Genomic DNA, 56,394 nt, shown 5'->3' with positions numbered 1-56,394 from the left:
CGTCGCCCCGGCCTTCGTCCTCACCAACCTGGCACCCAAGGTGCTGAATTTCCGCCGCGCAGGCTTGCTCAGCGCCACCATCGCGGTGGTGATTCTGCCGTGGCACCTGTACAACAGCCCGTCGGTGATCGTGTACTTCCTCGGCGGCCTGGGCGCCCTGCTCGGCCCGCTGTACGGGATCATGGTCACCGACTACTACCTGGTACGACGTGGCCGGGTGAACCTGCCGGAGCTGTACAGCGAAAGCCCTGAAGGCACCTATCACTACCGTGGCGGGGTCAACCTGCGCGCCGTGGCGGCGTTCATCCCGGCCTCGCTGATTGCCATTCTGCTGGCGCTGGTGCCGGCGTTCGAGACGCTGTCGCAGTTCTCCTGGTTCTTCGGCGCCGGGCTGGGCGGGCTGATCCACTATGCCATCGCCAACCGCAGTGCCCGGTATCAGGAAGTGTCCGGCGAAAGCATTGCCGTGGACGCCGCGCACCACTGAATGGCGGCGCACATAAAAAGGCTCATCGCGCAGGGTACTGCGCGATGAGCCTTTTTTTCAGGGTGAGTTCAGACGATCAGGAGGCCAGCGCTTGCTCAGGCCTACGCACCGGTGCCTCGTGGCGGTGCGGTTGCTGCCAGGCCAACTGAGCCTGCACCTGCTGCGCCGCATCCATCACCTTCTGCGCCCAGCTGTCATCTTCCGGGTTGACCACGACCACCCGGAAACCGTGGTCAAAGCCCTCGATCCCGACCCCTTCGGAATCGTCGACGTGCAAGTCGATGTCGAATGCCGGTGGGTACTTCGACGGGGTGTTCTCAAGCCCGTGCTGCGACAGCGCATGCTGGTGGCGATCACTGTTGACCACGCCGTCAACGTGAATGCCGTAGAGCATCAGCCAGCGCCGGATATAGGCCGGTGTGCGGCCCGAAGAGGTATAGATCCAGATGCTGCAACCCTGGCGGCGCAGGTCGCGGATCAGCGAACGGGTGCCGCTGCGCAGTGGCTCGCCCAGCCAGCGGTGGACGAACGCCGGCAGCTTGCTGGCTTCTTCATCGGCGTGGTGCGGCAGACAGGCAAGCGTGTCATCGATATCGAAGGAAATGCGCATCTGCGGGCGCCTGAGTTTGCGCCCGATGGCTTTCCACACACGTCGGCCACCGGCCTTGCCTTGTTCCAGCATCGAATATCTTTCCATCAGCGGTTCCCCTGGCGGGCCGGCACGCAGGTGCCGCGCAGGAAGAACTTTTCGGGTTCAGGTGCCTTCGCTTCCAGGAAGGCCGCATACTTTTTCTTGATCTTGGGCAATTCGTACAAAGCTTTCACACCATGCTTGGCGGAGTTGCGAATGACCGAGGACGGGTTGAAGTAGCCCTCGGCGTTGTCCAGCGTCAGCACGAACGGCGGTAGCCCTGCACGCATCAGCAGATAGCTGACGATGAGCGACCCCGTGCGATTGTTGCCTTCGATGAACAGCTGCGGCTTGCTGAGGATGCGCACGTACACACCGGCCGCACGCTTCCAGACCGAATCACTGCGGTATGAGCAGTACCAGTTGTAGAGGTCCTTGATGCCGCCTTCCACGTTGTTGAAAAAGCGCGCCTCGGTGGCCTCGAGGTGTGGCGCGAACTCGCGGCGGCGTGCCGGGTCGCTGCCGCACAGCACGGTGGCATTGATCTCCAGCATCAGGTTCAGCTGCTGCAGGTCGAACAGGTCCACGCCCCGTGCGACATAGTCGTCAATCAAGGCATAGCCTTCAAGCACATTGAGCAGCACCTCGTCGGTGAACGGGTCACGCGGTTCGGTGAAATCTTGGCTGAGCTCGGAAAAACGGCCCTGCACCTCGCGCAGTGCGCGCTCTACCGCTGGCAGGTCAAGACGACATGTCGCATCCATTGGTAATCTCTTGAAACAGTACAAACGTGAAAGCGACCCACCCCGCTTGGCCTTCCTTGCCTGCGGGGCGGGTCGCCTGGCGGGTGCCGACGACTCAGCTGAACTTGCCGCTGATGTAGTCACTGGTCAGCTGTTCACGCGGATTCTGGAAGATCTGCGTGGTCGGGCCCATCTCCACCAGGTAACCGGTGCGGGTGCCCTGGGAGATGTCGACCGAGAAGAACGCGGTGGTATCGGCCACACGAATCGCCTGCTGCATGTTGTGGGTCACCAGGGCGATGGTGTAGTCCTTCTTCAGCTCGACCATCAGCTCTTCCACGCGACGGGTGGCAATCGGGTCGAGTGCCGAGCACGGCTCGTCGAGCAACAACACTTCCGGCTCGGTGGCGATGGCACGGGCGATGCAAAGGCGCTGCTGCTGGCCGCCGGAGAGCGAGAGGCCGCTGACCTTGAGCTTGTCCTTGACCTCATCCCACAGCGCGGCGCCTTGCAGGGCGTGCTTGACGCGGTCGCCGATGTCGCCCTTGTAGCGGTTCAGGCGCAGGCCGAAGGCGACGTTGTCGAAGATGCTCATGGAGAACGGGTTCGGTTGCTGGAACACCATGCCGATGTAGCGGCGCACCACCACCGGGTCCACGCCCTTGCCGTAGACATCCTGGCCGAGGAAGTGCACATGGCCTTCGAAGCGGAAGCCCTTGACCAGGTCGTTCATGCGGTTGAGGCTGCGCAGCACGGTACTCTTGCCGCAGCCTGACGGGCCGATGAAGCCGGTGATCTCGTTCTTGCGGATCGGTACATGGCTGTCACGCACGGCCATGAAGTTGCCGTAGAAGATCTTGTCCAGCTTGCAGTCCATGACGATTGGCGCTTCGCTGACCATGGGAGCGGCTCTCTGTGCAGTTGATACGTTCACGGTCGAATGCTCCCTTTCAGTACTTTGGCTTGCCGAAGATTCGGCTAAGAATATTGACTACCAGCACGATCATCACCAACACCAGCGAGGCCGCCCATGCGAGCTCCAGCTGGTTGTCGAACGGCATGCCGGAGAAGTTGTAGATCAGTACGGCAAGCGATGCCGTGGGGTTCATGACGGCCAGGCTGCCGTCGTGGTAGATCCAGTAGTTGCTGAACAGCGCGGTGAACAGCAGCGGTGCCGTTTCACCCGCAGCGCGGGCCACCGCCAGCATGACGCCGGTGAGGATGGCCGGCATGCCGGTCGGCAGGACGATCTTCCAGATCACCTGGGCGCGGGTGCAGCCCATGCCGTAGGCGGCGTCCTTCATGATCTTGGGTACCATCTTCATCGCTTCTTCAGCGGTCAGCACGACGATCGGCAGCATCAGTACGGCCAGAGCCACGCCACCGGCCGGCGCCGAGTAGGTACCGGTGGTCATCACCACCAAGGCGTAGGCGAATACACCGGCGAGGATCGACGGTAGGCCGGTGAGCATTTTGGCGGCGAAGCGCGAGGCGTTGGCCAGCTTGCTCTCCGGGCCGAGTTCGGCGAGGAACACCGCCGCCAGGATGCCGACCGGCACCGCGATGGCTGCGGCGATGCCGACCATGACGAAGGTACCGGCCAGGGCGTTACCAAAACCACCGCCCATCTCGAAACCGGTGGGAGGCAATTCGGTGAACACTTCCAGGCTCAGGCGCGCACCGCCACGGGTGATCAGCATGTACAGCACGGAAATCAGCGGCACGCTGGCCAGCAGGGCCACGCACCAGACCGTGGAGGTCAGCACCAGGCTGCGCAGGGCGCGGCCTTCGAAGCGGCGCTGCAGGCTGGGCAATGCGGTAGTGGCTGCAGTGAGGTCAGTCATTATTTATTACCCCGCTGGGCATAGAGCATGATCATTGAACCGAACACGTTCACCAGCAAAGTAATGAACATCAGCACCAGGGCGGCGTACATCAGCACCTCGATCTCGTTCGGCCCGGCTTCGGGGAAGTTCAGCGCCAGCAATGCTGCCAGCGTGTTGGCCGGGGCAAACAGCGAAAGGGTGATGGTGTTGGCGTTACCCACCAGCATCGCCAACGCCATGGTTTCGCCCAGTGCGCGGCCAAGGCCCAGCACCAGGGAGCCGAAGATGCCGGTGGCGGCTGACGGCACCATCACCTTGAGGATGGCTTCCCAGTGGGTGGTACCCATGCCGTAGGCAGCCTGCTTGGTCTTCATCGGTACGCTGGTCAGCGCATCCTGGGAAACCGCGGCAATGGTCGGCAGGATCATGATCGCCAGCACCAACGCCGCCGGCAGCAGGCCGGGGCCACTCAGGGAGGTGCCGAAGAACGGGATCCAGCCAAGCTCGCTGTTCAGCCAGGCGGTCAGCGGCCGGATGGCCGGAATCACCACATAGATGCCCCACAGGCCGTAAACGACACTGGGGATGGCGGCGAGCAGCTCGACGATGGTGCGGAACACCGCGGCGAGCCTCGCCGGCAAGAAATCCTGGGTAAGGAAAATGGCCATGCTGACGCCGAAGAAACCCGCGATCAGCAAGGCGATCAGGGCGCTGTAAAGCGTGCCCCAGATGGCCGGCAGAATGCCGTATTTGCCCTGGTTGACGTCCCACACACTGCCGAATAGCACGTCAAAACCGTGCTTTTCCATTCCTGGAAGTGCTTTGCGTCCTACTTCGTATACCAACGCGAAAACCAGCGCGAGAATCAGCACCACACCGATGCGTGCAAGGGCACGGAAGGTACGATCGACCAGGAAGTCCTTGGTGGACGGTGGCTGGCACGCGGAGTCAGGGTTATCCGGTATGGCAAAAGGTGTGTTCATTTAGCTGATTCCGGGACTAGGGGCAAACACTCCCGGCACGGTTGTGACACCGCGCCGGGAGCGCCTGAGGGTGTTACTGGATGCTTTGCGACGCTTTGCGCACTTCGTCGACAACCGACGGCGGCAGCGGGATGTAGCCCATCGAGTCGGCGATTTTCTGACCGTGGGTCAGGCCGTACTCGACCATGTCACGCATGGCCTTGGCCTTTTCCGGGCTGCCGTTGTCCTTGCGGAAGATCATCCAGGTGTAGGAAGTGATCGGGTAGGACTTGGCACCTTCCGGGTCTGGCAGGTGAGCGATCAGGTTTTCCGGCATCTTCACCGCAGCCAGTGCTTCGGCACCGCTTTCGGCGTTAGGCACGACGTACTGGCCGGCCTTGTTCTCCAGCTCGGCGAAGTCGACCTTGGCCAGCTTGGCGAAGCCGTATTCGATGTAGCCGATGGCGCCCGGGGTCTGGCGAACGGTGGCGGTCACGCCGTCGTTCTTCGGCGACTTGATGAACTTGTCGGTGGCCGGCCAGTTGACGGTGTTGCCTTCACCCAGGTCTTTCTTGAAGTCGGCGTTGATGGCCGACAGGTGCTTGGTGAACACGGCGTTGGTACCGCTGGAGTCGGCACGCACGACCACGGTGATCGGCAGGTCAGGCAGTTTCATGCCCGGGTTGGCCTTGACGATCTGCGGGTCGTTCCACTTGGTGATCTTGCCCAGGAAGATGTTGGAGTACACATCGCGTGGCAGCTTCAGGCCTTTCGGGTTGCCCGGCAGGTTGTAGGCCAGGACGATTTCACCGGCGGTCATCGGCAGCAACTGCACGCCTTCGCCGACCTTGGCAATGTCTGCTTCGCTCATGGCCGAGTCGCTGGCGGCGAAGTCGACGGTCTTGTTCAGGAAGTCCTGAACGCCTGCGCCGCTACCCTTGGACTGGTAGTCAACGGTGACGCCAGCCGTGTTCTTGCTGAAGTCCTTGAACCAGGTCAGGTAGATCGGTGCAGGGAAACTGGCGCCGGAACCGGTCAGGCGAACGTTGTCTGCGGCAAAGGCCGAAGTGGCAGACAGAGAAACCGCAACGGCGAGTGCAGCAGACTTCATGAGGCGTATCATGGAAAAGCGCTCCGTGTGATGGCGAGCACACTTTGCATCAGCTGTGTTACAGCTTTGTGACTGTTGAATGGCAGTCGATCCATTCACCCCCTCTAGACCGGGGCAGACAGGCAGTGAACCCTCATTTCGTAGTAACTAAATGTGACTAAATACATTGTCATCACCCGCCTGGGTCAGAGCTCCATGACCATCTCATGCCAGGCCATGCCACCGTGGTCCGAGGGCGACGGCCGCACATACTGGTAACCCATCTTGCGGTACAGCTCGACGTGCTGCTCCTTACACATCAGGTGGATGGTCTGTTTGCCCAGCGCCCTCATGCGGCTGATGAACTCGCTCATCAGCCGCTTGGCATAGCCCTTGCCCTGCTGGGCCGTGTCCACCACCACCGACATGATCACCACATTGGGCGCCTGCGGGTCATGGCCGACCAGCTCCTTGAAGGCCTCGTCGGACATCACCACGTCGTGGGCGCAGCCGCTGTTGATGAAGCCGACGATGCCATGGGCGTCTTCGAGCAGCAGGAAGCCTTCAGGGTATTGGCTGATACGCGTGCGGATCTTCTCCAGCGTGGCCGCTTCGTCACCTTCGTAGGCACCGATTTCGATCGCGAAGCAGCGCTCGGCGTCGGCGATGACGGGTTGGCGGAATGAGGTGTTGCTCATGGGCAGGCATCCATAACTGAAGTGATCGTGCCACTAGGGTAATTGACTGAGCGGCAAACCCTGCATTCTTTTCGATGACTATCATGGAACGCTTGCGGCGCCCTGCCCTCCCACCTTCATGCAGGGCGAACCGCGCACTGCCCATTCACCTCTGGAGGAGTGGCTTTGATGAAAAAGATTTTGATGGTGCTCACCTCGCACGACCAGCTGGGCGACACCGGCAAGAAGACCGGCTTCTGGCTGGAAGAATTCGCCGCCCCCTACTACGTGTTCGTCGACGCCAATGCCGACGTCACCCTCGCCTCGCCCAAAGGAGGCCAGCCACCGCTGGACCCGAAAAGCGACGAACCCGACGCCCAGACCGACGCCACCCGGCGCTTCGCCAGCGACACTGACGGGCAGATGGCCCTGGCCGACACCGTGCCGCTTGGCGAAATCGACCCGTACGGCTTCGACGCGGTGTTTTACCCCGGTGGCCACGGGCCGCTGTGGGACCTGGCCGAGGACAGTGACTCCAGGGCCTTGCTCGAAGCCTTCTATGCCGCCAACAAGCCGATAGCCGCCGTGTGCCACGCGCCTGGGGTGTTCAAGCATGTCAAGGCGCCAGACGGCCACCCGGTGGTCAAGGGCAAGAAGGTCACCGGCTTTGCCAACAGCGAAGAACAGGCTGTCGGATTGACCGAGGTTGTGCCTTTCCTGGTGGAAGACATGCTCAAGGCCAACGGCGGCGAATACTCCAAGGCCGCGGACTGGGCGAGCCATGTGGTCGAGGATGGTCATCTGATCACCGGGCAGAACCCAGCCTCGTCCGAGGGGGTGGCCAAGGCATTGCTTGAGCGACTGGCTCGCTGATAGCACACCGGGAAAACCCGGCAGCCGAGTGCGAGCGGTGACAACTTTGTAACTCGTTGATTCGGCTGAGCTGTTTGAACCGGTGAACTAGGTGAAGCGCTGGCCGGGCGCGCTTTTTCCGCAAAGTAGCGCCGTTGCTGGGCCGGCGCTCTTTCCCTGTTTCGGGTACTTTCGCGTTGTGTAGGACAGCGCGAAATCAGCCGGTTTCTCCGTCCTACACACACGTTTTTCTCTCAACACACCGTTCATTGTCAGCCCTTCGATCATTGCCCTAGCCTGCGAGCGCTTCTCGCCCTCAAGGACAACGCAATGATCATGGACCTGGCAGAGCGCCTCTCGCCGCAGCATCGCCGACTGTTCCAGTTTCACCACCTGACCGACCCCGACCAGCCGCTGCTGCTGGAAAGCTTCAGGGGCGCCGAGGCTCCTTTCGCAGCCGTTCGCCTATGAGCTGCTGCTGATCTGCGACGCGCCACAAATGCCGCTCAAGTCGATGATCGGCCAGCAAGTCAGCCTCGAGATCGAACTGGCCGATGCCGCGCCGCGTTTCGTCAATGGCTATCTCACGCGCTTTGCCAGCCAGGGCAGCGACGGCGCGTTGGATCGCTACGGCGCAACCTTGAGCCCTTGGCTGACGATGCTCAGGCACCGCACCGACACGCGCATCTTCCAGAACTGCACGGTCGTTGACGTACTCGCCGACGTCTTCGCTCTGTACCCGGCCCATGCCGACTACGCCTTGCGCCTGAGCCTGCCGCAGAAACGCCACACCTACCTCACCCAATACCGCGAAAGCGACCTCAACTTCGTCCAGCGCCTGCTGGATGAAGCGGGGCTGTTCTACTTTTTCGAGCACAGCCGCGAAGGCCATACCCTGGTCATCTGCGACGACTCCACCGTGCTCGACCCACTCCCCGAGCAAGCGCAGATCCGCTTCCACAGCGCCTCGTTCACCGAAACCGCAGACGCGATCACCCAGTGGTGCGGCCAGCGCCAGCTGCAGGCCGGATGCCTCGCCGCGCAAACCTTCGACTACCGCCAACCCCGCAACCGCCTGCCGGTAGCCCTGCCCAGTAACAACGAGCAAGGCGCCGTGCAGCGTTTCGAAATCTACGACCCCGGCCAGTACACCCACAGCACCTATGACGAAGGCGAGGCGTTGTTGCGTCGGCGCATCGAGGCGCTGGAACTCGTTGGCAAACAGTTCGAAGGTGCCAGCAACTGCCGCGCCATGCGCCCCGGTTACAGCTTCAAACTGCTGCAGCACCCGGGTCACCAGCGCGGCCCGGTGGAAGAGCGCGAGTTCCTGCTGATGGGCGTGACCTGCGAGGGCCACAACAACTACCTCACTGGCCAGCAGGCCGGCTACTTCAACACCTTCACCTGCGTGCGCAAAAAGATCCCGTACCGCCCGCCGCTAAGCACGCCGAGGCCGACCATCGCCGGCCCGCAGACCGCCATTGTCGTCGGCCCACCCGGCGAAGAGATCTTCACCGACGAACTGGGCCGGGTGAAGGTGCAGTTCCACTGGGACCGCAACGGTGGCTTCAACGACCAGAGCTCTTGCTGGGTACGCGTGGCGCAGGCCGGTGCCAGCGGTGGATTTGGCAGCATCCAGATTCCGCGGATGGCGGATGAGGTGGTGGTGGTGTTTCTCGACGGTAACCCGGACCGGCCGTTGATCATCGGCAGCCTCTACAACAGCCGTAATACCCCGCCTTGGGCGCTGCCGGCGAACAAGACCCAGAGCGGATTCCTGACGCGCTCCACCAAAGGCAAGGGTTCCAACGCCAACTGCTTCCGCTTCGAAGACAAGGCCGGCGCCGAGCAGGTGATCCTGCATGCCGAGCGCAACCTGGATACCGAGGTCGAGGCGGATGAGAAGCACGACGTCGGTGGTAATCGGAACATCACGGTTGGAGGCAAGTACGCGCAAACCATCCGGCAGGAAAGCAGCGTTGCCGTGGAAGAGGGTTCGTACCTGGTGACGGTCGATCAGGGGGCGGTACGGATCAAGGCGGCCACTTCCATCACGCTGGAAGTGGGCAGTAGCCGCTTGGAAATGCAGGCGAATGGAAAGGTCATCCTGTCTGGCGTGGAGGTGGACCTCGCCGGTAGCAGCCTCATCAATTTGAACAAGAACTAGTCAGGGACAAGGAACAGTCTTATGCATCGTACGAATATTTACGACCGTCTTTCACAGCGGCGCGAACAGCAAGAACGACTTGAGCGTGAGCGGCTGGAACAGGAGGCGTTGAAAGCGATACCGCCTCCACGCTTCGTTACCAATGAACTGAGCTTTGTTCGGCCGGAAAGTTTGAAGGACAAGACATTTCAACTCTTGACCTTGACTGACATCGGGCCAAGCCCGTTCTCGCTGGTAATAGGCCGGTCGCAGGTCCCACCCGACGCAGATCTCGAAGCGCTTTCTCAGCAGGCATTGAAGGCGTTGGAAAAATCACTTTCCCATATTCACTGGGTCGAGCCGGTTTCACCGGTCGAGGTGGCAGGCCTGGAGGCTCGACGGGCTGAGCTGCGCTGGCGTCAACAAGGCCAGCCCGTGCACCAGATTCAAGTGATTTTCCTGCACCGAGACGAGCATGACCACCCGCTTCTGATACAGATCACCGCCACCAGCAACAACCCAAAAGGCATGACGGCCATTGAGCGCAGTGCCTTCGACGAGCTGATCGGCAGCCTGGAGTTGCGTGGCGCCGCCGCTGAAAAGGCAGCCACCGCATGACCGGCGCGGCTGCGCGACAGGATGATCCGATCGAGCATTCCAGCGCATTGAGCGGCTTATTGGCCGGCCTTGCCTTGGGTGCCGGCGCAGTACTGATCGGGATTGCCGTGGTCGGCACCGGAGGGCTGGGTGGTCTGGCGATTGGCGCCATGATCGGTGCAGGAGCGGCAACCGGCGCGGGCATTGGCCAGTTGCTGGGGAGCCTCTCCCATGCTCAACGCGAAACAGGCTGGATTACTTCAGGTTCTGACAACGTACATATCAATGGCAGGCCCGCTGCCAGGGCGCATGTGGATCAGGCGCTGTGCACCGATCATCCCGGAGTTACCAAAACCCTGGCCCAGGGCAGTCGGTCTGTTTACATCAACGGGCAACCCGCGGCTAGGGTTGGGGATCGCACGGTATGCGATGCGAGGATCAGCGCCGGGTCATCAAACGTATTTATCGGTGGTGGCTCTGAAACTACCGATGAGATCGATCCGGAAGTGCCAGGCTGGCTTGAGGCCACTGTATTGGGGTTTGGACTTGCCAGTGCCGTGGCATTGGTGGGGCCAGAAATGGCGCTGTGGGGGATGTTTGGGGGGGCGATTGGCGGTGAGGCAGGGTATCGGTTTGGTGGCAGTCGTTACGGAGAAGGATCAGATCAACAGAAGTTGGTGACGTTTGGTAGTGCAGTCGTTGTGGGCGGTTTGACTGCACGGTATCGGGTTCAATCGAATGGTGCGCTTGGATCGAATGTTGGCAATTTAAAAGTCACCCGAAGAAATCCAACAGGCCTTAGTGCGTCACGTGATGAGACGTTACCGCAGGCGGCATTTGGGAAGGCAGGTTCTGATGATTACAAAGCGACATTTTTCAATGCCTATCCCGGTCAACGAGGGAAGGTGGTTGTCCATCATGCTGTCGAGCAACAGGTTCAGCGTCGGCACCCAGGATTGGTGAGGAATGATGAACTGCACTCTCTGGAAAATTTGAGAGGTATTCCCAAAGAGAAAAATTCAGCACTTCACCTTAGTGCCATTCGAAAGGAATGGAATAAATTTTATAGAGAGTTTCCAGCACCCACCAAGCAACAGCTGCTTGACAAGGCAACTGAAATTGATGGAATGTTCGGGGCAGAGTTCGTTCCAGCAGTGAGATGAGGTGATAGTCATGTATTACTATGTGGAGCCAGAGGTTGCTGGAGGGTTGGGTGAGGGAACAGTTATGGACACCTCCGAGCACCCCCCTGTTATTCAATCCCTGACATATGAGTTTGATGGCTGGCTTGGCGATCATCTTCTTGAGTCATTTCCTTGCTTCATTGTTACCGAGACAGTTGAAGACGCAATAAAAGAGCTCGGACTTACTGGCTGCAGCTTCGATGCTGTCGATATAAAAAAGTCTGAAGCATTTGAAGACTCTTATCCAGACAGGGCACTCCCACACTTTTCGTGGTTAAAAATCCACGGCATTGCCGGCATGACTGATTTTGGCTTGACCGATGATTATCGCCTAGTCGTATCGAATGCAGTTATTGATCTTCTCAAAAAATTCGGACTGCAACATGCAGAAATCTATGACTACTCTCAAAAAAATGAGCAGTATTAAATAATAATCTTCAACACACTATTAATGCAGGCCATTGACAACACCAGAATATTGCAAGAACCAAATTAGCATCCATAGACCTGAAAAAAACGGAATTGCTTTTTCGGCGAACAATTCAAGAGCACTTCAAGTAACTTTAACGGAATTGCACACTAAAGAGCTTCATCCGTCCGCTCCAGCGCACACGCCCTGACAACCATTGGCGAATCGGATTGAACAGTGAGGCCACGGCCACGCCCTAAAAGGGGTAATCACCTTGAGCAGGAGACAAGCCGTGAACGACCCCAACCACCCTGACCCGTATGTCGACGAAGTGCCGCACAATCCGGGCGAGCCCGTACCCAAACCTGATGACGAACCGCAGCAGGAGGCTCCGGACTGGCCCGAGGGGCAGGTTCCGCCAGAAGAGCAATCGGACGGATGAGTGCCTGAAGATCCATCCGACCAGGCTGCTAGATTACCGTGCCGTTGTAGGAGCGGTCCGCGCATGTCTGTCAGTTAAGGAATTGCCGTGACGACCCAAGCCTTGCAACAGCCCGATGGCGCCTCGGCCCGGGAACGCCTCTACAGCACCGACATTCCCGCCCGCCTCGACCGCCTGCCGTGGACGCGTTTTCACACCTTGCTGGTGCTGGCCCTGGGCATCACCTGGCTGCTCGACGGCCTTGAGGTCACCCTGGCGGGCTCGGTGGCCGGCGCGCTCAAGGACAGCCCCGCGCTGCATATGTCCAACACCGAGATCGGCCTGGCAGGCGCCACCTACATCGCCGGTGCGGTACTCGGTGCGCTGCTCTTCGGCTGGCTGACCGACCGCCTGGGGCGGCGCAGGCTGTTCTTCATCACCTTGTTCCTGTACATCGGCGCCACGGCCGCGACCGCATTCTCCTGGAGCCTGTGGAGCTTCCTGCTGTTCCGCTTTCTTACCGGCGCCGGCATCGGCGGCGAGTACACGGCGATCAACTCGACCATCCAGGAATTTACCCCGGCGCGTTATCGCGGCTGGGTCGACCTGACCATCAATGGCACCTTCTGGATCGGCGCAGCGCTCGGCGCGGCCGGTGCCGTGATCCTGCTCGACCCGGCAGTGGCCGGTGGCGATCTGGGCTGGCGCCTGTGCTTTGGCATCGGCGCGCTGCTCGGCCTGCTGATCCTGTTCATGCGCCTGTGGATTCCGGAAAGCCCGCGCTGGCTGATGATCCACAACCAGCCGGAGCACGCCGAGCGCATCGTCGCCGACATCGAACGCCATTACCATAAGCGCGGGATCGAGATCCCGCCGCTGCAAGCCCCTCCCCTGCGCCTGCGCGCACGCCACCACACGCCGTTGCGCGAGGTGTTCCACAGCCTGTTCGTCGCGCATCGGCGCCGCGCACTGGTGGGCCTGACCTTGCTCACCGCGCAGGCATTCTTCTACAACGCGATCTTCTTTACCTATGCGCTAGTGCTGACCGACTTCTACGGGGTGCCAGCGGCCAAGGTGGGCTGGTACATCCTGCCCTTCGCGCTGGGCAACTTCTGCGGCCCGCTGCTGCTGGGCAGGCTGTTCGACGTGGTCGGCCGGCGCATCATGATCAGTTCGACCTACCTGGTCTCGGGCGTGCTGCTGGCCGTCAGCGGCTACCTGTTCCAGCAACAACTGATCGACGTGACCCAGCAGACCCTGGCCTGGATGGTGATCTTCTTCTTTGCTTCGGCGGCGGCCAGTTCGGCCTACCTCACCGTGGCGGAAACCTTCCCGCTGGAAATCCGGGCGCTGGCCATTGCCGTGTTCTATGCCTTCGGCACCGGCCTGGGCGGCCTGATCGGGCCGACCCTGTTCGGCGCGCTGATCGAAACCGGCGAGCGCCTCAACGTGCTGTACGGTTACCTGCTCGGCGCGGCCTTGATGATCATCGCGGCCCTGACCCAGGCCCTGTGGGGCGTGGCGGCCGAACGGCGTTCACTCGAACAGGTGGCCAGGCCACTGTCGCAGATCAGCGAACCCTGAGCGCACCGCCTGTCCATTCAACGGCACTTCGGGCTGCCCTTGCCCTTCAACCGTTCATGCACACCACGCAGGAGTGACTGCCATGCCACGCGGCGACAAGGACAAATACACCGACAAACAGAAACGCAAGGCCGAGCACATAGAAGAGAGCTACGAGCACAAGGGCGTTTCGAAAGATGAAGCCGAGGCGCGTGCCTGGGCCACCGTCAACAAGCAGTCCGGTGGTGGCGAGAAGTCAGGCGGCTCGGGCAGCAAGACGTCCTCTGGCGAGAAGAAGACCGCTCGCTCGGATTCGGCCAAGCGTGCAGCCAAAACACGCGAAGGGCATGCCCGCACATCGAGTACCTCGCTGGAAAGCCAGACCAAGGAAAGCCTGCTCAAGGAAGCGCGCAGCAAGGACATCAAGGGCCGCTCGCGCATGACCAAGGCAGAGTTGGTGCAAGCGCTGCGCAAGTGAGCCTGACGCACTAGAAGCATGATGCTGTTGCTAGGCCAACACCTCGGCAACAACTGTCCATGCCTTCACACAGGCCGATACAGCCCCATTCGGCTGAAACGCCCGGATTTGCTGGGGCTCACTGGCTGGCACAACAGCTGCAATGTGAAGTCGTCCGACTACACATCGAGTTGTCCATGCCTAGCGAAATACTCTCTGCTGCCTACGAAATTCGCCATCCCGCAGCACACATCATCCGCGACGACGCCGAAGCGATCACCGTCGCCCACCAGGTGGCCGCCCTGTTGCGCGAAGGCGCAGCCGAACGCGATCGACAGCGGGAAGTGCCGGCAGACATTGTCGACGCCTTCTCCAACAGCGGACTCTGGGGCATCACCGTGCCACGGGCACATGGCGGTGCGCAGGTCTCGTTCGCCACCCTCGCCCGAGTGATCGCCATCATCTCCGCCGCCGACCCCTCGCTGGGGCAGATCCCGCAAAACCACTATTGCCTGCTCGAAGACATCCGCTTGCAAGGTACGCCCGAGCAGCAGCGCCACTTCTTCAGCCTGGTGCTGCAGGGCCATCGCTTTGCCAATGCCTTGTCGGAAACCGGCGGCAAGACCGTGCAGGACATCCGCACACGCCTGGTTACCGAGGGCGACGGCTATCGCATCGATGGGCGCAAAGGCTATTGCACCGGATCCCTGTATGCCCACTGGATCGGGGTGCTGGCGCTGGATGAGCAGGACCGTGCGCAGCTGGCATTCGTCGAACGCGGCACGCCTGGCCTGGTGATCGTCGACGACTGGAGCAGCATGGGCCAACGCACCACCTCAAGCGGTACGGTGCTGCTCGATGGCCTGCGGGTACCGGCGTTCAACCTGTTCCCCAGCTACCGCTCCTACGAAAGCCCGACCCTGGCCGGCCCCTTTGCCCAGCTGACCACCGCCGCCATCGATGCCGGCATCGGCCGCGCCGCGCTGGATGACACCATTGCCTTCGTGCGCGAGCACGCTCGCCCATGGATCGATGCCAAGGTCGAAAAGGCCAGTGAAGACCCGCTGACCATCATCCAGGTCGGTTCACTGGAAATCCGCCAGGAAGCGGCCGAGGCGCTGCTCGAGCGTGCAGGCCTCGCGCTGGATGCCGCCAGACCGGCACCGAATGAAGACAACGTGGCCCTGGCCTCGGTGGCCGTGGCCAAGGCCAAGGTGCTCACCACCGAGGTGGCCATCGAGGCCAGCAACCGCCTGTTCGAACTGGGCGGCACGCGTTCGTCGCTGACCCGGCACAACTTCGACCGGCATTGGCGCAACGCCCGGGTACATACCCTGCACGACCCGGTGCGCTGGAAGTACCACCTGGTCGGCAACTGGGCGTTGAACGGCATCAAGCCTGCCCGCCATGACTGGAACTGAGGTTGTCCGACCATGACCAAGCAGATCCGCCTCAATGCCTTTGCCATGAACACCGTCGGCCATCTTTCGCCCGGGCTGTGGCGCCACCCGCGGGACCAGGCCACCCGCTACACGGATATTCACTACTGGGTGGAGCTGGCCAGGACCCTGGAGCGCGGCTGCATCGACGGCCTGTTCATCGCCGATGTGCTGGGCGTCTATGACGTGTATGGCGGCAGTGCTGACTCTGCCTTGCGCAACGCCGCCCAGGTACCGGTCAACGACCCGTTGCAACTGGTACCGGCCATGGCGGCTGCTACCCGCCACCTTGGGTTCGGCGTGACCGCGTCGGTGTCGTTCGAACACCCCTACCCGTTCGCCCGGCGCATGAGCACCCTCGATCACCTGACCCAGGGGCGCGCTGGCTGGAACATCGTCACCTCGTACCTGGCCAGCGGCGCGCGCAACCTCGGCCAGGCCCCGCTCAGCCATGACCAGCGCTATGCCCTGGCCGAGGAGTACCTGCAGGTCTGCTACAAGCTCTGGGAAACCAGCTGGGAAGACGATGCGGTGCAGGCCGACCGGGCAACCGGCGTGTATGCCGACCCGCGCAAGGTCCACGGCATCGACCACCAGGGCACGTGGTTCAAGGTGCCGGGTTTTCACCTGAGCGAACCTTCGCCGCAGCGGTCCCCGGTGATCTACCAGGCCGGCGCCTCCAGCCGCGGGCGCGCGTTCGCCGCCGCCAACGCCGAGTGCGTGTTCGTCGCCGCGCCAAGCAAGGCGGTGCTGCAAAAGCAGGTGGCGGAACTGCGCGCCGCCGTGGCGGCTGCCGGCCGAGCGCCGGAAGATGTGCAGATTCTCGAGCAACTGACGGTCATCGTCGCGCCCACCGATCAGCAGGCGTTGGCCCTGCTCGACGAATACCGCCAGTACGCCAGCGCCAGTGGCGCCTTGACACTGATGTCCGGCTGGACTGGCATCGATTTCGCCGAATACGCACCCGGCCAGGTACTGCGCGAAGTGCCCAGCGAAGCCATCCAGTCGGCCGTCGAAGCCTTCACCCGCGCCGACCCGACACGCACCTGGACCACTGCCGAAATTGCCGACTACTGCGCCATCGGCGGTGACGGTCCGGTGCTGGTGGGCTCGGCCCGGACTGTGGCCGATCAATTGCAGGAATGGGTAGATGAAACCGGTGTCGACGGTTTCAACCTGGCCAGCGTGGTCGCTCCGGAAACCTTCGAGGCGGTGGTCGGCCTGTTGGTACCGGAGCTGCAGGCGCGGGGGCTGTTCAAGCTCGCCTATGAACCCGGCACGTTGCGTAACAAGCTGTTCGGCCGCGGCGACCGCCTGGCCGGCACGCACCCGGCGGCCGTGCTGCGCCGCGAGGCACGCCCATGAACGAACTGCTGAGCCACCTCGACTGGGTCGAAATCGCCCAGGCGTGCCTCGATACCCTGAGCATGCTGGGCGCGGCACTGGGCTTCACCGTGCTGTTCGGCCTGCCACTGGGGGTGTTGCTGTACCTCACCGGGCAGCGCCAGTTGCTGGCCAACGGGCCGCTCTACCGTGCCCTTTCCGTGGTGGTCAACGTGCTGCGATCGCTACCGTTCATCATCCTGCTGATCGTGCTGATCCCGCTGACCACGCTGCTGACCGGCACCTCCCTCGGGGTCAAGGGCACCATCCCGCCGCTGGTGGTGGGTTGCACGCCGTTCTTCGCGCGCCTGGTGGAGACCGCGCTGCGCGAGGTCGACCACGGCGTGGTGGAAGCCACCCAGGCCATGGGCGCCAGCCTTACCCAGATCATCCGCTACACCCTGCTGCCCGAAGCCCTCACCGGGCTGGTCGCGGCCGTCACCATCACCGCCATCGTGCTGGTCGACTACACCGCCATGGCGGGCGTGATCGGTGGCGGCGGTCTCGGCGACCTGGCGATCCGCTTCGGTTACCAGCGCTTCCAGACCGATGTGATGGTGGTCACCGTGCTGCTGCTGATCCTGCTGGTGCAGGTGCTGCAGATGAGCGGCGACCGCCTGGTAAGACATTTCACCCGACGCTGACTCCTGCAAGGTATCCCCTCATGAAAAAGACCCTCACAGCCCTCGCCGCTTTCATCGCCTTAAGTGCACAAGCCGCCGAACACCTGGTGGTCGGCGCCACGCCGGTACCCCACGCCGAGATCCTCGAATTCGTCAAACCGACCCTGGCAAAAGAAGGCGTGGACCTGGACATCAAGGTGTTCAACGACTTCATCCAGCCCAACCTGCAACTGGCGCAGAAGCACCTGGACGCCAACTACTACCAGTACCGGCCGTTCCTCAACGACTTCAACCAGACCCGGCACACCGACCTGGTCCCGGTGGTGGGCGTGCACATCGAGCCGTTCGGTGCCTATTCGGCCCGGTACAAGACCCTGGCCGAACTGCCAGAGGGCGCCAGCGTGGCCATCCCCAACGACCCGGTGAATACCGGTCGCGCCCTGGTGCTGCTGGCCGAGGCCGGGTTGCTCAAGCTCAAGGACCCGGGCAACCCGCAGTCCACCCAGCGTGACATCACCGACAACCCGCGCCACCTGAAGATCCGCGAGCTGGAAGGCGCCATGCTGGCCCGCTCGGTCAAGCAGGTGGACCTGGCCTTCGTCTTCGCCAACTACGCACTGGAGGCCGGCATCGATACCAACAGCGCGCTGATCGTTGAAAAAGGCAGGGACCTGTATGTGGAATACCTGGTCGCCCGTCCCGACAACCTGCAGGACCCAGGCATCCAGAAACTGGCCAAGGCCCTCAACTCGCCCGAAGTGCGCAACTTCATCCTGACCCGCTACAAGGGCCAGATCGCTCCGGGGTTCTGAGCCTAGAGCAGCTGGCCCCTGGTGATCACCGTTCGAGCGAAGACGCCATCTCCAGGCTCATGCCACGGGTTTCCGGGGCCAGCCACACCGACACCACCAACCCCGCCAGGGATACCAGCGCTGCAACCAGCATGGTGTTGCCAATGCCCAGGTGCAGCAGCGAAACCGGCACCAGCCAGGTACCCGCCGCAGAGCCGATGCGCGACATGGACGAACCCATGCCGACAGCGAATGCACGGATTTCAGTAGGGAACAGCTCGTTCGGATACACCAGCTCCAGCACCTGGGCACCACCGATGAACAGTGCGTAGGCCCCGAACATCAACAGGACCAGGGCTTCGGAGCTGTTGGAAAACAGGCCCAGGCCGAGCAAGGCCAGGGTCGACCAGAGGAAGCTGTGGATGATCAGCGGGCGGCGGCCCAGGGTGTCGATCAGGCGCGTCGCGACGATGCAACCGACCACGAACAGCAGCGTGATCAGCACCGAGCCGTACGACGCCCAGTCACCCTTCAGGTTCAGTGCCTGCAACACCACCGGCGCGAAGGAGTACACGGCAAACATCGGCACCACCGCCGAGCTCCAGAACACCGCGACGAACAGCATGCGCTTGCCATAACCCGAACGCATCAGGTCGCAGAGCGAGACTTTCTGCTCTGCCGCTTGCTCGGGCATGTTGGCCAGCGAGTACGTCGGCCCGTAGACCTGCTTGATGATGCGCTCGGCTTCAGCAAAGCGCCCCTTGCTGACCAGCCAGCGTGGCGATTCCGGGGTGCGCAGGCGGACGATGAACAGCAATGCCCCCAGCACCGCGGAGCTGGCCAGCACCAGGCGCCAGGCCTCGTCGCCACCACGCGCCAGGATGAAGTTGCCGACCATGTACGACAGCGCGGCGCCAGCGAACCACAGGATGGTCAACCCGGCCAGGCGCTGGCCACGATGCTTTTGCGGCAGGAACTCGGTCAACAGCGAGCCTGCGACCGGGTACTCCAGGCCAACGCCCACCCCGACCAGGAAACGCAGGATGAACAGCGCGATACCCGACTCGACCCACAACGAGCCAAGCGAGCCGACCATGAACAGGACCGGGCCGACGAAGAACAGGCGACGGCGCCCGACCTTGTCGGTCAGCCAGCCGCCGAGGAAGCCGCTACAGAAGGTGCCGAGCATCGCCGAGGCAGCGACCATGCCCTGCCAGAACGAATCCAGCTTCAGGTAATCGGAAAACTGCACGATCACCACGCCGATGATGCTGAGGATATAACCGTCGAGAATCCAGCCACCGCCGGCGCGCACGGTCATCAATTGGTGGAAGTTGTTTAATGGCGCATCTTCGATGGACAACGTTGTATTACTCACCGCGACAGCTCTCCTGTTGTATTAATTATGTCGAGTCACTGCAGACAGTCAGCCAGCCGCGCGCCAGCCGCCCGCGGTTTTGCAGGCAGCCTGTGATCGAGGCAGTTTTCACCGAGCGCTTACGCGGCCCTGACGACTGAATTAGACATGTCTACCAAATGTCTACAGTTTGTCGGCGCAGGATAGACGATAGATTTGGAGAGGGTCAACGGTATGGAAAATATAATTATTTACGGCGTGAACAGGCATGAAACAGGCGTGCACGGAAGTTATGAAGTTGTAAGTTTTAAGTGTTCGCCTTGGTATTTTCAGCGCCTGTGAGATCGAGCGCCGCGCGGGCGGCGCTCGGTCTCATAGGCGCTGCAGATACCAAGACGAACCCATCCGCCCCCACTGAATACGAAATAGAGCAGCCCTGCCAATGCCAACCCGGCAATCCAGCTCACATCCGCCCCGATCAACTGAGCGAAATACCCCTCAAAAAACGACAACTTCATGAACGGCACCGTGCCAATGATCGAAACCCCATACACCACCATGGTTTTCCGGTTCCACCCCCCGTACCGCCCTTGCGCATCGTAAAGATCATCAATGCTGTAACTCCCCCGCCGCACCACGTAGTAATCCACCAGGTTGATCGCACTCCAGGGAATCAACAGGTACAGCTGCCCGATCAGGATGTCGGCAAAGAAGGTGTCGAAGTGGTACTGGGTCTGTGTGGCAATCGCACAGGCCAGCACCGACAGCACCGCCATCAGCAGGCTCTTTGTCCCCTGCCATACCTGCTGCAGCCTGGCAAAACCGCTGAAGATCGTAGTGGTCGACATATAGGCGCTGTAAAGGCACAGCACGTTGTACTGGATCACGCCCAGCGCAATCACCACCAGTGCGGCGGGTGCCCAAGGGCCGAACAGGCTGGCGATCGCGCTGCCCGGGTCGACGCTCAGTGCCGAGGGCACCACCGCGGCCAGCGTGGCCCCGAGCGCCATCATGCCCAGCGAACCCAAGGCACAACCGAAGTAGGTGGTCCAGAAGGTGTGCCGGGTATCGACATCAGCGGGCAGGTAGCGCGAGTAATCCGCCACATAGGGGCCATAGCCCAACGTCCAGGAGGCGGCCTGGGCGATCACCAGGTTGAACACCGGCATCGAAAAGCCGCCCGTTTCACCGTGGAGGGTCCCTGCTGTGTTGGCCTGCGTCAGGATCAGGATCAAGGCGGCACCGAACACCACCGACGACAGCACGCTCATCCAGGCGCCCAGGCGGTGAATCAGTTCATAGCCGACGACGCCAATCAGAAAGGTCGCGACTGCGACGATGACGATCGCCTGGTTGTCCGTGACCGGCAGCAGCGCCTTCAACGGGTCGCGCATCAGCACGCCGCTGGCGGCCATGAACAGCACCGCAGCGGTCACCATCACCAGCAGCGGAATGGCGGCGCCGAACACGCCGAACTGGGCGCGGCTCTGGATCATCTGCGGCACGCCCAGGTGCGGGCCTTGCGCCGAATGGGCGGCCATGAACACCGTGCCCAGCATGCAACCGATGACCAGCCCGGCCAGCGTCCACAGCAGGCTCAGCCCGGAGGCCACACCCAAGGTGCCGACCATCAGCGCAGTCACCTGCAGGTTGGAGCTGAACCATACGCTGAACAGCCGACGCGGCCTGCCGTACCGCTCGTTGTGGGGCACGAACTCTATGCTGCGCTTCTCGATCATGGCGCCACCTGCGCTTTGACTTCAGCAAGGCCGGGCTGGCCATCCCAGGTGGTCACGCCCGCCAGCCAGCCGTCGAGCACCTGCGGGTTCTGCTTCAACCAGGCCCTGGCAGCGGCCTCGGGCTCCATCTTGTCGTAGAGGATGGAGCCCATGATGTGGTTCTCCATGTCCAGGGTGAAGCTCAGGTTCTTCAGCAGTTGCCCGACGTTCGGGCACTCGTCGGCATAGCCTTTGCGGGTGCTGGTGTAGACCGTGGCATCGCCGAAGTCCGGCCCGAAGTAGTCGTCGCCGCCGGTGAGGAACTTCATCTTGAACCGCGTGTTCATCGGGTGCGGTTCCCAACCCAGGTAAAGGATCGCCTGGTTGCGCCGCTGCGCACGCTCGACCTGCGCCAGCATGCCCGACTCGCTGGATGCGACCACCGAGAACCCGGCGTCCTTCAGGCCGAAGGCGTTGTCGCCGATGGCTTTGATTACGGCGTTGTTGCCGCCGTCGCCAGGCTCAAGGCCGTAGATCTTGCCGCCCAGTTCGTTCTTGAACCGGGGGATATCGGCGAAGTCCTTCAGCCCTTGGTCCCACAAGGTCTGCGGCACCGCCAGGGTGTACTTGGCGTGCTGCAGGTTGACCCGCACGATATCGATGGCGCCCGCGTCGCGGTGGGGTTTGAGGTCGGGCTCCATGGTCGGCAGCCAGGTGCCCAGGAACACATCCATGTTCTTGCCATCGGCCAGGGCCTTGAAGGTCAGCGGCACCCCCACCAGGGTCGACTTGGTCTGGTAGCCGAGGCTTTTCAGCAAGGTGGTGGCAATGGCCGTGGTGGTCTGGATGTCGGTCCAGCCGGGGTCGGACATCCGCACCAGGCGGCATTGGGGCGGCTCGGCGGCATAAGTGTGTGCACTCATGGCCAAGGCGGAGCAGAACATAACGCGCAGTGCATTTTTCATGACGCAAATCCTCTCTGTGGCAGCTATGGGAAGCGGCAGTTTTTGTTATTCAGAGGCAACGCAGTCTTGTCGTTATCAGGCCCAGCGGGTGATGCGTGCTAGCGGCGGATGCCTATCACGCGACCGCAATAGCCGGGGCGCGGCAGCGATCGGTGTGACTGGAAGATCGCACTGATCTTCGCTTCGACGATTGTGGCGAATTTCGCCGCACGCCCGGCTTCGCTGGCGATGTTCATGAGCATCTGTTCGCTGGCCGCCAGCAGTTCTCCATCCTTGGGGCGATACAGGTGATGGACGATGTGCAGGCGCTTGCTGTCATGGTCGATCACCTGAGTAAACACTTGCACCTCCTCCCCTAGCCGGGTTTCGCTCAGGTAGTTGATATGGGCCTCCAGCGTGTACAGCGTGTGGCCGTAAATGGCGCGGCCGTCGGCGTCGAGGCCGATGTGGTCCATCAGCGCATCGGTGGCATGGCTGAACAGCAGGAAGTAGAAGGCATCGCGCAGGTGCCCGTTGTAGTCGATCCAGTCTTCGCCGATGGTGGCCTGGTGAATCAGCAGCAGGTTGTTCACGAACAGTTCCTTCCAGAAGTCATGGCGTCGGCTCAGAGATCGAGCACCAGGGTTTGCGACAGTGCGCGGGACACGCAGATCATCATCACGTCGTTGTTCTTGCGTTCGGCCGGCGTCAGCACGCTGTCGCGATGGTCCGGCGCGCCGTCCAGCACACAGGTCTCGCATGAGGCGCAGGTGCCCTCCCGGCACGAACTCTCCACGCGCAGGCCGTTGGCCTCCAGCACCTGCAGGATGCTTTGGTCCGCAGGGACTTCGAAGGCCTTGCCGCTGCGCGCCAGCTGGACGGTGAAAGGCTTGTCGGTTGCCGCGGTTTTCGGCTCTTTCGGGGTGAACCACTCGAAATGCACCTGCTCTTCGGGGTAACTGTGCGCGGCAGCTTCGACCGCCAGCATCAAAGGGGTCGGGCCGCAAGTGTAGAAGTGCACGTTGCCTGGCTGCTGACCGATGGCTGCGGCGATATCGAACAGCACACCAGCCTCGTCGTCGGCATGCAGGGTGACCCGCTCGCCAAACGGCTGCAGCTGCTCCAGAAACGCCGCCCGCTGGCGACTGCGCACCAGGTAGTAGAGGTGCCACGGGCGCTGGTTGGCCTCGCACCACTGAATCATCGACCACACCGGCGTGATGCCGATGCCGCCCGCGAAAAACACGAAACCCGGGGCGTCCTCCTCCAGCGGAAAATGGTTGCGTGGCGGGCTTACGGTCAGCCTGTCGCCTACCCGCAGGGACTGGTGCACGTGCCGGGAGCCGCCACGGCTGACGGGGGACAGGCCGACGCCCACGCAGTAGCGATGGGTTTCGCGGGCGTCATTGCACAGCGAATACTGGCGTACCCGATCGTCAGGCAGATGCAGCTCGATATGGGCACCGGGCTTGAACGATGGCAATGCGGCCCCATCCGGCGAACGCAGCTCGATGACCACGACACCTTTGGCTTCGGCAATCAGGTCGGTTATCTGTAGGGTCAATTGTTCTGGCATGGCAAACCTCACACAGCGGCAAACTGGCCCGAAGCCTGGAGGGCTTCGGGCCGACTCTCAACCGCGCCGAAGCGGCGTGGTCGCCTTCAACATGCGGGTGATCAGTTCGTCCCGCTGCGTGGCGAGGGTCGCCCAGCTGTGCTCGCCGGCCTCATCGTGCACGCCCTCGACCAGCATCGAAGCCGTCTGCGCATCCAGGCGAGGGTCGCCCAGGTCGTCCCACCAGCCGTGGAAGCTCTCGGTGTACTTCTGGCAGAACGCGCTCAGGCCTTCCGACCCACCGCCAAGGTGGAACAGCAAGGTCGGCCCCATGGCCGCCCAGCGCAGGCCGGGCCCTGCCCAGACGGCCTTGTCGACGTCTTCCACACTGGCCACACCGCTCTTGACCAGGTGAATGGCCTCGCGCCACAGCGCGGCCTGCAGGCGGTTGGCAACATGCCCCTTCACTTCACGGTTGACCCGGATGGTCACCTTGCCGACCAGTGCATAGAAGCGCTCGGCCTGCTCGACCACGCCGGCCGCTGTCTTGTCGTTGCCCATGACCTCGACCAGCGGGATCAGGTGCGGCGGGTTGAACGGATGGCCGAGGATGAAGTGCGACGGGTTCTGCCAACCCGCCTGCATCTCGCCCAGGCGCAGGCCGGAAGCGGACGACGCGACGATGGCACCGGGCTTGAGGGCGGCTTCCAGCTTGGCGAACAGCTCATGCTTGATGGCGATGCGCTCCGGCACGCTTTCCTGGATGAAATCCGCCTCCGCCACGGCGCTGGCAACATCGGCATGGAAACTCAACTGGCCTGGCTCGGCACCGGCCAGGCCCAGCTCGCGCAGGGTCGGCCAGGCGTTGTCGATGTAGCTGCGAACATCGGCCTCCATGGTCGGCGACGGGTCATACACGGCCACATTGCGCCCGGACGCCAGGAACAGCGCGGCCCAGCTGGCACCGATCACACCCGCGCCAATCACCGCGACATTTTGGAATTCACTCATCAGAAGAACCTCGGTTGCAGGGGGGATGCACTGGTCAGGCCGCCGTCGACGACGAAGCACTGCCCGGTAATGAAACGCGCCGCGTCAGAGGCCAGCCAGGCCACGGTCTCGGCAATATCGTCAGGCTGGCCAAAGCGGCCTGCCGGGTGGCGCGCCAGGGCGTCGGCCTTGGCTTTTGCCGGGTCGGCGGCCATGGCAAAGGCGTCCTCGGCCATCGCCGTCATGATCCAGCCGGGGCACACCGCGTTGCAGCGCACCCGCGGGCCGTGGTCCACCGCAATGGAACGGGTCAGCCCATGCACGAAGGCCTTCGACGCGTTGTAGAGGGCCATGGACGGGTCGGCGCTCTGCCCGGAGATAGAGCCCAGGTTGATGATGGTGCCGCCGCACTGGACCATGCCCGGGAGCACCGCCCGGCACAGGTTGAAGGTGCCGCGGGCGTTGATGCCCATCACTTCGTCCCAATCGGCGTCGGTGCTTTCCAGCACGGTCTTCTCGACCTGGACGCCGGCGTTGTTGACCAGGATGCCCACGCGGCCAAAGCGCTGCTCGGCACGTTCGACGATGTAACGGGCATCCTCCGGGCGGGCCACATCGGCCTGCACCCACTCCACCGCACTGTCCAGGTGTCGCGGCCGGTCGCCCCGCCCGCAAGTTACGACCTGGCGCCCTTGGGCGAGGAACTTCTCGACGATGGCCAGGCCGATGCCGCGGCTGCCGCCGGTGACGATCACTGCTGATTGGTCCATGTGGGTCACCCGTGCGCGAGCATGACGTGGCGAACGCTGGTGTAGGCGTCGAGCGCGAACACCGACATGTCGCAACCGTGGCCCGAGCCTTTCATGGCGGCCCAGGGCATTTCCGGCGTGGCCACACCGTGGGTGTTGACCCAGGTGAAGCCGTAGCGCAGGCGGCTGCTGGCCGCCATGGCGCGGCCACTGTCACGGGTCCAGAGCGACGAGGCCAGGCCATAGCGGGTGGCGTTGGCGATCGCGACCGGGTCTTGCCCTTCAGTGAAGCGCGACACCGAAATCACCGGGCCGAACAGTTCCTGGGTGGCGATTTCCGCGTGATGGTCGACGTCGGCAATCACGGTCGGGCTGTAGAAGAAGCCGCCGCCGGGCTCGACCGTGCCTCCCGTCACCACCTCGGCGTAGGCCCGGGCGCGTTCGACGAAACCGGCTACCCGTTGCCGGTGCAGTTCGGTCACCAGCGGCCCCATCTCTGTGCCAGCGGCTCTGGGTGCGCCGACCTTGATTGTCACCGCCGCCTCGGCCAGGGCACTGACCACGCGGTCATAGACCTTGCTGGCCACCAGCACCCGGCAAGGCTGGGCGCAATCCTGGCCGGCATTGAAAAACGCCGTGGCACGCAAGGTGGCGACCAGTTTTTCGATATCGGCATCCTCAAAGACGATGACCGGTGCCTTGCCACCCAGCTCGACATGCACCTGGCGCATCTGTTGCGCAGCGGCGCGCATGGCCGCGCTGCCGGTCGCGGGCGAACCGGTAATGCTCACGGCTTCGATGCCCTCGGCATTGATCAGCCGGGCGCCGGTCGAACTGCCGACCCCGTGGACGATATTGATGACGCCCTTGGGCACCACGTCCGCCAGCAGCTGCCCCAGGCGCAAGGTCGACAGCGGGGTCACCTCGGAAAGCTTGAGCACCACGCTGCAACCGGCCGCCAGCGGTGCCGCCAGCTTCCAGGCGGCCATCATCAGCGGGTAGTTCCATGGTGCGATGGCCGCCACCGGGCCGATCGGGTCGCGCCGGATCAGGCTGGTGTGCCCGGCCACATACTCGCCCGCTGCGACACCCGCCAAGGTGCGTGCCGCACCGGCAAAGAAACGGAAGGTGTCGAGGGTCAGCGGCATCTCGTCATTCAGTGCCGATGGCCAGGGTTTGCCGACGTTCTGGCTTTCCAGCGCCGCCAGTTCTTCGGCATGGGCTTCGATGACCCCGGCAATGTCGTGCAGCAGCACGGCGCGCTGCGCCGGAGTGGTCTTTGAATACGACTCGAAGGCTTCATGGGCACTGCGCACGGCGCAGTCCAGCTGAGCGTCATCCGCCTGTCCGACGCTGACAATCTCTTCCCCGGTGGCCGGGTCGATGACAGCCAGGGGCGCAGCGGCGCCCTCGACGAGCTCGCCGTTGATCAACATTTTGCTATGCATGGCCTATCCCCATCGCCAATCACAAGGTGATCTTGTCGCGCCCTTTCAAGCCCAGGCGCGCCCGGGCTTCTGCCGGCGTGGCCACCTTGAGCCCGAGGTTTTCGATGATCGAGCGGATCTTCAGCACCTGCTCGGCGTTGCTTCTAGCCTTCTCGCCAGCACCGATGAACAGGCTGTCTTCCAGGCCGACCCGCACGTTGCCGCCGAGCATTGCCGCCTGGGTGGCAAAGGCCATCTGGTTTTTGCCTGCCGCCAGCACCGACCATTCGTAATCCTTGCCGAACAGCTTCTGCGCCACGGTGTGCATGTGCATCAGGTTGTCCAGGTCGGCACCCACGCCACCCAGCACCCCGAACACGATCTGGATCAGGAACGGTGGCTTGACCCAGCCTTGGTCGATTACCCACGCCAGGTTGTACAGGTGGCCCAGGTCGTAGCATTCGAACTCAAAGCGGGTACCGTGGCCTTCGCCCAGCTCCTTGACGATGTATTCGATGTCGGCAAAGGTGTTGCGGAAGATGAAGTCGCGGGTGCTGTCGAGGAAGGCAGGCTCCCAGTCATGCTTCCAGTTCGAGTACTTGGCCTTCATCGGGAAGATGCCGAAGTTCATCGAGCCGACGTTCAGCGAGGCCATCTCCGGGCTCACCGCCAGTGCCGCTCGCAGGCGCTCCTCACGGGTCATGCCCAGGCCGCCGCCGGTGGACACGTTCAACACCGCATCGCTCTGGCGGTGGATCTGCCCCATGAAATCCTGGAACAGCTCCGGGCGCGGGTCCGGCTTGCCGGTCTCGGGGTTGCGGGCATGCAGGTGGATGATCGAAGCCCCGGCCTCGGCGGCCTCGATGGAAGAATCGGCAATTTCCTGCGGGGTGATCGGCAGGTATTCCGACATGGTCGGGGTGTGCACGCCACCGGTGGTGGCGCAGGTGATGATCACGGATTTTGGCATGGCGAGGCTCACAGTTTCATTTGTTGGACTTGGGCGGTAAGGCCGCCATCGAGGACCCACAACTGGCCGCTGGCATAGCGGGCCTCGTCACTGGCCAGCCAGTACACGAGGTTGGCGACATCGGCCGGGGTGCCGTAGCGCCGGGTCGGGTGCACCTCGCGCACCGCGCTTTCCAGGCTGGCGATGTCGCCGTGGTCCTGGAAGAAGCTGCGCAGCATTGGCGTGTCGATGTAGCCGGGGCATACCGCGTTGACGCGGATACCCTCTGGGCCGTGGTCACAGGCCATGGCCCGGGTCAGCGCATGCACCGCGCCTTTGCTGGCGCAGTACGCCGCGAGCCCCGGGTCGGCAATGAAGCCGTCGTAGGAGCCGAAGTTGATCACGCTGGCGCCGCTGCTTTCGCGCAGCAACGGCAAGGCGTGCTTGCTGACCAGGAAGGTGCCGGTGACGTTGACCGCGAACACCCGGTTCCACACCTCCAGGCTGGTGTGCTCGATGGTGTGCTCCACTTCGATACCGGCGGCGTTCACCAGCACGTCGAGCCGCCCCTGCTCCCGTGCCACCTGCTGCATCGCCGCCTGCACCTGGGCCTCGTCGGCCACATTCAGTTGCAGCGCCGTCGCTCCCGGCACCGGATGCTGCTGGGAAAGGTCGGCGGCATAGACCACCGCACCTTCCTTGAGCAGGCGCTCGCACACCGCGCGACCGATGCCGCCGGTGGCGCCGGTGACCAGCGCCACCTTGCCGTTCAGGCCGCCGCTCATGGCTTCACGCAGCGCGCATAGGCGTCCAGTACCAGGCCATGGAAGTGGTGCAAGGCATGCTCGGACTTGCCCGAGCCGTTCGGGTCGGTGACGATCCGGCCCTGGTCGAAGGCCGGGGTCTGCATGCCACGCTGGACGTTCTCCACCAGCGAGATGTCTTCGACCTGCAGCACTTCATCCAGGTAGCGGATGGCCGCTTTCTCCATGTCGTCCGGTTCTGGGGTTTCGAGGAAGAAGTCGTAGGTTTCATAGGTGCGGTCAGGGCCCATGGGCACGATGTTCAGCACGATCATCGAGCTGCGCCCGGGGTAGCGCATCAGGCAGGTGTTGGGCCACAGCCACCACACCGCGTGGGTGCGCACGCTGGCCTTGGACACGTCATAGGCCGAGTTCTGGCCCTTGCCGGCTTCGGCCATGTGGCTGGAGTAGATACCGTGGGTCTGCACCTTGTAGGTGTCCATGTCGACCAGGGTGCAGAAGTCCTTGTGCGCGGTCGGGCAGTGGTAGCACTCGAGGAAGTTGTCGACCACGTTCTTCCAGTTGGACTTGATCTCGTAGGTCAGGCGGTGGGCGAAGGTGAGTTTCTCGATATCCGGTGCCCAGTGCAGGACTTCCTTGGCCAGGTCGCCGGACTGCTCGCGCAGCGGCGCGGCCTGCGGGTCGAGGTTGACGTAGACGAAGCCGCAGAATTCCTCGACCTGCACCGGGGTCAGGTGAATCTCTTCCTTGTTGAAGTCCTTGAGCCCGCCAACATGCGGCGCCGCGACAAGCCCGCCGTTGAGGCCGTAGCACCAGGAATGGTACGGGCAAACGATCCGCCGGGTCTTGCCCTCACCTTGCAGCACCGGATGAGCGCGGTGCTTGCAGACGTTGTAGAAGGCACGCAGCACGCCTTCCTGGTCACGCACTACCGCAATCGGGTGGCCGGCGATGTCCACGGTGGTGTAGGCACCAGGTTCACGGACCTTTTCCACGTGGCACACCCACTGCCAGCTTTTGGCGAGGATGGCCTGCTGATCGAGGCGGAACCACTGCGGGTCGACGTAAGCGTCGGCACGCAGGGACTGGGAGCGCAGCGGGTCCGGGTCATACCCCTGCTTGATCGATTCGAATTGGCGAGGATGGATCAGATCAGACATATCAACGGCCCTTTTATTGTTACAGGCAATGGGGTTTTGCCTGCTCTGTGGCGTTGATAGTGATCCGGGCCGGGGGGATTAAATGTGCAAATTACGCCGTTTTTTATTCAGTTTTAGCCATTGTCGTTTTTAGGTATGAGCCCTCTATTGGCGACCAGCGGGCTTGCCCTGCTGGTGCATGGGCCAGGCCCGATAGTCGAACGGCACCCGCCCTTCCTGACGATCCTGGCGCGGGGTCAGGCCGAAGCGTTCACGGTAGATGCGGCAGAAATGCGATTGATTGGGGAAGCCTGAGGCGACCCCGACCTTGGTCAGCGCCAGGTCGGTCTGGGTCACCAGGCCACGCGCCCGGTCCAGGCGGATGTCGCGGTAGTACAAGGCCGGGCTCTTGTGCACCACCTGGCGGAACAGGCGATCGAGTTGGCGTTGGGAAATGCCCACCTGCTCGCACAGGTCGGGGATGCTGATCACCTCTTCCAGGTGCCGCTCCATCAGCTTGATCGCTTGCCTGACCGCCAACGGAATGGTGTGTCCGAGGGGTTGCCTGGCTTCCGGGTTCTGCTGGCTGCTGCCGGGTCGGAACTGCTGGTGGAACACGTACCGCGCCGCTTCGTTGGCCACGGTTTCGCCCTGCAGGTTACGGATCAGCTGCAGCGCCGCGTCCGTGGAGGCCGCGCCACCACAACAGGTGATGCGGTTCTGGTCGAAGACATACAGGTCCTCGACGATGGTCACGTCCGGGTACAGTTCGAGCAAGGCATCGATATGCTCGTAGTGCGCCGTGGCCCGGCGCCCAGCCAGCAAACCGGCCTCGGCCAGCAGGAAGGTGCCGGTGTCCAGGCCGGCCAACATGCAACCCTTGCTCGCCCAGGCCCGCAGCGCCCCTTGCAGGTGGGCGCTGTGGTGCTGCTCCGGTGCCCAGCTGCACGAAACCACGATCAAGTCCCAAGGCTGGTCGCGCGCGCTGGCCAGGGACTGGGTGAACAGGTCCATGCCATTGGACGCACGGATGCCGCCGCCCTCGACCGAAGCGAACTGCCAGTGGAAGCGGCTCTCCCCGCTCAGGTAGTTGGCGGCCCGGAACGGGTCGACGAACGCCGCGGTGGCGGCGGCGTTGAAGTAGGGGAAGACGATGATCAGGAAGTTGAACACGTGGATCTCGCTTCGCAGGGGATGCCACAGTCTATACGTAACGCTGCACTCAAAACCTGCGCGCTCTTTGTAGGAGCGGCCTTGTGTCGCGAAAGGGCCGCACAGCGGCCCCGGCTATTTCTGCTGCGAAGCTGAAATTTGGGGGGGCGCTTCGCACCCCTTTCCGACCGGTCCGGCGCCCCGGCAAGGCCGCTCCTACAAGCGTCACTCATCCCCTGCCCGCAACTCCTTGAACTTCATGTTGGCTTTCGCACCGATAGTCAGGAACGGTTGTGGCGGCAACTGCTTCGGTTTGTCGAAACCACTGAAGATCTCCACCAGTTCGCTGCGCACGCCCAGTGCCTGATCAGCCGCTGCGATGCCCGCAGCACTGGACTTGGACGCCCCCAGCCCATTGCAGCCACAGGCCGCGAACACCCCGCGATCCACCTCGCCAAATGCCGGCACGCTGTTCCAGGTCAGCGCCATCGGCCCACCCCAGCGGTACTCCATGCGCAGCCCCTTGAGGCTCGGAAAGCGCGTGAGGAACTTGCCGTCGTGCACACGCCCGGCACTGTCCACCTGGCTGTCGCCAATGGTCAGGCTCGGGTTGTAGCTGTAGCGCCAGCGCACCAGGATGCGGTCACTGTCACCATCGTTGATGCGGCGCACCGTGGTGCCCATCGGCAGGGCCGGGGTCGCCGCCCAGGTACGCTGGCCCGGCAGGCGCTTGGGGTCGAAACGTTCGGTCAGCGAGGCATAGGTGAACACGTGCAGCAGCTGGCCCTTGAAGAAGCCGAAGCTCTGGGCGTGGCCGTTGTTGGCCAGGATGATCTTGCCCGCGGTGACCACACCCTTCGGAGTCTTGATCACCCAGGCGCCACCCACCTGTTTGAACGACAACGCCGGTGTCTGCTCGTACACCCGCGCCGCACCTGTCAATGCGTCGGCAAAGCGCCGCACATACGCCGCCGGCTGGATCATCACCGTGCCGGGCATGAACAGGCCCGAGGTGTAGGCCGGGCTGCCGGTCACCGCGCCGATCTGGCGGGTGTCGAGCAGTTCGTAGGGCTCGCCCAGCGCGTCCAGCTGCCTGGCGTAAGACAGGATGTGCTCATCTCCTTGCGTACCACGGGCGACACTGAAGCGGCCGCAGGGGTCGAACACCGCCTTGCCCCAACCCTGCGCTTCGGCCAGTTCGCGGCCCATGTCGATGGCCGTGCGGTACAGCTTGATGTCGCGCCTGGCACGATCGAGCGAACCGCCGCCCAGGCCTTCGGCAGAGACCTCGTGGGGCAGGTCGATGATGAAACCCGAATTGCGCCCCGAGGCGCCCTCGCCGACGGTCCCGGCTTCGAGCAATACGACCTTCATAGTCGGGTCCCGGCGCGTCAGCTGGCGGGCTGCCGACAAGCCGGCAAAGCCGCCACCGATGATCGCCACATCGGCAGTAATGTTACTGTCCAGTACGGCGTTGGCAACACGTGGTGGCAACATCTCGGCCCAACCGGAGCAGCCATGGTGGCTGGGCATTTTCGAGGCAACGTACATACTCACAGCCCGCCCGCTCAGGAAGCCGAAGCTTCGTGGTCGATCAGCGGCGCCAGTGCTTCACGCAGCGCGCCCAGCTTTTCCTCGGCCAGACGCCGCAGCGGACGCCGCGGGTTGCCAGCGTCAAAGCCCATGATCTGCGCACCGGCATACACCGACTGCACGTAGTCACCCTGCCAGATCAGTGACATTACCGGGTCCAGGTGCTTCCAGATCTGCTGCACCTCGGCCCAGTTGCCCTCGCTGGCGGCATTGGCCAGGGCCACGCAGGTCTTCGGCGCCAGGTTCGCACCGCCCCAGATCAACCCTGCAGCACCCGCAAACAGCGCATAGGGCACCAGCGGGTCGGCGCCGTTCATGGTCGGCAGACCGGTGCGCGACAATGCCGCCTGTGCCGCCAGGTCGCCGCTGCTGTCCTTGACCGAAACGAAGTTGGGGATCTCGCTCAGTTGCCTGAATAGCGCGGGCGTGACTTCGACACCCACGGCCTGTGGCACGTTGTAGCCAATGATCGGCAAGCCGGCCTGGGCCACCGTCGAGTAGAAATCGATGATGCCCTGCTCATCGGTCGGGCCTTCGAAGAACGGTGGCAACACCATGACGCCATCGGCACCGCAGTCCTTGGCGTGGCGGGTGCGCTCGAGCACTTCCTCGGCCAACAATGCCGAGGTCTGGGCAATCACCCGCACGCGGCCATCGATGACCTTGGCGCCGAAGGCCACCAGTTCCTTGGACTCATCCTTGCTCAGGTACACGTGCATGCCGGTTCCGGAACTGAGCACCAGGCCATGCACACCGGCGGCGATGTAGCGCTCGATCAGGCTTTCGAAACGGGCAAAATCGATCTTGCCCTGCGCATCGAAAGGCGTGGTAATGGCCAGGTTCACACCGGAAAACGCGAATGCAGACATGCGGTAACTCCTTATTGTTTTCGGCTGGACGGTCCAGCCGCGGCATCGAGCGGTCTGTTGCTCCATGCGAAAAGCCTAAGGTTTCACCCGCAGCGGTTACAGCGACATTTGCGCAGTCAATTGCCTGATTTTCGGTTATGCCACCCAGCCATGGGCGCGAACACCATTGAAACTTTCCCCAGGCGTGCCAAGTCCAGACCCCTATCGAGGACAGACCGGGAGATGACAATGACGGGCACGGTAGGCGACTTTCTGGTGGAGCGTTTGTATCAATGGGGGGTGCGGCGCATTTTTGGCTACCCAGGCGATGGCATCAATGGCGTGTTCGGCGCCCTGGGCCGGGCCAATGGCAAGATCGAGTTCATTCAGGCCCGGCACGAAGAAATGGCCGCGTTCATGGCCAGCGCCCATGCGAAGTTCACGGGCGAGCTGGGCGTGTGCATCGCCACCTCCGGCCCCGGCGCCTCGCATTTGCTCACCGGCCTGTACGATGCGCGCATGGACCACCAGCCGGTGCTGGCCATCGTCGGCCAGCAGGCACGGGCGGCGCTCGGCGGGCATTACCAACAAGAGCTCGACCTACTGTCGATGTTCAAGGACGTGGCCGGTGCGTTCGTCCAACAAGCGTCCACCCCGGAGCAGGTCCGTCACCTGCTCGATCGCGCCGTGCGCACGGCCGTCGGCGAGCGCTGCGTCACCGCAATCATCCTGCCCAACGACCTCCAGGACCTGCCCTACAGTGAGCCGCCCAGAGCCCACGGTACGGTGCATTCCGGAATCGGCTACTGCAAGCCCAAGGTCGTGCCATTCGATGACGACCTGCAGCGCGCGGCTGACGTACTCAACGCCGGGCGCAAGGTCGCGATACTGGTCGGTGCCGGCGCACTGCAGGCCACCGAGCAGGTCATCGCGGTGGCCGAGAAACTCGGTGCGGGCGTTGCCAAGGCGCTGCTGGGCAAGGCTGTGTTGCCTGACGATCTACCCTGGGTCACCGGTTCCATCGGCCTGCTCGGCACCGAACCCAGTTACCAGCTGATGACCGAATGCGACACCTTGCTGATGATCGGCTCGGGCTTCCCCTATTCGGAATTTCTGCCCAAGGAAGGCCAGGCCCGAGGCGTGCAGATCGACCTGCAACCCGACATGCTCAGCCTGCGCTACCCGATGGAGGTGAATCTGGTCGGCGATGCGGCCCAGACCTTGCACGCGCTGCTGCCACTGCTTGAACACAAGAGCGACCGGCGCTGGCGCGACAAGATCGAAGGCTGGCGGGCGCGCTGGGACAAGACCCTGGAAAAGCGCGCGCTGACCAAGGCGAAACCGATCAACCCGCAGCGCGTGGTGTACGAGTTATCGCCGCAGCTGCCCGACAACGCCATCGTCAGCAGCGATTCCGGCTCCTGCGCCAACTGGTTCGCCCGCGACCTGCAGATCCGCCAAGGCATGCAATGCTCGTTGTCGGGCGGCCTCGCCAGCATGGGCGCAGCGGTACCCTACGCGATTGCCGCCAAGTTCGCTCACCCACAGCGCGCAGTGATAGCCCTGGTCGGCGACGGCGCCATGCAGATGAGTAACCTCGCCGAGCTGATTACCGTGGCCAAGTACTGGCAGCAGTGGGACAACCCGCAATGGATCTGCGCGGTGTTCAACAACGAGGACCTCAACCAGGTCACCTGGGAACAACGGGTGATGGAGGGCGACCCGAAGTTCGAGGCCTCGCAATCGATCCCCGACGTGCCGTACCACCTGTTCGCCATTTCCATCGGCCTGCATGGCATCTATGTGGAACGCGAGGAAGATATCGCCGGGGCCTGGGAGCGGGCGCTGGCCGCGGACCGGCCGGTGCTGATCGAATTCAAGACCGACCCCGACGTGCCGCCGCTGCCGCCGCATATCAAGCTTGAACAGGCGAAAAAGTTCGCCAGCACCCTGCTGCAGGGCGACCCGAACCAGGCTGGCGTGATCGTACAGACGGCCAAGCAGGTGCTCAGCTCGGTACTGCCCGGCAAAAAAGACCAACCGTGAGGCCTTCCCATGCCTGCAATAATCCCAGAGGGTGGCAACGAACACCCCATACGCCTGATGATCAACGGCCAGGCCCGTTCGCTGCAGGTCCTGCCATGGACGACGTTGCTGGACCTGCTGCGTGAACAGCTGGACCTGACGGGCACCAAGAAAGGCTGCGACCACGGCCAGTGCGGAGCATGCACAGTGTTGCGCGACGGCCGCCGGGTAAATGCCTGCCTGACCCTGGCCGTGATGTGCGACGGCGCCGAGCTGGTCACCATAGAAGGGTTGGCCGATGGCGATCAGCTGCACCCGATGCAACGCGCCTTCATCGCCCACGACGCCTTCCAGTGCGGCTACTGCACGCCGGGGCAGATCTGCTCCGCCATCGGCATGGCCAACGAAGGTCGGGCTACCAGCCGCGAAGCCATTCGCGAAAACATGAGTGGCAACCTGTGCCGGTGTGGTGCGTATGGGAATATCGTCGCGGCCGTGGAAGACGCCCTGCCGCTGCTCCAGGAGGGACGCAAATGAGCCCTTTCAGCTATCACAAGGCGGCCTCCGTCAGCGAAGCCATCAACCTATCGGGCCCGGCGTCGCGGTTCATCGCCGGCGGCACCAACCTACTCGACCTGATGAAGGAAAACGTCGAACGCCCGGCGCAATTGATCGATATTTCGGGCCTGTCGCTTGGGGCTGTCGAAACGACCGCGACGGGCGGCTTGCGCATCGGTGCACTGGTCAGCAATGCCGAACTCGCCTGGCACCCGCTCGTCGAGCATGGCTACCCACTGCTGTCGCGAGCCATTCTTGCGGGGGCCTCGCCACAACTGAGAAACATGGCGAGTACGGGAGGCAACCTGCTGCAGCGTACCCGCTGCCATTACTTCTACGACACCGGTACGCCCTGTAACAAGCGCGACCCTGGCAGCGGCTGCCCGGCACGCACCGGGCTCAATCGTATTCACGCCATTCTCGGCGCCAGCCCTGCTTGCGTGGCCACCCACCCCTCAGACATGTGCGTGGCGCTGGCGGCGCTCGACGCGGTGGTGCATGTGCAGGGTCCCATGGGTGAACGCCAGATCCCGTTGGTGGACTTCCATCGCCTGCCGGAGGACGCACCGCAGCGCGACAATCATCTGGGTACTGGCGAACTGATCACCGCCATCGAGCTGCCACCCTCCGAATTTGCCAGGCACTGCCATTACCTGAAGATCCGCGACCGTGCCTCGTATGCCTTCGCCCTGGTTTCGGTCGCAGCTGGCCTGAAGATCGAGCAAGGCACAATCCGCAAGGCCGGGCTGGCGCTTGGCGGTGTGGCGCACAAACCCTGGCGGGTGGCGGCCGCCGAACAGGCACTGACTGGCCAGGCGCCTTCCCAGGCGCTGTTCGCGACGGCCGCTCAGGTATTGCTGAGCGGCGCACAGCCACTTGCACATAACGCCTTCAAGGTCCCTTTGGCCCATCGGGCCATCGTCCGCGCACTCAGCGAAGCCGCCTTCGGCGGCGCACAGCCTGGAGCCTCATCATGAACAGCCCGACACCTGCTGTCGGCCAGCCGCTTGACCGTGTCGATGGCGTGGCGAAAGTCACCGGCCAGGCGCGCTACGCTGGCGAATACCCCGAGGCAGGATTGCTGCACGGCAGCGTCGTCTCCAGCACCATCGCGCGCGGTCGGGTGCTTGCCATCGACAGCCGCGAAGCCCTGAAGATACCTGGCGTGGTGGCAGTACTGGACCACGTGCACCGCCCCCCTGTGTCCAGCTATGACGACGACTACAACGACGCCGATGCCGCCCACGGCTCGCCATTCCGACCGTTGTTCAATGACCAGGTACTGTACAGCGGGCAACCGCTGGCGCTGGTGATTGCCGAGAGCCTCGAACTGGCCCGATACGCGAGCACCCTGATCAGGATTGACTACAGCGTAGAGGCGCACCAGACAGACCTGCTGGCCGGGCTGCAACACAGCCACCCTGCCCCCGCCGAGACACCTGCGCCCCGTGGCGATTTCGACGGGCAGTTCGGCACGGCAGCGGTCACGGTCGATGCGACCTACCTGACCGCCAACGAGCATCACAACCCCATGGAGCCCCATGCCTCGACGGTGCTGTACAAGACCGGCGATCAGCTGGAAATACATGACAAGACCCAGGGCACGCAGAACTGCCAGGATTATTTGCACAAGGTGTTCGGCCTGCCCAAGGACAAGGTTCGGGTGCTGGCCGCGTACGTCGGCGGCGCGTTCGGCTCTGGGTTGCGCCCGCAGTACCAGTTACCTATGGCGGTAATGGCGGCGCTGCAGCTCAAACGTTCGGTCAGGGTCACCCTGACCCGCCAACAGATGTTCACCTTCGGCTACCGACCGCGCACGCAGCAGCGTCTGCGCCTGGGGGCGGATGCCGACGGCCGGTTGCTGGCGGTCGCCCATGATGCGATCGGCCAGACTTCACGCATCGAGGACTTTACCGAACACCTGGTGGAATGGAGCGGCATGCTCTACCGCTGCGACCATGTCGCGCTGAGTTACCGGCTCACCCCGCTCGACGTGTACACCCCGCTGGACATGCGCGCACCCGGTGCCGGCTCGGGCGTGCTGGCGCTGGAGTGCGCCATGGACGAACTTGCCTGCGCGGCGGGCATCGACCCGGTTGAACTGCGTCGGCGCAATTTTGCCGACCACAATGGCAACGAGGGCAAGCCCTACTCCAGCAAGGAGCTGCTCGCCTGTTACGCGCAAGGAGCCGCCTGTTTCGGCTGGGCCAATCGCTCGCCAAAGCCGCGCAGCATGCGCCACGGCCACCAGCTCATCGGCTGGGGCATGGCGAGTGGCGTCTGGGAAGCCATGCAGATGAAAGCCAGTGCCAAAGCGCGACTGGATGCGCAGGGCCACCTGACGGTAAGCAGCGCAACCACAGATATCGGTACCGGCACCTACACCGTCATGACCCAGATCGCGGCCGACGCAGCCGGCATGCGGACGGAAGACGTGACCTTCCTCCTCGGCGACTCCTCACTGTCCCCCGCGCCATTGCAGGGTGGCTCGTTCACGGTTTCCTCCGTGGGGTCGGCGGTGCGGCAAGCCTGTCAGGTTCTGCGCAGCAAAGTGCTGGACAGCGCACGCTCGGCGTTTCCAGCATTGGCCAATGTGCCCCTGGATGCCATCACCTTTGCCGAAGGTTACCTGCACTTCGCCCAGCAACGCATCGCATTGTCGGATATTGCCGCCCGGTCGGAAGCAGGCGTTTTCGAGGTTCAGATCGATGCCGAGCCGAGCACGAAGCGTCAGCCCTTTTCCACCGCGACGCATTCGGCGGTGTTCGTGGAAGTCGAGGTGGACGAGGACCTTGGCTCGATCAGGGTCAGCCGGGTAGTCAGTGCCGTGGCCGCCGGGCGTGTGGTCAACCCCAAGACCGCACGCAGCCAGATCCTCGGCGGCGTGGTCTGGGGCCTGGGCATGGCCTTGCACGAACACACACAAATTGACCATGACCAAGGGCGGATACTCAACCACAACCTGGCCGAGTACCACATACCGGTCAATGCCGACATCGGTGATGTGCAGGTGATCTTCGTCCACGAACAGGACGACATCGTTAACGAACTGGGCTCCAAGGGTGTCGGCGAAATCGGTGTGGTCGGAGTGGCGGCGGCTGTTGCGAACGCCATCTACCATGCCACCGGCAAGCGCATCAGGGAATTCCCGATCACTCTGGACACGCTGCTCTAGCTCACTTTTTGCGCCCGCCCACCTCGATCCACACCGGCGCGTGGTCACTGGCCTTCGTTTCGTTACGTACCCAGGCGTCCACGCCGGCCCGTTTCAGGTAGGGCGCAAGGGCCGGGTTGAGCAGCAGGTGGTCAATGCGCAACCCGGAATTGCGCGCCCAGTGATTGCGGAAGTAATCCCAAAGGGTGTACACGCGCTCGTCGGGGTGCAGGTGGCGAATGGCGTCGACCCAGCCCTGCTCCAGCAATTGCTGGTAACACGCCCGCGACTCGGGTTGCAGCATCGCGTCCTTCAGCCATGAGCGTGGGTTGTAGATGTCCATGTCGGTGGGCACCACGTTGAAATCACCTGCCAGCACCGTCGGGTGGCCGCTGCCATGCAGCCCCTTGGCGTGTTCGATGAGGCATTGGAACCAGCGCAGCTTGTAATCGAACTTCGGCCCGGGCTGAGGGTTGCCGTTCGGCAGGTACAGGCACGCCACCAGCACGCCGTGCACAGCAGCCTCCAGATAGCGGCTCTGGCTGTCGTCCTCCATGCCGGGCAAGCCGCGGCGTACCTCCAGCGGTTCACTGCCCCGCGCCAGAATCGCCACGCCGTTCCACGACGGCTGCCCCTGGTACAGGCAGCCATAGCCGGCCGCCTCCAAGTCCAGGCGCGGGAACTGCGCGTCGGGCGCCTTGAGCTCCTGCAGGCAGGCGATGTCCGGTTGCTCCCGTTCCAACCAGGCCAACAGCGCCGACAGGCGGCTGCGGATGCCGTTGATATTGAAGGTGGCGATCTTCAGCGCTTTCATGCGTCGGGGTCGCTGACGTGGGCCTGCACGGCGTCTTCCAGCGCACCGACATGGGCCTCGTCCGCCAGCGCCTTCAGCGCCAGCCAGTCGTCCCAGTCGATCGCGCCATCGTCGCGCAGGGCCTCGGCGGTGCGCACCAGTTCATGGTGGTAGGCGTCTGGTGACTCGCGGCGGTAGCTGATGTCGTCGTACTGGGCGTACCAGGCCTCAAGCTCGGGGATGCTGCGTTCGATGCTCATGGGTGACAATCCTCGCGGTGCCCTTTGCATGTATGAGCCCTGGCCCTTGGCAACGTTCAACCGCAGCGTCGCTGGCATCCTCTTCATCGATCTGCGCCATGCTCAAGCGCGAAGTCTCCCGGAGCATCAGCGAACACACGGCAACAAGCGCTAGCGCCGCTGCCCCGTACAACGCCACGCCCAGCGGGTTGTGGTCGGTCAGGATCAGGATCGCCGTGGCAATGCTCGAAGCCGTACCGCCGCCCAACGCCGCGCCGATCTGATAACTGGCCGAAATTCCCGAGTAGCGCATGCTGCGCGGGAACTGCTCGCCGAGGAAGGCCGGGATCGGCCCCTGAGTCGCGCCCATCAGCAGGCCGGTCAGGCAATAAGCGAACAAGGCGATGGCGAAGCTCTTCATGCCCACCAGCGAGAAGAACACGAACAACCCCATGGCCATGATCACTGAACCAAAACCCATCACCACACGCCGGCCCAGGCGGTCCGACAGGTAGCCGAACAGCGGCGCAGAGAACACGATGGCCACTGATAGCGCCAGGTCGAACATCAGCGCCTGGGTACTGCCAAAACCGACCTGCGTGGCGTAGGTGAGGAAGAAGGTGCTGCCGATGTAGGCGATGGTGCAGTAGCCGAAGGCGACCCCGGTGCACAGCAGCAACTGCCGTGGGCGCTGGCGCAGGGCCTCGGCCAGCGGCGCGCGCGCAGGTCTGGCCTCAGGCATGATGGCGGGAGCTGGCGCCTTCAACCGTGCGTACAGGCCGATCAGCACCAATGTGCCGCCCAGCCAGAACGGAATGCGCCAGGCAAAATCGACCAGGTTGTCGTCGAAGGCCGCGCTGACAATGGCGAACACTGCAGCCCCGAGAATGCCGCCGACACCGATACCCATGCTGGTGAAGCTGCCCCACAGGCCACGCCGCCCAGGCGGCGCTGACTCGATGCCGAACAACGCGGCACCGCCCCACTCACCGCCGGCGGCAAAGCCCTGGATCAGGCGCAGCAGCACCAGCAGGATCGGTGCCGCCACGCCGATGCTGGCATGGCCAGGCAGGCAGCCGATGAGAAAGGTGCTCAGGCCCATGAGCAGCAAAGTGGTGACCAGCACCTTCTGGCGGCCGATGCGGTCACCGAAGTGGCCGAACACCAGGCCCCCTAGCGGGCGGGCGAAGAAGCCCGCGCCAAAGGCGCTGAACGCCACCAGGGTGGCGGTCAGGTGATCCATCTGCGGGAAGAACACCTGGGGGAACACCAGTGCGGCGGCGGTGCCGTAGATGATGAAGTCGTAGAACTCCAGCGCCGTGCCCATGCCGGAGACACAAAAGGTACGGAAGGCGGAGCGGGATGACGCAGGCTGAGTCTGTTGCGCATGCATTGTTGTTGTTCTCGTTCAGCGGGCGCAGCCGGCCTGGGCAAGCTGCAGCCGGTGTGGCTCAGAAGGTTTGGAAGCCGGCCTTGGCCAGGTACACGGGCGTGCCAGCCACGTACTCCAGCACGCAACGTTCGGTGTCGATGCCGACGCTGAGCAGGGTTTCCCAACGCTCGGTGTCGGACAGGGCCATATCCGGGTGGAAGCAGATGGGTGCGCTGTCGCCAGCGGCACCGCACATGGCCTCGGCACGGGCGCGCAGGTCGGCGCTGCCCATCTGGCCGATCACCTGCTCCAGGTGGCTCAGGCGGCACAGGGTGTCGGCGTGGTCGGCGACCTGCTCGCCCAGGCTCAGCTGGGGGTCCAGGAAGTGGTTGGTATGCAACAGCCAGCCATCTTCACGTGGCAACACCAGCGCCGTGCGCTCGGGGCTCAGCTCGATGCTGACGGCACGGGGGCTGCAGTCCTGGCGGGAGAACACCGTCAGTACTGTCGAGGCGCTAACCCGCGCCGAACGTGCCAGTTCGATGGCCTCTTCGACACTGCTGGCGTCCTCCAGCAGGCGACGGGCGATGGCGTGCACCGGCACACCGCCGCTGGCGTTGTCGCTGCGGTGGTGAAGGATGTTGAAATGCAGGCCCACACCTGCGCTGTTGACACCCAGCTTGGCTAGCATGCCGAACTCGCAGAACAGCTTGACCCGCATGCCACGCTCGCTCTGTAGCGCCAGCATCAGGCCATGGGGGCACAGGCTGTCGTGCCAGTCCCAGGTCTGCAGGGTCTGCGGCGCTCGCGGCCCACGGGGGGCGTGCACGGTGGTGGAGCATTCACTGTGGCGGGTACGGGCGGCCAGCACTTCGGTACGGGCGTTGAGGCTCGCCAGCTGCCACAGTGGCAGCCCGGCGCCGTCGGCCATACCGACCACTTCAGCGGCCAGGTTCGGGCTCCAGGCCTCCAGGGCGGCCAGGCTGTTTTCGCCGATGCGCTGTGCCTCGGCCAGCGACACCCCCACCCGTGGGAAGAATTCCAGGTACAGGGCGGTGGTGGTACGGATCTGTTCGGCAAAACGTTCGCCGATCTGACGGCCCCGCTCGAGGGGTGTGCGGATGTCGGTGACGAGGGTGTGGATCTTCACTGCGGGAAACTCCTGATACGCGGTGGTCAGGTGACTGCTGCAAGCCTAACCAGCGTTCCCGCACCGATCATTGCCACAACCCGCACAACTTTTGTGCCCGTGTGGAAAAACTCAGCCGCGCCCCGCCACCTCGGCACCCTGCCCGCGCAGGTGTTCATGCAGCATGGCGATGAACGCCTGGACCTTGCGGGTACTGCGCCGGTGGGGCAGGTACAGCACATGGACCCACGGCCCGAACGCGCTGAGGGCCCGCCAGTAGTCGGGCATCACCTCCACCAACTGCCCGCTGGCCAGGTACGGCGCGACGCTCCAGGTCGGCACGAACTGCAGCCCCTGCCCATCGAGCAGGCAAGCCAGGAGGAAATCGAAACTGTCACTCACCAGCTTGGGTGTGGGCTGGCGCACGCGCAGGGTCTGGCCCTCATGGTCGATCCACCAGTAGCTGCGGTTGAGCAGCGGGTGGCGCAGCAGCAGCCAGTCATGCTGGGCGTAGTTGTCCAGGGTGATCGCGTCGCCGTGGTGGGCCAGGTAGGCGGGGCTGGCGCAGAGCATTACACGGTTCTCGATCAATGGCTGGGCGATCAGTTCCGGCTGGTCGGTGGGGCCGTCACGCAGCGACAAGTCATAACCGCCATCGATCAGGTCTTCGTTGGCATCGTTGAGGTTGACCTCCAGGCGCACCTGCGGGTGTTCGCGCATGAAGCGGCAGCACACCTGGTTGAGAAACGCCGGGCCGAACGACGGCGGCGCGGTGATGCGCAAAGTGCCGCGCAGCGCGTGCTGTAGCTGCTCCACCTCTTCGGTCACCCGTTGCAGGTGCATCAGCGCCTGCCTTGCGCCATCTAGGTACAGGTTACCGGCCTCAGTCAGCGCCATGCGCCGGGTGGTGCGCTCGAACAGGCGCACGCCCAGTTCGCTTTCCAGGTGCGCGACAGCCTTGGTGATCGCCGAAGGCGTCTTGCCCAGTTGCTCGGCGGCCCGGCTGAAGCTGCCGTGCTCGGCGGCCGCAACGAAGATGGTCAGGGCCATCATCTTGTCCATGGTTTCTTCCTTTCAGGCACAAACGAAGAGGGGGATGCGCGGGAGTGAGCATCTGCGGGCAATCATAGGCCATGGATTATTTCCCCAGCGCGAAAAAAGTTGTGCCTACCCGCGCCTTTAACCGCGTTGACCCCTTGGCTAGCCTGCGCTGCCATCACAACAACAACGAGGCACCAAATGAAGCACCTGCTGAAGATGGCGATCAGCGCGGGCCTGGCCTGCACCACCCTGCCAGGTTTCGCGGCGGTGGACGTGATCCTGCACAACGCCAAGGTCTACACCGCCGAGCCTGACCAACCGCTGCAACAGGCTGTGGCGGTCGAAGGCGAGAAAATCGTCGCGGTGGGTTCCGACCAGCAGGTGTTGCGCCTCAAGGCCGCAAGCACCCACGTCATCGACCTGGGCGGCAAGGTGCTGATGCCGGGCATGCTCGATTCCCACTCCCACGCCATCAAAGGCGGCCTGCAACTGGAGCTGGCCAACCTCGCTGGCGAGCAGGTGCCGCTGGATGAGCTGGAACAGCGCCTGCGTCAGTGGCGTAGCGACGGCAAAGCCGTACGTGGTGAGTTCCTGAGCGTCGGTGGCGTGCCTGGCACCTATTGGGATGACATTGTCGCACTGGAGCAGCGCTTCAACCACGGTGAGTGGACCGAGCAGCCGATCCTCCTCGCCGCCAACGACATGCACACTGGCTGGGCCAACCAGGCGATGCTCGAGCGCGCCGGGATCGATGCAAAAACCATCGCTGCCCTCCCCGCCGAAACGCGCAACACCCTGGGCCAGCACGCGGACGGCACGCCGAACGGCTTTCTCGCCGATGCCAGCTTCTACCCGGTCACCGACCTGCTGCCGCCACTGAGCGACGAGACCCTGATGAGCGCAGGGCGCAGGGCCCTGGACTACTACAAGCAGCTGGGCATCACCGGCTGGATGGACCCGCTGGCCAATGAGCGGCCGGGCGCCGATGTGAAGAACGACTCGCTGGGCGTGCTGCCCATCTACAAGCGGCTTTCCGAGCACGGCGAGCTGACTGCCCATGTCGCCGCCCTGCTGATGGCCGACTCCAAGGCCCGCCCTGCGGACCTGGACCAGCTGGACAAGGTGCGCGAGCAATTTCTCGACGTGCACAACCTCACCTTGCCGGGCATCAAGGTGTTCGCCGACGGTGTCGCCGAGGCGCCCGCGCAGACGGCGGCGATGCTCGACCCCTATGGCAACTCCGGCCAGCACGGCGAGCTGCTGCTGGACCCACAGCACTTTGGCGAGCTGGTCAGCGCCGCCGATGCCCGTGGCTGGCTGGTGCATGTGCATGCCATCGGCGACCGCGCCGTGCGCGAGGCGCTCAACGGCATCGAACAGGCCCGACGGCAGCGCAACAGCGGCATCGCCCACTCCATCACCCACCTGCAGATGGTCAACCCCAAGGAATACGCCCGCTTCAAGCAGCTCGACGTGATTGCTGCCATGCAGCTGTACTGGGCCAGCGCCGACGCCTCGAACATGGATCTGGTCAAGCCCTACGTGAACGCAATGGCCTTCCTGCATACCTTCCCGGCTCGCTCGCTGGTGAAAAATGGCGCGACCATTTCCGGTGCCAGCGACTGGCCGATCACCACCCCGGAACCGTGGAAGGCGATCTACCAGGCCATCAGCCGCAAAGGCCCCAAGGGCGTGCTCAATGCCGATGAAGCGATCGACCGCCAAGTGATGTTCCAGGCCTATACCCTCAACGCCGCCCGGGCCATGCGCCTGGAGCAGCAGGTCGGCTCACTCAAGGTCGGCAAGCAGGCCGACATGATCGTCCTCGACCGCGACGTGCTCAGTGTCGATCCAGAATCGCTGCGCGATACGCAAGTGCTGCAGACCTGGTTTGCCGGCCAGCAGATCTACGCCCGCTGATCTTGCGCAGCCAGCTGCACCTGCAGAAAGGCCATCAACGCCCCCGCTGCAGGTGACAGGCTGCGCCCCTTGCGCGTCAGCATGCCGATGTGCCGCTCGACCTTGGGTTCGACCAGCGGCACGAACACCAGCTTGTCGTTCTCCAGGGGGAACGCCAGGTACGGCAAGGTGCTGATGCCCACCCCCTCCTCCAGCATCGCGATCAACGAAATCATGTTGGAGACGAACAACCGGCTATGCCCCAACAAGCACTCGGCCTCGGTGCCTGCCAGCAACTGCGAGGTACCGTTGCGCACCATCGGCACGCCCTGCAACTGCGACCAGTGCAGGGCATCGCCGGCTTGCGCCAATGGATGGTCGGCGCGGCACACCACGCCTACCTGGTCATTGGCGATCGGGGAAAATTCGAGCTGCTCATCCTCCTGCCACAGGCTGCTGATGCCAAAGTCCACCTGCCCCTGGGCCAGCAACTGCTGGACGCGCTCGGCCGTGCCGTCCTGGATGCTGACCTGCACGTTCGGGTGCTCGGCAACGAACCGCGCCAATGGCCCGGGCAACATGCGGCTGGCCACTGACGGCACGGTGGCGATGCTGACCTGGCCGATTTCGTGGCGGGCCAGCAAGGTGGCCTCGCGGGCGATGCGGTCGTGGTGTTCGATCAGGCCGCGGAACAACGGCAGGCAATGCTCGCCGAACGGGGTCAGCTCGACCCGGCCGCCGCCCTTCTCGACCAGCGCCTGGCCCAGCTTCTGCTCCAGCTCGCGCACAGCCAGCGAAATTGCCGGCTGGGTGCGAAACGCCTGGCGCGCCGCGGCGTGGAAGCTCTTGAGTTCAGCGACCAACAGGAAGTAGCGCAGCTGGGCGATTTTCAGCTCTGGCAACATGGTTAGCATTCCTTATCAAAGCATTTTTTTTATTAATTTTTATTTGCTGCATATTGCTCGCAAGATGAACGCCAGGCAAACAGAGGCTTTCACCCATGTCACTCAACACCTACAAGAACTACATCGATGGCCAGTGGTGCGAAGGCCACGCCACCCTTGGCAACCACAGCCCCTCGGACACCCGCGACCTGATCGGCGAATACCACCAGGCCAGCGCCGAACAGGCCCGCCAGGCCATCCAGGCGGCCCGCGCCGCCCAGCCGCAGTGGGCCGCCAGCGGCCTGGAAGCCCGCCAGCAGGTGCTGATGGCCATCGGTGACGAACTGATCGCCCGCAAGCAGGAACTGGGTGAGCTGCTGTCCCGTGAAGAAGGCAAACCGCTGGCCGAAGGCATCGGCGAGGTCGCCCGCAGCGGCCAGTTCTTCCATTACTACGCCGCCGAAGTGCTGCGCCAGATGGGCGAGACCGCCGCGTCGGTGCGCCCCGGCATCGACATCGAAGTGCATCGCGAACCCGTAGGTGTGGTCGGCATCATCACCCCGTGGAACTTCCCCATGGCCACCGCCGCGTGGAAGATCGCCCCCGCGCTGGCTTTCGGCAACGCCGTGGTGTTCAAACCGGCCAACCTCGTGCCGGCCAGCGCCTGGGCGCTGACCGAGATCATCAGCCGCCAGGGCCTGCCCAACGGTACCTTCAACCTGGTCATGGGCAGCGGCGCCAGCGTCGGCGAAACCCTGGTGCAGTCGGCCGAGATCGACGCCCTGACCTTTACCGGATCGTTGCAGACCGGGCGCCGCGTCGCGGTCGCCACGGCGGGCAACCTGGTGCGCTGCCAGCTGGAAATGGGCAGCAAGAACGCCCTGGTAGTAATGGACGACGCCGACCTCGACCTGGCGGTGGAATGCGCCCTCAATGGTGCCTTCTTCGGCACCGGGCAGAAGTGTACGGCGTCTTCGCGGTTGATCGTCTGCGAAGGCATCCACGACCGCTTCGTTGAGGCCCTGCGCCTGCGCATGCGCCAGCTCAAAGTCGGCCATGCCCTGGAGGCCGGCGTGCAGATCGGCCCGGTGGCCGATGCGCGCCAGCTGGAACAGAACCTGGCTTACCTGCAGCTGGCTCAGGACGAAGGCGCCACCCTGGTCGAAGGTGGCGAACGCCTGCAGCTGGAAAGCGACGGCTACTACATGCGCCCGGCGCTGTTCATCGACAGCCGCAACGACATGCGCATCAACCGCGAGGAAGTGTTTGGCCCGATCGCCTGCGTGATCCGCGTACGTGACTTCGACGAGGCGCTGGCCACGCTCAACGACACCGAATACGGCCTGACCGCCGGCATCATCACCCAGTCGCTGCGCCACGCCAGCGCCTTCAAGCGCGGCGCCCAGACCGGCTGCGTGATGGTCAACCTGCCCACCGCCGGCACCGATTACCACGTGCCGTTCGGCGGGCGCAAAGCCTCGAGCTTCGGCCCCCGCGAACAGGGCCAGTACGCCCGCGACTTCTATACCGTGGTCAAGACCACCTACCTGCGGCCCTGAAGGAATACGCGCCATGCACGACCTCTTGATGATCGACGGCCTGCAGTACTCCAACTGGAGCCCGGAAATATTCCAGCAGATGCAGGCCGGTGGCCTGAGCGCGGTGCACGCCACCATCGCCTACCACGAGAATGCCCGCGAAACCCTGTCGCGCCTGGGCGAGTGGAACCGCCGCTTCGAAAACTGGCCCGAGCTGATCCGCCCGGTGCGCGCGGCCAGCGACATTCGCCTGGCCCACCAGGAAGGCCGGGTGGGAATCTTCTTCGGCTTCCAGAACTGCTCACCGATCGAGGACGACATTGCCCTGGTGGAGGTGTTCCGCCAGCTCGGGGTGTTCGTCATGCAGCTCACCTACAACAACCAGAGCCTGCTGGCCAGCGGTTGCTACGAGCGCGAGGACAACGGCATCAGCCGCTTCGGCCGCCAGGTGATCGCCGAAATGAACCGGGTCGGCATGCTCATCGACATGTCCCACAGCGCCGAACGCAGCACCCTGGAAGCCATCGAGCTGTCGAGCCGGCCAGTGATCATCTCCCACGCCAACCCGTCGAGCTTCCACGCCGCCAAGCGCAACAAGTCCGACGCTGTGCTGCGCGGCATCGCCGAAACCGGCGGGCTGCTGGGCTTCAGCACCTACCCGTTCCACCTCAAGGGCGCGTCGGACTGCAGCCTGGAAAGCTTCTGCGACATGGTCGCGCGCACCGCCGACCTGATGGGCGTGGAGCATATCGGCATCGGCACCGACCTGTGCCAGGCACAACCGCTGGCGGTGCTCGAATGGATGCGCAATGGCCGCTGGAGCAAGGACAAGGACTACGGCGAAGGCTCCAAGGACAATGCCAACTGGCCGGCACCGCTGCAATGGTTCCGCGACAGCCGCGACTTCGGCAACATCGCCCAGGGCCTGCGCGCCCGCGGCTTTGCCGAGTCCGACGTGGCCAACATCATGGGGCTGAACTGGCTGCGCCTGCTGGAGACCGCCACCACGGCGCAGGCCTGAGCCCCTTGCACGGACAGCATCAACAATAACAACAATCGCAGGTTCCGGAGGCTTCATGAAAAACCCAACCACCCTGCAGGCTGAAGGCCAGGCCATGGGCCTGCCGCTGACGCGGGACATCGACTGGCCGCTGTTCCTGATCAGCGGCGGCTTCCTCGGCGCCTTCCTGCTGGCGGCGCTGATCGACATCGACACGGTGTCGGCGCTGGTCAACACCCTGTTCGCCTGGTCGACCAAGGCCTTTGGCCTGTACTGGCAGGTGCTGATGCTGGCGACCTTCGCCGTCAGCCTGGGCATCGGCTTCTCGCGCTGCGGGCGTGTGCGCCTGGGCGGCGTGACCCAGCGCCCGGACATCAGCACGTTCAACTGGATCGCGGTGATCATGTGCGCGCTGCTGGCAGGCGGCGGCGCCTTCTGGGCCGCGGCCGAACCGCTCATGCACTTTGCCAGTCCGCCGCCCCTGTTCGCCGGCTTGCAACCGCACAGCGAGGCCGCAGCTACCGCGGCACTGGCGCAATCCTTCGTGCACTGGGGCTTCCTCGCCTGGGCGGTGCTCGGCAGCCTGCTGGCCATCGTGCTGATGCACCTGCATTACGACAAGGGCCTGCCGCTGGCACCGCGCACCCTGCTCTACCCGCTGTTTGGCGAACGGGCGCTGAAAGGCCCGATCGGCACCCTGGCCGACGCTACCTCGATCATCGCCGTGGTCGCCGGCACCATCGGTCCGATCGGCTTCCTCGGCCTGCAGATCAGCAGTGCCATGCACGCGGTGTGGGGCCTGCCCAACGACATTGTCACCCAGTCGCTGACCATCGTGCTGGTCACGGCGATGTATACCGTGTCGTGCCTGGTGGGGCTCAAGGGCATCCGCTTCGTCAGCGAGATCAACGTCTGGCTGATGATCGGCCTGGCGCTGTTCATGGTGGTGTTCGGCCCGACGCTGTTCATCCTCGGCGGCTTCCCGGCGGCGTTCGCCCTGCATGTGGAGCACTTCATCCCGATGACGCTGTTCCGCGCCGACCCCAAGTGGCTGGACTGGTGGACGGTGTTCTACTGGGGCTGGTTCATCGGCTACGCACCCATGGTGGCGCTGTACGTCGCGCGGATCTCGCGGGGCCGCACCATTCGCGAGATTATCATGACGCTGTCGATCATCGCGCCGCTGGTGACCATGTTCTGGTTCACCGTGGTCGGCGGCACCGGCATTGGCCTGGAGCTGCAGACACCGGGCATCGTCACCGCCCATGGCGCGCAGCCCGAAGACCTGCTGCTGGGGGTGACGCAGAACCTGCCGCTGGGCGGCCTGATCAGTGCGCTGTTCCTGTTCCTGAGCTTTATCTCGGTGGCGACCAATGGCGATGCCATGGCCTTCACCGTGGCGCTGGCGATGTCCAGCAACGATAAACCGAAGAAGTGGCTGTGTGGTTTCTGGGCCATCGGCATGGGCCTGGCGGCGGTGGTGCTGATCACCATCGGCGCGGGCGGCGTGACGGCCCTGCAGTCCTTCATTGTCATCACCGCGGTGCCGGTGTCGCTGGTGATCCTGCCAGCGTTGTGGGATGCCGTACGCATCGCCCGGCACATGGCCCGCGAACAAGGCGTCTGAACATGATCCATCCAGGTATGACAACAATGTCCAACAGCGTACCTGCAACGCTCGCGTTGCGCCCTGCCAGCCAGGTCATGGACCTGGCCCGGCTGGGCAGCCACTTCCAGAGCCCGCTGAGCTTCGTGCGCAGCAGCATGCGGCGGATGATGAACCAGCGCTGGCAGATCCAGCGCAGCCGCTTCGACCTCGATGCGCAAGGCTTCGGCACCGCCATCTACCGCATCGACACGCCGAACGGGCATTACCACTGCGTGATCTTCTCGGCCTACCTGCCGCCGGAAAAGCGCAGCGACCGGGTGATTGCCGACCAGTGGGACGTTGCCTTCGTGCTGGTCGCCGGTGACGTCGACGCGGCGCAACTGACCGACCTGCAGCGCAACGTGCCGCTGCAGGAGGCCGGCCGCTTCGATGCCCGCGTGCTGGTGCTGTCCCGGGCCAACCGCAGCCTGCGCAACTTCGACCGCTTCCTGGCGGCGCTGGCCGAAGGGCAGCAACCCGACCCGCGCCAACTGGCCGAGGTCGGCTACCTCTACCGCACCACCGCGGTGTACGGCAACGGCAAGTTCGGCATCGCCGATTTCGGCTGCCTGCAGGACAACCCGGACTTCAACCAGCCGTTCAGCGCGCAGATGTTCACGGTCTACCTGCTGCGCCATTTCAGCATCGAGCAGATCGAACACATGGCCCGTGCCCTCGATCCGCAACGGGCCGTACCGCTGGCCCCTGCCCTGCAACGCTACCTGGGGGTCGGCAACGCCACCGGGCTAGGCATGGCGCCCTTCCTGATCAACCATCCACAGTTGGTGGAACGCTGGCTCAGTGTGCGCGAAACCGCACTGGCCCTGGCCTTGGCGCAACCGGCCGAGCCCGACCGACTGACGCGCCTGGAAGGCTTGCTGGCGCGCGCTGGCCAGCACCTCAGCCAGACTCAAACCGAAGACTTGCGCCAGGACCAGCAGAACCGGCAAACCCTCGACGAACTTGCGGCGCTGGCCGACTGGCTCGCTGACCAGCCTGCGAGCGATGATCTCTGGCCACGGCTGCTGGCCTGGGGCGAAGCGCACTCCGGGCTGGGCTGCCAGGAGCTGCTGGTGAGCCTGCTGCTGGAGTTGTACCCCGAGCAGGTCACGCCGCTGGCCGAGCAGATGGGCGCCGACGAAAGCTGGCAACTGGACGCGCAGATGCCCCTGCGCCAGTTGCTCGAGCTCATCGAGCAGCAGTATGCGTGGGCCCTGGCCTACGACTTCACTGCCGTGGAGGCGGAGCACTACTTCTGGTACCGCTCGGCCGAGAAAGAGGAACCGCGCCTGGGCATGCGTGTCGAGGAACCGGGCGCGGAAAAGGAAATGCAACTGGGCATCGCCCGCAACATTCAGCGCTGCCATGCCGCCGTGCTCGAGCACCTGCAGGCTCATCCGCAGGCCCTGACCGCGCATCTGCTCATCGCTGCGCCTACGCTCAAGGGCACGGTGCGCCGCCTGCAAGGCATGGCGCAGAGTACCTACGGGGAAATCCGCGCCAACCTGCTGGACCGCGACATGCTGCCGATCCACCTGCTGCGCTGCAAGCTGGCGTTCTTCGGTGCGGGCAAGTTCGACCCCAAGTCGAGCCGCTGGGTACGCATCACCTTGTTCCAAGGCGCGCCACTGGTGAGCGATATCGGCCAGCCGTTCGCAGACGACTGGAACTTCGCGGTCATGCCGCAAGGAGAGCTGTGACCATGCGTGTATCACTCAACGAAATCCAGGTGATGTGCCGCAAAGCCTTCGAAGGCATGGGCTTTGCCGCTGGCGACTGCGAGGACGCGGCCGAACTGGTGGGTTGGCTGCACTTGCAAGGGCTGGACGGCATTGGCGCACTGGCACAGGCTCTGGACCCTCTGCAAGGCGAAGCCAGCCAGCCTTTCACCCTGAGCTACGAGGACACCACCCAGCTGGTGATCGACGCCCACGGCCAGAGCGTGCTGCGCTGCGCGGCGACCGCGGTGGCGCTGGTGCAGGACAAGGCCATGCGCCGTGGCCAGGCGCTGCTGCAGATCCATCATTGCCATAACCGCTTGTTGCTGCTGGGCTATCTCAGCAAGGTGGCCGGGCGCGGTCTGCACGTGCAGGCCCGCTGGGAAGACGCACGCCAGCGCCACCTGGCCGACTTTACCGCAGGCGAGCTAAGTCCTGTGCTGCGCAGTGATGCCCAGCCCGCTGCCGTCGAGGCGTTCGAGCAAGGCGTCACCGTGCTGTTCACCCGGCCTGCCGGCCCCCTCCCGATCGCGGGCGCCACACCGCACACCGCGAACCAGGGCTTCACCGTCAACGAAAGCACCTGGCAGCGGCTCAAGCAGCTGGCCGATCACATCCTCGTCGAAAGCACCGAAGCCTCCCGCCGCCATGGCGCCGGCGGCGGCAGCGATGCCGACTGACGCCCGCACACTCAGGACCCATTCAATGAAACAGGCAATCAAGACCGACCTTTACGCCTCCAAGGCACCGCTGGAGTGGGCCGTCGTCGGCAACGGTACGCTCTATACCGCGCAGATCCCCATCGATGCCCAGGGCCAGGTGGTCGCGGGCGGCATCGAGGCGCAGACCCGCCAGACCCTGGACAACCTGCACCACACCCTGGAGGCAGCCGGTAGTTCGCTGGATGCCGTGACCCAGGTGCTGATCTACGTCACCGATCGCAGCTACCTGGCCACGGTCAACCAGCTGTATGGCGACTACTTTCAGCCCCCCTATCCCAACCGCGCGGCGGTGGTGGTGGCGGGCCTGGCCCGTGAGGAGATGCTGGTGGAACTGGTGGTCTACGCCTGCCTCTCGTGAAGCATTGATCGACAGGCTTTCGCCCGCTAATGGTTGGGCCGGGGTTGGTTAAAGCGCCTCGTCCGAATTACCGAAAGTTTTTGCAAAGCGGCGCAACCTTCGCCAGTCACACGTGAACACAGAACGTTCTGTGTCTGACTTGAGGTAACCGATCATGGCTAACAATCAAGACAAAGATAGAAACCAAGGTGGCAGCAACCAATCCCATGCCGGCGATGCTGGCCAGAAAGGCGGCCAGGGCGGCATGGCGGGGTCGCAAAAAGGCGGTCAGCAGTCCGGACAGAAACCTGACGACAAGATGGACAAGGATTGGGAAAAGTCCAGGGATACCGGGCACCAGGGTGGCCAGGCTGGCGGCAAGCAGACCCAATCTGACACCGGCCGCATGGGCGGCACTCAGCATAAAGACAAGAATCGTTGAGTCAACGGTTGGCACCGGGGCGGCGTCAGTCGCCCTGGTGCATCAAGTTTCTGCGGCGCACCATCCGGAACGCCCCCCTGAAGCGCTGTCCTCCCGCTCCCCTAAAAGGCCATTACGGCAGGCACAGGCGTAATCTGCTTCAGCCCGCGTAGAAAAGTTCAGCACCAGCCTGAGCTTGTCGATCGTGTCATAGAGGTCATAGCCGTTGCCCAATGCTTTAGGGAAGCCTGCGAGCCTGGGCAGGCACTCCTTTTCCTGAGGTAGAGCGGGAACCACAACGAAGCGCGTCTGCATGACCATCCCTCTTCTTGGCAGCTCTTTAGTATTAGTCGCATTATGTGAATGCATCAAGGCAACTAATACTCAATTTCGCTCCTTTGTGGCGCATTGCGCTGGCCTTACATCTCGACCTGGGTGCCGAGCTCGATCACTCTGTTCAAAGGCAGCTTGAAGTACTTGAGGGTGCTGTTGGCATTCTTCAGCAGAAACGCGAACAGGTGCTCACGCCAGCGCGCCATGCCCTGCTGCTTGCCGGCGATGACCGTTTCGCGGCTGAGGAAATAGGTGGTGCGCATGGGGCCGAAGTCCAGGTCTGCCTGTTGGCAGCGGCTCAGCGCCAAGGGCACGTCGGGCTCCTCCATGAAGCCGAAGTGCAGGCAGACACGGAAGAAACCATCACCAAAGGCCTCGACCTCACAGCGCCTGGCGGCGCTGACTCGCGGCTCGTCCTCGAACACCACGGTCAGCAACACCACCTGCTCATGCAGCACCTGGTTGTGCAACAGGTTGTGCAGCAACGCATGGGGCACCGCCTCTGGCCGCGCGGACAGGAACACGGCGGTGCCGCTCACCCGGTGCGGCGGCTGAGCCTGCAGGCTGGCGATGAACAGCTCCAGCGGCAACGAACTCTCGTCCAGCCGCTCGACGATGATCATGCGACCACGCTTCCAGGTGGTCATCAGCACGAACAGTGCCATCCCGGCGATCACCGGGAATGCGCCGCCCTGGAAGATCTTCGGCGCATTGGCGGCGAAATACAGGCTGTCCACCAGCAGGAAGGCCAGCAACATCGGCACAGCCAGGCAACGTGGAGCCTTCCACAGCAACAGCACCACCGCCGACGCCAGCAACGTGGTGATCAGCATGGTGCCGGTCACGGCCACGCCATAGGCCGCCGCCAGTGCCCCGGACGATTCGAAGCCGACCACCAGCAGCACCACGCCGACCATCAGCGCCCAGTTCACCATGCCGATGTAGACCTGCCCCTGCTCCTCGCTGGAGGTGTGCTGGATGAACATGCGCGGCACATAGCCCAGCTGGATGGCCTGGCGGGTCAGGGAAAACGCACCGGAAATCACCGCCTGTGAGGCAATGATCGTGGCCAGGGTGGCCAGGCCGACCATGGGCAGCAGGGCCCAATCGGGCGCCAGCAGGTAGAACGGGTTGCGCACCGCATCCGGGTTGCCGAGGATCAGCGCGCCCTGGCCAAAGTAGTTCAGCACCAGCCCCGGCAGCACCAGCAGGAACCAGGCCCGGGCGATGGGCTTGCGGCCAAAATGCCCCATGTCGGCATACAGCGCCTCGGCGCCGGTCAGCGCCAGAACCACCGCGCCGAGAATGGCCACACCCATGCCTGGGTGCAGCACGAAGAACTTCACCGCCCACACCGGGTTGAGCGCCTGCAGCACCTCCGGGCGCTGCGCGATGCCATGAATGCCCAACGCGCCGAGCACGACGAACCACAGCACCATGATCGGCCCGAACAGAATGCCGATGCGTGCGGTGCCGTGCTTCTGGATCAGGAACAGCGCCACCAGCAGCAGCACCGCCAGCGGCACGACCCAGTGCTCGATACCGTCGAAGGCCAGCTGCAGGCCCTCCACGGCCGACAACACCGACACCGCGGGGGTGATCATGCTGTCACCGTAGAACAGCGCGGCGCCGAATAGTCCCAGCAGCACCAGCACCTTGCTCAAGCGTTTGTAGGGTGCCGCGGCGCGGTGCGCCAATGCCGTCAGGGCCATGATGCCGCCCTCGCCCTGGTTGTCGGCGCGCAGGATGAACAGCACGTACTTGAGCGACACCACCCACAGTAACGACCAGAGCACCAGCGACAGCACGCCGAGCACACCGGCGCTGTTGGCCTGCACGCCGTAGTGCCCGGCGAAGACTTCCTTGAGGGTGTACAGCGGGCTGGTACCGATGTCGCCATAGACCACGCCGACTGCGGCGACGAGCATGCCGATGGCGCTGGATTTGCTGGAATGGGGAGGGTTTGCGGCGACGGCGGGCTGGCTCACGAAAGGGCTTCTCTGGACTGGCGGTTGGATATGCATGCCATCCCTGAGCATCGCGCGGTCAGTATCCTTGCGGGGCGACGGTTCGGTCGTAAAAAGAGCGTAAAAAATCAGGGGCATGGGGTTTCGGGG

53 protein-coding genes and 1 pseudogene (1 of these 54 only partly in view) are annotated in these 56,394 nt (G+C 63.7%); 25 read left to right on the top strand and 29 right to left on the bottom strand.

Going from position 1 to position 56,394, the window contains the following annotated elements; genetic code table 11:
- Positions 1 to 487: the 3' end of an NCS1 family nucleobase:cation symporter-1 gene (locus ACLEJU_RS19540; protein WP_435422803.1), read on the top strand. 1,034 nt of this gene lie to the left of the window's left edge; the window shows 487 of its 1,521 coding nt (coding positions 1,035–1,521); the start codon falls outside the window, past its left edge; the stop codon is at positions 485 to 487.
- A gap of 76 nt (positions 488 to 563) precedes the next feature.
- Here the strand turns inward: ACLEJU_RS19540 and ACLEJU_RS19535 are convergent, their stop codons facing one another.
- The 7 genes from ACLEJU_RS19535 to ACLEJU_RS19505 form a co-directional block, all read right to left on the bottom strand.
- Positions 564 to 1,184, bottom strand: coding sequence for a hypothetical protein (locus ACLEJU_RS19535; RefSeq protein ID WP_435422802.1), 621 nt, complete (start codon positions 1,182 to 1,184; stop codon positions 564 to 566).
- Complete coding sequence (locus tag ACLEJU_RS19530; RefSeq protein ID WP_435422801.1) at positions 1,184 to 1,882, bottom strand: hypothetical protein; 699 nt, start codon at positions 1,880 to 1,882, stop codon at positions 1,184 to 1,186. Before ACLEJU_RS19530 ends, ACLEJU_RS19535 begins: the two co-directional genes overlap by 1 nt.
- A 94-nt stretch (positions 1,883 to 1,976) precedes the next feature.
- A complete protein-coding gene (pstB, locus tag ACLEJU_RS19525) occupies positions 1,977 to 2,762 on the bottom strand; it encodes a phosphate ABC transporter ATP-binding protein PstB (RefSeq protein WP_027918791.1) in 786 nt (261 codons plus the stop codon).
- Between the two features lie 49 nt (positions 2,763 to 2,811).
- Positions 2,812 to 3,705 carry a phosphate ABC transporter permease PstA gene (gene pstA, locus ACLEJU_RS19520; protein WP_027918792.1) on the bottom strand — a complete coding sequence of 298 codons (894 nt, stop codon included), beginning with the start codon at positions 3,703 to 3,705 and terminating at the stop codon, positions 2,812 to 2,814.
- Positions 3,705 to 4,670, bottom strand: coding sequence for a phosphate ABC transporter permease subunit PstC (gene pstC / locus ACLEJU_RS19515; RefSeq protein ID WP_079228597.1), 966 nt, complete (start codon positions 4,668 to 4,670; stop codon positions 3,705 to 3,707). The genes pstA and pstC overlap by 1 nt, the downstream gene beginning before the upstream one ends.
- A gap of 73 nt (positions 4,671 to 4,743) precedes the next feature.
- Positions 4,744 to 5,772, bottom strand: a complete 1,029-nt coding sequence (gene pstS, locus ACLEJU_RS19510; protein ID WP_103447795.1) for a phosphate ABC transporter substrate-binding protein PstS — start codon at positions 5,770 to 5,772, stop codon at positions 4,744 to 4,746.
- 173 nt (positions 5,773 to 5,945) lie between these two features.
- A complete protein-coding gene (locus tag ACLEJU_RS19505) occupies positions 5,946 to 6,437 on the bottom strand; it encodes a GNAT family N-acetyltransferase (RefSeq protein ID WP_435422800.1) in 492 nt (163 codons plus the stop codon).
- A gap of 168 nt (positions 6,438 to 6,605) precedes the next feature.
- Between ACLEJU_RS19505 and ACLEJU_RS19500 the strand changes: the two genes are divergently transcribed.
- The 12 genes and pseudogenes from ACLEJU_RS19500 (at position 6,606) to ACLEJU_RS19445 (ending at position 18,302) form a co-directional block, all read left to right on the top strand.
- Positions 6,606 to 7,289, top strand: a complete 684-nt coding sequence (locus ACLEJU_RS19500) for a type 1 glutamine amidotransferase domain-containing protein (RefSeq protein ID WP_435422799.1) — start codon at positions 6,606 to 6,608, stop codon at positions 7,287 to 7,289.
- 309 nt (positions 7,290 to 7,598) lie between these two features.
- Positions 7,599 to 9,435, top strand: a pseudogene (gene tssI / locus ACLEJU_RS19495) (type VI secretion system tip protein TssI/VgrG).
- Positions 9,436 to 9,456: 21 nt separating this feature from the next.
- A complete protein-coding gene (locus ACLEJU_RS19490; RefSeq protein ID WP_435422798.1) occupies positions 9,457 to 10,032 on the top strand; it encodes a DcrB-related protein in 576 nt (191 codons plus the stop codon).
- Entirely contained in the window at positions 10,029 to 11,174 is a 1,146-nt protein-coding gene (locus ACLEJU_RS19485) for a PAAR domain-containing protein (RefSeq protein WP_435422797.1), read from the top strand. The genes ACLEJU_RS19490 and ACLEJU_RS19485 overlap by 4 nt, the downstream gene beginning before the upstream one ends.
- Positions 11,175 to 11,184: 10 nt before the next feature.
- On the top strand, positions 11,185 to 11,622 hold the full coding sequence (locus ACLEJU_RS19480) for a hypothetical protein (RefSeq protein ID WP_435422796.1): 438 nt from the start codon (positions 11,185 to 11,187) through the stop codon (positions 11,620 to 11,622).
- 274 nt (positions 11,623 to 11,896) lie between these two features.
- On the top strand, positions 11,897 to 12,046 hold the full coding sequence (locus ACLEJU_RS19475; protein ID WP_435422795.1) for a hypothetical protein: 150 nt from the start codon (positions 11,897 to 11,899) through the stop codon (positions 12,044 to 12,046).
- Between the two features lie 87 nt (positions 12,047 to 12,133).
- Positions 12,134 to 13,609, top strand: a complete 1,476-nt coding sequence (locus ACLEJU_RS19470; RefSeq protein ID WP_435422794.1) for an MFS transporter — start codon at positions 12,134 to 12,136, stop codon at positions 13,607 to 13,609.
- 82 nt (positions 13,610 to 13,691) lie between these two features.
- Positions 13,692 to 14,066 (top strand): termination factor Rho, encoded by a 375-nt coding sequence (locus ACLEJU_RS19465; RefSeq protein WP_435422793.1) that lies wholly within the window; start codon positions 13,692 to 13,694, stop codon positions 14,064 to 14,066.
- A gap of 176 nt (positions 14,067 to 14,242) precedes the next feature.
- Positions 14,243 to 15,466 (top strand): SfnB family sulfur acquisition oxidoreductase, encoded by a 1,224-nt coding sequence (locus ACLEJU_RS19460; protein WP_435422792.1) that lies wholly within the window; start codon positions 14,243 to 14,245, stop codon positions 15,464 to 15,466.
- A 12-nt stretch (positions 15,467 to 15,478) separates the two neighbouring features.
- On the top strand, positions 15,479 to 16,849 hold the full coding sequence (locus ACLEJU_RS19455; protein ID WP_435422791.1) for an LLM class flavin-dependent oxidoreductase: 1,371 nt from the start codon (positions 15,479 to 15,481) through the stop codon (positions 16,847 to 16,849).
- Positions 16,846 to 17,511: a methionine ABC transporter permease gene (locus ACLEJU_RS19450; RefSeq protein ID WP_435422790.1), complete on the top strand. Its 666-nt coding sequence runs from the start codon at positions 16,846 to 16,848 to the stop codon at positions 17,509 to 17,511. The genes ACLEJU_RS19455 and ACLEJU_RS19450 overlap by 4 nt, the downstream gene beginning before the upstream one ends.
- 20 nt (positions 17,512 to 17,531) lie before the next feature.
- Positions 17,532 to 18,302 carry a MetQ/NlpA family ABC transporter substrate-binding protein gene (locus ACLEJU_RS19445; protein WP_435422789.1) on the top strand — a complete coding sequence of 257 codons (771 nt, stop codon included), beginning with the start codon at positions 17,532 to 17,534 and terminating at the stop codon, positions 18,300 to 18,302.
- Positions 18,303 to 18,327: 25 nt separating this feature from the next.
- On the opposite strand, the gene ACLEJU_RS19440 is transcribed toward ACLEJU_RS19445, so the two are convergent.
- The 14 genes from ACLEJU_RS19440 to ACLEJU_RS19375 form a co-directional block, all read right to left on the bottom strand.
- Entirely contained in the window at positions 18,328 to 19,659 is a 1,332-nt protein-coding gene (locus ACLEJU_RS19440) for an MFS transporter (protein WP_435422788.1), read from the bottom strand.
- Between the two features lie 308 nt (positions 19,660 to 19,967).
- Positions 19,968 to 21,377 (bottom strand): purine-cytosine permease family protein, encoded by a 1,410-nt coding sequence (locus ACLEJU_RS19435; protein ID WP_435422787.1) that lies wholly within the window; start codon positions 21,375 to 21,377, stop codon positions 19,968 to 19,970.
- The gene (choX, locus tag ACLEJU_RS19430; protein ID WP_435422786.1) at positions 21,374 to 22,321 is read right to left on the bottom strand and encodes a choline ABC transporter substrate-binding protein; all 948 of its coding nucleotides are present in this window, start codon (positions 22,319 to 22,321) and stop codon (positions 21,374 to 21,376) included. The genes ACLEJU_RS19435 and choX overlap by 4 nt, the downstream gene beginning before the upstream one ends.
- Positions 22,322 to 22,419: 98 nt before the next feature.
- Positions 22,420 to 22,893: a thioesterase family protein gene (locus tag ACLEJU_RS19425; RefSeq protein WP_435422785.1), complete on the bottom strand. Its 474-nt coding sequence runs from the start codon at positions 22,891 to 22,893 to the stop codon at positions 22,420 to 22,422.
- Positions 22,894 to 22,925: 32 nt separating this feature from the next.
- Positions 22,926 to 23,876 (bottom strand): PDR/VanB family oxidoreductase, encoded by a 951-nt coding sequence (locus ACLEJU_RS19420; protein ID WP_435422784.1) that lies wholly within the window; start codon positions 23,874 to 23,876, stop codon positions 22,926 to 22,928.
- 57 nt (positions 23,877 to 23,933) lie between these two features.
- Complete coding sequence (locus tag ACLEJU_RS19415; RefSeq protein ID WP_435422783.1) at positions 23,934 to 24,866, bottom strand: 3-hydroxyacyl-CoA dehydrogenase NAD-binding domain-containing protein; 933 nt, start codon at positions 24,864 to 24,866, stop codon at positions 23,934 to 23,936.
- Positions 24,866 to 25,615 (bottom strand): SDR family NAD(P)-dependent oxidoreductase, encoded by a 750-nt coding sequence (locus ACLEJU_RS19410; RefSeq protein WP_435422782.1) that lies wholly within the window; start codon positions 25,613 to 25,615, stop codon positions 24,866 to 24,868. The genes ACLEJU_RS19415 and ACLEJU_RS19410 overlap by 1 nt, the downstream gene beginning before the upstream one ends.
- 5 nt (positions 25,616 to 25,620) lie before the next feature.
- A complete protein-coding gene (locus tag ACLEJU_RS19405) occupies positions 25,621 to 27,042 on the bottom strand; it encodes an aminobutyraldehyde dehydrogenase (protein WP_435422781.1) in 1,422 nt (473 codons plus the stop codon).
- A 19-nt stretch (positions 27,043 to 27,061) separates the two neighbouring features.
- Positions 27,062 to 27,991 (bottom strand): 3-keto-5-aminohexanoate cleavage protein, encoded by a 930-nt coding sequence (locus tag ACLEJU_RS19400; RefSeq protein WP_294335463.1) that lies wholly within the window; start codon positions 27,989 to 27,991, stop codon positions 27,062 to 27,064.
- Between the two features lie 8 nt (positions 27,992 to 27,999).
- Positions 28,000 to 28,755: an SDR family NAD(P)-dependent oxidoreductase gene (locus ACLEJU_RS19395; RefSeq protein ID WP_435422780.1), complete on the bottom strand. Its 756-nt coding sequence runs from the start codon at positions 28,753 to 28,755 to the stop codon at positions 28,000 to 28,002.
- Positions 28,752 to 29,894 carry an aromatic ring-hydroxylating oxygenase subunit alpha gene (locus ACLEJU_RS19390; RefSeq protein ID WP_435422779.1) on the bottom strand — a complete coding sequence of 381 codons (1,143 nt, stop codon included), beginning with the start codon at positions 29,892 to 29,894 and terminating at the stop codon, positions 28,752 to 28,754. The genes ACLEJU_RS19395 and ACLEJU_RS19390 overlap by 4 nt, the downstream gene beginning before the upstream one ends.
- 144 nt (positions 29,895 to 30,038) lie before the next feature.
- The gene (locus tag ACLEJU_RS19385) at positions 30,039 to 31,046 is read right to left on the bottom strand and encodes a GlxA family transcriptional regulator (RefSeq protein WP_435422778.1); all 1,008 of its coding nucleotides are present in this window, start codon (positions 31,044 to 31,046) and stop codon (positions 30,039 to 30,041) included.
- Between the two features lie 204 nt (positions 31,047 to 31,250).
- A complete protein-coding gene (locus ACLEJU_RS19380) occupies positions 31,251 to 32,576 on the bottom strand; it encodes an NAD(P)/FAD-dependent oxidoreductase (protein ID WP_435422836.1) in 1,326 nt (441 codons plus the stop codon).
- 17 nt (positions 32,577 to 32,593) lie between these two features.
- Positions 32,594 to 33,487 carry a dihydrodipicolinate synthase family protein gene (locus tag ACLEJU_RS19375; protein ID WP_435422777.1) on the bottom strand — a complete coding sequence of 298 codons (894 nt, stop codon included), beginning with the start codon at positions 33,485 to 33,487 and terminating at the stop codon, positions 32,594 to 32,596.
- Between the two features lie 228 nt (positions 33,488 to 33,715).
- On the opposite strand from ACLEJU_RS19375, the gene ACLEJU_RS19370 reads away from it, so the two are divergent.
- Genes ACLEJU_RS19370 through ACLEJU_RS19355 form a run of 4 tightly spaced genes read left to right on the top strand, consistent with a single transcriptional unit; the run spans position 33,716 to position 39,224 of the window.
- Complete coding sequence (locus tag ACLEJU_RS19370) at positions 33,716 to 35,512, top strand: thiamine pyrophosphate-requiring protein (RefSeq protein WP_435422776.1); 1,797 nt, start codon at positions 33,716 to 33,718, stop codon at positions 35,510 to 35,512.
- A 9-nt stretch (positions 35,513 to 35,521) separates the two neighbouring features.
- Positions 35,522 to 36,028, top strand: a complete 507-nt coding sequence (locus ACLEJU_RS19365) for a (2Fe-2S)-binding protein (protein WP_435422775.1) — start codon at positions 35,522 to 35,524, stop codon at positions 36,026 to 36,028.
- Positions 36,025 to 37,026 carry an FAD binding domain-containing protein gene (locus ACLEJU_RS19360; protein WP_435422774.1) on the top strand — a complete coding sequence of 334 codons (1,002 nt, stop codon included), beginning with the start codon at positions 36,025 to 36,027 and terminating at the stop codon, positions 37,024 to 37,026. The genes ACLEJU_RS19365 and ACLEJU_RS19360 overlap by 4 nt, the downstream gene beginning before the upstream one ends.
- A complete protein-coding gene (locus tag ACLEJU_RS19355) occupies positions 37,023 to 39,224 on the top strand; it encodes a xanthine dehydrogenase family protein molybdopterin-binding subunit (protein ID WP_435422773.1) in 2,202 nt (733 codons plus the stop codon). The genes ACLEJU_RS19360 and ACLEJU_RS19355 overlap by 4 nt, the downstream gene beginning before the upstream one ends.
- Before the next feature lies 1 nt (position 39,225).
- Here ACLEJU_RS19355 and xth read toward each other — a convergent pair whose 3' ends face one another.
- The 5 genes from xth to ACLEJU_RS19330 all read right to left on the bottom strand — a co-directional run bounded on the left by xth (position 39,226) and on the right by ACLEJU_RS19330 (position 43,798).
- On the bottom strand, positions 39,226 to 40,017 hold the full coding sequence (xth, locus tag ACLEJU_RS19350) for an exodeoxyribonuclease III (protein ID WP_435422772.1): 792 nt from the start codon (positions 40,015 to 40,017) through the stop codon (positions 39,226 to 39,228).
- Entirely contained in the window at positions 40,014 to 40,256 is a 243-nt protein-coding gene (locus tag ACLEJU_RS19345; RefSeq protein ID WP_103447804.1) for a hypothetical protein, read from the bottom strand. Before ACLEJU_RS19345 ends, xth begins: the two co-directional genes overlap by 4 nt.
- Complete coding sequence (locus ACLEJU_RS19340; RefSeq protein WP_435422771.1) at positions 40,225 to 41,628, bottom strand: MFS transporter; 1,404 nt, start codon at positions 41,626 to 41,628, stop codon at positions 40,225 to 40,227. Before ACLEJU_RS19340 ends, ACLEJU_RS19345 begins: the two co-directional genes overlap by 32 nt.
- Positions 41,629 to 41,686: 58 nt before the next feature.
- Positions 41,687 to 42,757, bottom strand: a complete 1,071-nt coding sequence (locus tag ACLEJU_RS19335) for a C45 family autoproteolytic acyltransferase/hydolase (protein WP_435422770.1) — start codon at positions 42,755 to 42,757, stop codon at positions 41,687 to 41,689.
- A 111-nt stretch (positions 42,758 to 42,868) separates the two neighbouring features.
- Complete coding sequence (locus ACLEJU_RS19330) at positions 42,869 to 43,798, bottom strand: LysR family transcriptional regulator (protein ID WP_435422769.1); 930 nt, start codon at positions 43,796 to 43,798, stop codon at positions 42,869 to 42,871.
- A gap of 177 nt (positions 43,799 to 43,975) precedes the next feature.
- Between ACLEJU_RS19330 and ACLEJU_RS19325 the strand changes: the two genes are divergently transcribed.
- Positions 43,976 to 45,697 (top strand): amidohydrolase, encoded by a 1,722-nt coding sequence (locus ACLEJU_RS19325; protein ID WP_435422768.1) that lies wholly within the window; start codon positions 43,976 to 43,978, stop codon positions 45,695 to 45,697.
- On the opposite strand, the gene ACLEJU_RS19320 is transcribed toward ACLEJU_RS19325, so the two are convergent.
- Complete coding sequence (locus ACLEJU_RS19320) at positions 45,685 to 46,581, bottom strand: LysR substrate-binding domain-containing protein (RefSeq protein ID WP_435422767.1); 897 nt, start codon at positions 46,579 to 46,581, stop codon at positions 45,685 to 45,687. The two genes, ACLEJU_RS19325 and ACLEJU_RS19320, sit on opposite strands and share 13 nt — an antisense overlap.
- A gap of 95 nt (positions 46,582 to 46,676) precedes the next feature.
- Between ACLEJU_RS19320 and ACLEJU_RS19315 the strand changes: the two genes are divergently transcribed.
- The 7 genes from ACLEJU_RS19315 to ACLEJU_RS19285 all read left to right on the top strand — a co-directional run bounded on the left by ACLEJU_RS19315 (position 46,677) and on the right by ACLEJU_RS19285 (position 53,965).
- Complete coding sequence (locus ACLEJU_RS19315) at positions 46,677 to 48,119, top strand: aldehyde dehydrogenase family protein (protein ID WP_435422766.1); 1,443 nt, start codon at positions 46,677 to 46,679, stop codon at positions 48,117 to 48,119.
- Between the two features lie 13 nt (positions 48,120 to 48,132).
- Positions 48,133 to 49,119, top strand: a complete 987-nt coding sequence (locus tag ACLEJU_RS19310) for a dipeptidase (RefSeq protein ID WP_435422765.1) — start codon at positions 48,133 to 48,135, stop codon at positions 49,117 to 49,119.
- A gap of 55 nt (positions 49,120 to 49,174) precedes the next feature.
- Positions 49,175 to 50,725, top strand: a complete 1,551-nt coding sequence (locus ACLEJU_RS19305) for a BCCT family transporter (RefSeq protein WP_435422764.1) — start codon at positions 49,175 to 49,177, stop codon at positions 50,723 to 50,725.
- Between the two features lie 26 nt (positions 50,726 to 50,751).
- Positions 50,752 to 52,446 (top strand): hypothetical protein, encoded by a 1,695-nt coding sequence (locus ACLEJU_RS19300; RefSeq protein ID WP_435422763.1) that lies wholly within the window; start codon positions 50,752 to 50,754, stop codon positions 52,444 to 52,446.
- A gap of 2 nt (positions 52,447 to 52,448) precedes the next feature.
- Positions 52,449 to 53,144, top strand: a complete 696-nt coding sequence (locus tag ACLEJU_RS19295; protein WP_435422762.1) for a DUF3726 domain-containing protein — start codon at positions 52,449 to 52,451, stop codon at positions 53,142 to 53,144.
- Positions 53,145 to 53,169: 25 nt separating this feature from the next.
- Positions 53,170 to 53,544: a RidA family protein gene (locus ACLEJU_RS19290; RefSeq protein WP_435422761.1), complete on the top strand. Its 375-nt coding sequence runs from the start codon at positions 53,170 to 53,172 to the stop codon at positions 53,542 to 53,544.
- 154 nt (positions 53,545 to 53,698) lie between these two features.
- The gene (locus ACLEJU_RS19285) at positions 53,699 to 53,965 is read left to right on the top strand and encodes a hypothetical protein (protein WP_435422760.1); all 267 of its coding nucleotides are present in this window, start codon (positions 53,699 to 53,701) and stop codon (positions 53,963 to 53,965) included.
- A 42-nt stretch (positions 53,966 to 54,007) separates the two neighbouring features.
- Here the strand turns inward: ACLEJU_RS19285 and ACLEJU_RS19280 are convergent, their stop codons facing one another.
- Both ACLEJU_RS19280 and ACLEJU_RS19275 read right to left on the bottom strand, forming a co-directional pair.
- Positions 54,008 to 54,265: a hypothetical protein gene (locus ACLEJU_RS19280; protein WP_258035870.1), complete on the bottom strand. Its 258-nt coding sequence runs from the start codon at positions 54,263 to 54,265 to the stop codon at positions 54,008 to 54,010.
- 98 nt (positions 54,266 to 54,363) lie between these two features.
- A complete protein-coding gene (locus ACLEJU_RS19275) occupies positions 54,364 to 56,205 on the bottom strand; it encodes a potassium transporter Kup (RefSeq protein ID WP_435422835.1) in 1,842 nt (613 codons plus the stop codon).
- Positions 56,206 to 56,394: the final 189 nt, after the last annotated feature.

It is taken from the genome of Pseudomonas sp. SMN11 (assembly GCF_052041945.1).
Lineage (GTDB): Bacteria > Pseudomonadota > Gammaproteobacteria > Pseudomonadales > Pseudomonadaceae > Aquipseudomonas.
Note: the sequence above shows the minus strand (reverse complement) of the source record. Positions and strands in the feature narration are given on the sequence as shown.

Excerpts from the sequence above, each read along its gene's own strand:
- pstA (WP_027918792.1), bottom strand. The coding sequence starts at position 3,705 with ATGACTGACCTCACTGCAGCCACTACCGCATTGCCCAGCCTGCAGCGC.
- choX (WP_435422786.1), bottom strand. The coding sequence starts at position 22,321 with ATGAAAAATGCACTGCGCGTTATGTTCTGCTCCGCCTTGGCCATGAGT.
- ACLEJU_RS19360 (WP_435422774.1), top strand. The coding sequence starts at position 36,025 with ATGAGCCCTTTCAGCTATCACAAGGCGGCCTCCGTCAGCGAAGCCATC.
- ACLEJU_RS19330 (WP_435422769.1), bottom strand. The coding sequence starts at position 43,798 with ATGGACAAGATGATGGCCCTGACCATCTTCGTTGCGGCCGCCGAGCAC.
- ACLEJU_RS19390 (WP_435422779.1), bottom strand. The coding sequence starts at position 29,894 with ATGTCTGATCTGATCCATCCTCGCCAATTCGAATCGATCAAGCAGGGG.
- ACLEJU_RS19530 (WP_435422801.1), bottom strand. The coding sequence starts at position 1,882 with ATGGATGCGACATGTCGTCTTGACCTGCCAGCGGTAGAGCGCGCACTG.
- ACLEJU_RS19490 (WP_435422798.1), top strand. The coding sequence starts at position 9,457 with ATGCATCGTACGAATATTTACGACCGTCTTTCACAGCGGCGCGAACAG.
- ACLEJU_RS19325 (WP_435422768.1), top strand. The coding sequence starts at position 43,976 with ATGAAGCACCTGCTGAAGATGGCGATCAGCGCGGGCCTGGCCTGCACC.
- ACLEJU_RS19410 (WP_435422782.1), bottom strand. The coding sequence starts at position 25,615 with ATGGACCAATCAGCAGTGATCGTCACCGGCGGCAGCCGCGGCATCGGC.
- ACLEJU_RS19310 (WP_435422765.1), top strand. The coding sequence starts at position 48,133 with ATGCACGACCTCTTGATGATCGACGGCCTGCAGTACTCCAACTGGAGC.
- pstC (WP_079228597.1), bottom strand. The coding sequence starts at position 4,670 with ATGAACACACCTTTTGCCATACCGGATAACCCTGACTCCGCGTGCCAG.
- ACLEJU_RS19395 (WP_435422780.1), bottom strand. The coding sequence starts at position 28,755 with ATGAGCGGCGGCCTGAACGGCAAGGTGGCGCTGGTCACCGGCGCCACC.
- pstS (WP_103447795.1), bottom strand. The coding sequence starts at position 5,772 with ATGATACGCCTCATGAAGTCTGCTGCACTCGCCGTTGCGGTTTCTCTG.
- ACLEJU_RS19315 (WP_435422766.1), top strand. The coding sequence starts at position 46,677 with ATGTCACTCAACACCTACAAGAACTACATCGATGGCCAGTGGTGCGAA.
- ACLEJU_RS19320 (WP_435422767.1), bottom strand. The coding sequence starts at position 46,581 with ATGTTGCCAGAGCTGAAAATCGCCCAGCTGCGCTACTTCCTGTTGGTC.
- ACLEJU_RS19405 (WP_435422781.1), bottom strand. The coding sequence starts at position 27,042 with ATGCATAGCAAAATGTTGATCAACGGCGAGCTCGTCGAGGGCGCCGCT.
- ACLEJU_RS19500 (WP_435422799.1), top strand. The coding sequence starts at position 6,606 with ATGAAAAAGATTTTGATGGTGCTCACCTCGCACGACCAGCTGGGCGAC.
- ACLEJU_RS19380 (WP_435422836.1), bottom strand. The coding sequence starts at position 32,576 with ATGTACGTTGCCTCGAAAATGCCCAGCCACCATGGCTGCTCCGGTTGG.
- ACLEJU_RS19285 (WP_435422760.1), top strand. The coding sequence starts at position 53,699 with ATGGCTAACAATCAAGACAAAGATAGAAACCAAGGTGGCAGCAACCAA.
- ACLEJU_RS19445 (WP_435422789.1), top strand. The coding sequence starts at position 17,532 with ATGAAAAAGACCCTCACAGCCCTCGCCGCTTTCATCGCCTTAAGTGCA.
- ACLEJU_RS19455 (WP_435422791.1), top strand. The coding sequence starts at position 15,479 with ATGACCAAGCAGATCCGCCTCAATGCCTTTGCCATGAACACCGTCGGC.
- ACLEJU_RS19365 (WP_435422775.1), top strand. The coding sequence starts at position 35,522 with ATGCCTGCAATAATCCCAGAGGGTGGCAACGAACACCCCATACGCCTG.
- ACLEJU_RS19465 (WP_435422793.1), top strand. The coding sequence starts at position 13,692 with ATGCCACGCGGCGACAAGGACAAATACACCGACAAACAGAAACGCAAG.
- ACLEJU_RS19460 (WP_435422792.1), top strand. The coding sequence starts at position 14,243 with ATGCCTAGCGAAATACTCTCTGCTGCCTACGAAATTCGCCATCCCGCA.
- pstB (WP_027918791.1), bottom strand. The coding sequence starts at position 2,762 with ATGGTCAGCGAAGCGCCAATCGTCATGGACTGCAAGCTGGACAAGATC.
- ACLEJU_RS19435 (WP_435422787.1), bottom strand. The coding sequence starts at position 21,377 with ATGATCGAGAAGCGCAGCATAGAGTTCGTGCCCCACAACGAGCGGTAC.
- ACLEJU_RS19370 (WP_435422776.1), top strand. The coding sequence starts at position 33,716 with ATGACGGGCACGGTAGGCGACTTTCTGGTGGAGCGTTTGTATCAATGG.
- ACLEJU_RS19400 (WP_294335463.1), bottom strand. The coding sequence starts at position 27,991 with ATGCCAAAATCCGTGATCATCACCTGCGCCACCACCGGTGGCGTGCAC.
- ACLEJU_RS19295 (WP_435422762.1), top strand. The coding sequence starts at position 52,449 with ATGCGTGTATCACTCAACGAAATCCAGGTGATGTGCCGCAAAGCCTTC.
- xth (WP_435422772.1), bottom strand. The coding sequence starts at position 40,017 with ATGAAAGCGCTGAAGATCGCCACCTTCAATATCAACGGCATCCGCAGC.
- ACLEJU_RS19280 (WP_258035870.1), bottom strand. The coding sequence starts at position 54,265 with ATGGTCATGCAGACGCGCTTCGTTGTGGTTCCCGCTCTACCTCAGGAA.
- ACLEJU_RS19480 (WP_435422796.1), top strand. The coding sequence starts at position 11,185 with ATGTATTACTATGTGGAGCCAGAGGTTGCTGGAGGGTTGGGTGAGGGA.
- ACLEJU_RS19450 (WP_435422790.1), top strand. The coding sequence starts at position 16,846 with ATGAACGAACTGCTGAGCCACCTCGACTGGGTCGAAATCGCCCAGGCG.
- ACLEJU_RS19355 (WP_435422773.1), top strand. The coding sequence starts at position 37,023 with ATGAACAGCCCGACACCTGCTGTCGGCCAGCCGCTTGACCGTGTCGAT.
- ACLEJU_RS19375 (WP_435422777.1), bottom strand. The coding sequence starts at position 33,487 with ATGTCTGCATTCGCGTTTTCCGGTGTGAACCTGGCCATTACCACGCCT.
- ACLEJU_RS19485 (WP_435422797.1), top strand. The coding sequence starts at position 10,029 with ATGACCGGCGCGGCTGCGCGACAGGATGATCCGATCGAGCATTCCAGC.
- ACLEJU_RS19340 (WP_435422771.1), bottom strand. The coding sequence starts at position 41,628 with ATGCATGCGCAACAGACTCAGCCTGCGTCATCCCGCTCCGCCTTCCGT.
- ACLEJU_RS19300 (WP_435422763.1), top strand. The coding sequence starts at position 50,752 with ATGTCCAACAGCGTACCTGCAACGCTCGCGTTGCGCCCTGCCAGCCAG.
- ACLEJU_RS19345 (WP_103447804.1), bottom strand. The coding sequence starts at position 40,256 with ATGAGCATCGAACGCAGCATCCCCGAGCTTGAGGCCTGGTACGCCCAG.
- ACLEJU_RS19535 (WP_435422802.1), bottom strand. The coding sequence starts at position 1,184 with ATGGAAAGATATTCGATGCTGGAACAAGGCAAGGCCGGTGGCCGACGT.
- ACLEJU_RS19275 (WP_435422835.1), bottom strand. The coding sequence starts at position 56,205 with ATGCTCGTCGCCGCAGTCGGCGTGGTCTATGGCGACATCGGTACCAGC.
- ACLEJU_RS19305 (WP_435422764.1), top strand. The coding sequence starts at position 49,175 with ATGAAAAACCCAACCACCCTGCAGGCTGAAGGCCAGGCCATGGGCCTG.
- ACLEJU_RS19415 (WP_435422783.1), bottom strand. The coding sequence starts at position 24,866 with ATGAGTGAATTCCAAAATGTCGCGGTGATTGGCGCGGGTGTGATCGGT.
- ACLEJU_RS19505 (WP_435422800.1), bottom strand. The coding sequence starts at position 6,437 with ATGAGCAACACCTCATTCCGCCAACCCGTCATCGCCGACGCCGAGCGC.
- ACLEJU_RS19420 (WP_435422784.1), bottom strand. The coding sequence starts at position 23,876 with ATGCCAGAACAATTGACCCTACAGATAACCGACCTGATTGCCGAAGCC.
- ACLEJU_RS19290 (WP_435422761.1), top strand. The coding sequence starts at position 53,170 with ATGAAACAGGCAATCAAGACCGACCTTTACGCCTCCAAGGCACCGCTG.